General features: G+C 42.5%; 50 protein-coding genes and 1 other RNA gene (2 of these 51 running past the window's edge). 25 read left to right on the top strand and 26 right to left on the bottom strand.

Annotated features, from left to right (window positions below; genetic code table 11):
- Positions 1-936: the 3' end of an ATP-dependent Clp protease ATP-binding subunit gene (locus ACA086_RS07520; RefSeq protein ID WP_371002714.1), read on the top strand. It extends 1,614 nt beyond the left edge of the window; 936 of the gene's 2,550 nt are visible here — the last part of the coding sequence; its start codon lies off the left edge, out of view; its stop codon occupies positions 934-936.
- Between the two features lie 187 nt (positions 937-1,123).
- Positions 1,124-1,525 (top strand): STAS/SEC14 domain-containing protein, encoded by a 402-nt coding sequence (locus tag ACA086_RS07515; RefSeq protein WP_371002713.1) that lies wholly within the window; start codon positions 1,124-1,126, stop codon positions 1,523-1,525.
- On the opposite strand, the gene ACA086_RS07510 is transcribed toward ACA086_RS07515, so the two are convergent.
- The gene (locus ACA086_RS07510; RefSeq protein WP_371002712.1) at positions 1,515-3,059 is read right to left on the bottom strand and encodes an NAD(P)H-hydrate dehydratase; all 1,545 of its coding nucleotides are present in this window, start codon (positions 3,057-3,059) and stop codon (positions 1,515-1,517) included. The genes ACA086_RS07515 and ACA086_RS07510 overlap by 11 nt on opposite strands.
- Before the next feature lie 329 nt (positions 3,060-3,388).
- Between ACA086_RS07510 and thrA the strand changes: the two genes are divergently transcribed.
- The 10 genes from thrA to ACA086_RS07460 all read left to right on the top strand — a co-directional run bounded on the left by thrA (position 3,389) and on the right by ACA086_RS07460 (position 17,360).
- A complete protein-coding gene (gene thrA / locus ACA086_RS07505; RefSeq protein ID WP_371002711.1) occupies positions 3,389-5,833 on the top strand; it encodes a bifunctional aspartate kinase/homoserine dehydrogenase I in 2,445 nt (814 codons plus the stop codon).
- 63 nt (positions 5,834-5,896) lie between these two features.
- On the top strand, positions 5,897-6,826 hold the full coding sequence (locus tag ACA086_RS07500) for a homoserine kinase (RefSeq protein ID WP_371002710.1): 930 nt from the start codon (positions 5,897-5,899) through the stop codon (positions 6,824-6,826).
- Positions 6,827-6,847: 21 nt separating this feature from the next.
- The gene (gene thrC / locus ACA086_RS07495) at positions 6,848-8,140 is read left to right on the top strand and encodes a threonine synthase (protein ID WP_371002709.1); all 1,293 of its coding nucleotides are present in this window, start codon (positions 6,848-6,850) and stop codon (positions 8,138-8,140) included.
- Positions 8,141-8,237: 97 nt separating this feature from the next.
- Positions 8,238-9,326 (top strand): glycine cleavage system aminomethyltransferase GcvT, encoded by a 1,089-nt coding sequence (gene gcvT / locus ACA086_RS07490; RefSeq protein WP_371002708.1) that lies wholly within the window; start codon positions 8,238-8,240, stop codon positions 9,324-9,326.
- Positions 9,327-9,353: 27 nt separating this feature from the next.
- On the top strand, positions 9,354-10,181 hold the full coding sequence (locus ACA086_RS07485) for a sugar nucleotide-binding protein (RefSeq protein WP_371002707.1): 828 nt from the start codon (positions 9,354-9,356) through the stop codon (positions 10,179-10,181).
- Between the two features lie 102 nt (positions 10,182-10,283).
- The gene (locus tag ACA086_RS07480; RefSeq protein WP_371002706.1) at positions 10,284-10,571 is read left to right on the top strand and encodes a 4a-hydroxytetrahydrobiopterin dehydratase; all 288 of its coding nucleotides are present in this window, start codon (positions 10,284-10,286) and stop codon (positions 10,569-10,571) included.
- Between the two features lie 73 nt (positions 10,572-10,644).
- Complete coding sequence (locus ACA086_RS07475; protein WP_371002705.1) at positions 10,645-11,355, top strand: YebC/PmpR family DNA-binding transcriptional regulator; 711 nt, start codon at positions 10,645-10,647, stop codon at positions 11,353-11,355.
- A 405-nt stretch (positions 11,356-11,760) separates the two neighbouring features.
- Positions 11,761-14,886, top strand: coding sequence for a SusC/RagA family TonB-linked outer membrane protein (locus ACA086_RS07470; RefSeq protein ID WP_371002704.1), 3,126 nt, complete (start codon positions 11,761-11,763; stop codon positions 14,884-14,886).
- 17 nt (positions 14,887-14,903) lie between these two features.
- Positions 14,904-16,547 (top strand): RagB/SusD family nutrient uptake outer membrane protein, encoded by a 1,644-nt coding sequence (locus ACA086_RS07465; RefSeq protein ID WP_371002703.1) that lies wholly within the window; start codon positions 14,904-14,906, stop codon positions 16,545-16,547.
- A 327-nt stretch (positions 16,548-16,874) separates the two neighbouring features.
- A complete protein-coding gene (locus ACA086_RS07460) occupies positions 16,875-17,360 on the top strand; it encodes a hypothetical protein (RefSeq protein WP_371002702.1) in 486 nt (161 codons plus the stop codon).
- A gap of 103 nt (positions 17,361-17,463) precedes the next feature.
- Here the strand turns inward: ACA086_RS07460 and ACA086_RS07455 are convergent, their stop codons facing one another.
- The 6 genes from ACA086_RS07455 to ACA086_RS07430 all read right to left on the bottom strand — a co-directional run bounded on the left by ACA086_RS07455 (position 17,464) and on the right by ACA086_RS07430 (position 22,709).
- Positions 17,464-18,003: a 1-acyl-sn-glycerol-3-phosphate acyltransferase gene (locus ACA086_RS07455; RefSeq protein ID WP_371002701.1), complete on the bottom strand. Its 540-nt coding sequence runs from the start codon at positions 18,001-18,003 to the stop codon at positions 17,464-17,466.
- Between the two features lie 85 nt (positions 18,004-18,088).
- Positions 18,089-19,216 (bottom strand): iron-containing alcohol dehydrogenase family protein, encoded by a 1,128-nt coding sequence (locus ACA086_RS07450; protein ID WP_371002700.1) that lies wholly within the window; start codon positions 19,214-19,216, stop codon positions 18,089-18,091.
- A 7-nt stretch (positions 19,217-19,223) separates the two neighbouring features.
- Entirely contained in the window at positions 19,224-19,922 is a 699-nt protein-coding gene (locus ACA086_RS07445; RefSeq protein ID WP_371002699.1) for an HAD family hydrolase, read from the bottom strand.
- On the bottom strand, positions 19,913-20,641 hold the full coding sequence (gene kdsB / locus ACA086_RS07440) for a 3-deoxy-manno-octulosonate cytidylyltransferase (protein ID WP_371002698.1): 729 nt from the start codon (positions 20,639-20,641) through the stop codon (positions 19,913-19,915). Before kdsB ends, ACA086_RS07445 begins: the two co-directional genes overlap by 10 nt.
- 30 nt (positions 20,642-20,671) lie before the next feature.
- Complete coding sequence (locus ACA086_RS07435) at positions 20,672-21,241, bottom strand: DUF4126 domain-containing protein (RefSeq protein WP_371002697.1); 570 nt, start codon at positions 21,239-21,241, stop codon at positions 20,672-20,674.
- A gap of 34 nt (positions 21,242-21,275) precedes the next feature.
- Positions 21,276-22,709, bottom strand: a complete 1,434-nt coding sequence (locus tag ACA086_RS07430; protein WP_371002696.1) for an ATP-dependent RecD-like DNA helicase — start codon at positions 22,707-22,709, stop codon at positions 21,276-21,278.
- A 102-nt stretch (positions 22,710-22,811) separates the two neighbouring features.
- On the opposite strand from ACA086_RS07430, the gene ACA086_RS07425 reads away from it, so the two are divergent.
- The 3 genes from ACA086_RS07425 to ACA086_RS07415 are packed head-to-tail and all read left to right on the top strand — an operon-like array spanning position 22,812 to position 24,822.
- Entirely contained in the window at positions 22,812-23,462 is a 651-nt protein-coding gene (locus tag ACA086_RS07425; RefSeq protein WP_371002695.1) for a hypothetical protein, read from the top strand.
- Positions 23,440-24,279: a DUF3822 family protein gene (locus ACA086_RS07420; protein ID WP_371002694.1), complete on the top strand. Its 840-nt coding sequence runs from the start codon at positions 23,440-23,442 to the stop codon at positions 24,277-24,279. The genes ACA086_RS07425 and ACA086_RS07420 overlap by 23 nt, the downstream gene beginning before the upstream one ends.
- Positions 24,280-24,822, top strand: a complete 543-nt coding sequence (locus ACA086_RS07415; protein ID WP_371002693.1) for an RsmD family RNA methyltransferase — start codon at positions 24,280-24,282, stop codon at positions 24,820-24,822.
- On the opposite strand, the gene rnpB is transcribed toward ACA086_RS07415, so the two are convergent.
- Positions 24,819-25,128: RNase P RNA component class A (gene rnpB / locus ACA086_RS07410), an RNA gene on the bottom strand. The genes ACA086_RS07415 and rnpB overlap by 4 nt on opposite strands.
- A 120-nt stretch (positions 25,129-25,248) precedes the next feature.
- On the opposite strand from rnpB, the gene ACA086_RS07405 reads away from it, so the two are divergent.
- Both ACA086_RS07405 and ACA086_RS07400 read left to right on the top strand, forming a co-directional pair.
- Positions 25,249-27,057 (top strand): DNA polymerase III subunit gamma/tau, encoded by a 1,809-nt coding sequence (locus ACA086_RS07405; RefSeq protein WP_371002692.1) that lies wholly within the window; start codon positions 25,249-25,251, stop codon positions 27,055-27,057.
- A 91-nt stretch (positions 27,058-27,148) separates the two neighbouring features.
- Complete coding sequence (locus tag ACA086_RS07400; protein WP_371002691.1) at positions 27,149-27,730, top strand: tRNA-(ms[2]io[6]A)-hydroxylase; 582 nt, start codon at positions 27,149-27,151, stop codon at positions 27,728-27,730.
- A 3-nt stretch (positions 27,731-27,733) separates the two neighbouring features.
- Here ACA086_RS07400 and ACA086_RS07395 read toward each other — a convergent pair whose 3' ends face one another.
- The 10 genes from ACA086_RS07395 to rpsA all read right to left on the bottom strand — a co-directional run bounded on the left by ACA086_RS07395 (position 27,734) and on the right by rpsA (position 37,604).
- Positions 27,734-29,020 carry an MFS transporter gene (locus ACA086_RS07395; RefSeq protein ID WP_371002690.1) on the bottom strand — a complete coding sequence of 429 codons (1,287 nt, stop codon included), beginning with the start codon at positions 29,018-29,020 and terminating at the stop codon, positions 27,734-27,736.
- Complete coding sequence (ppk1, locus tag ACA086_RS07390; RefSeq protein WP_371002689.1) at positions 29,020-31,137, bottom strand: polyphosphate kinase 1; 2,118 nt, start codon at positions 31,135-31,137, stop codon at positions 29,020-29,022. The genes ACA086_RS07395 and ppk1 overlap by 1 nt, the downstream gene beginning before the upstream one ends.
- A complete protein-coding gene (locus ACA086_RS07385) occupies positions 31,134-31,622 on the bottom strand; it encodes a histidine phosphatase family protein (RefSeq protein WP_371002688.1) in 489 nt (162 codons plus the stop codon). Before ACA086_RS07385 ends, ppk1 begins: the two co-directional genes overlap by 4 nt.
- Positions 31,623-31,677: 55 nt before the next feature.
- Positions 31,678-32,325, bottom strand: a complete 648-nt coding sequence (gene pdxH / locus ACA086_RS07380; protein WP_371002687.1) for a pyridoxamine 5'-phosphate oxidase — start codon at positions 32,323-32,325, stop codon at positions 31,678-31,680.
- Between the two features lie 78 nt (positions 32,326-32,403).
- A complete protein-coding gene (locus ACA086_RS07375; protein WP_371002686.1) occupies positions 32,404-33,309 on the bottom strand; it encodes a ribonuclease Z in 906 nt (301 codons plus the stop codon).
- On the bottom strand, positions 33,306-33,782 hold the full coding sequence (locus ACA086_RS07370) for a DUF3291 domain-containing protein (RefSeq protein ID WP_371002685.1): 477 nt from the start codon (positions 33,780-33,782) through the stop codon (positions 33,306-33,308). Before ACA086_RS07370 ends, ACA086_RS07375 begins: the two co-directional genes overlap by 4 nt.
- A gap of 3 nt (positions 33,783-33,785) precedes the next feature.
- Positions 33,786-34,118, bottom strand: coding sequence for a ribonuclease Z (locus ACA086_RS07365; protein ID WP_371002684.1), 333 nt, complete (start codon positions 34,116-34,118; stop codon positions 33,786-33,788).
- Between the two features lie 6 nt (positions 34,119-34,124).
- Entirely contained in the window at positions 34,125-35,051 is a 927-nt protein-coding gene (locus ACA086_RS07360; protein WP_371002683.1) for an aspartate carbamoyltransferase catalytic subunit, read from the bottom strand.
- Between the two features lie 4 nt (positions 35,052-35,055).
- Positions 35,056-35,595: a bifunctional pyr operon transcriptional regulator/uracil phosphoribosyltransferase PyrR gene (gene pyrR / locus ACA086_RS07355; protein ID WP_369747458.1), complete on the bottom strand. Its 540-nt coding sequence runs from the start codon at positions 35,593-35,595 to the stop codon at positions 35,056-35,058.
- Positions 35,596-35,771: 176 nt separating this feature from the next.
- Entirely contained in the window at positions 35,772-37,604 is a 1,833-nt protein-coding gene (rpsA, locus tag ACA086_RS07350) for a 30S ribosomal protein S1 (protein ID WP_371002682.1), read from the bottom strand.
- A gap of 258 nt (positions 37,605-37,862) precedes the next feature.
- On the opposite strand from rpsA, the gene ACA086_RS07345 reads away from it, so the two are divergent.
- A complete protein-coding gene (locus ACA086_RS07345) occupies positions 37,863-38,243 on the top strand; it encodes a LysM peptidoglycan-binding domain-containing protein (protein WP_369747456.1) in 381 nt (126 codons plus the stop codon).
- Between the two features lie 18 nt (positions 38,244-38,261).
- Here the strand turns inward: ACA086_RS07345 and cmk are convergent, their stop codons facing one another.
- Positions 38,262-38,966, bottom strand: a complete 705-nt coding sequence (gene cmk, locus ACA086_RS07340; RefSeq protein WP_371002681.1) for a (d)CMP kinase — start codon at positions 38,964-38,966, stop codon at positions 38,262-38,264.
- Between the two features lie 76 nt (positions 38,967-39,042).
- Entirely contained in the window at positions 39,043-41,493 is a 2,451-nt protein-coding gene (gene lon, locus ACA086_RS07335; protein WP_371002729.1) for an endopeptidase La, read from the bottom strand.
- Between the two features lie 217 nt (positions 41,494-41,710).
- Here lon and ACA086_RS07330 point away from each other — a divergent pair, with 217 nt between their 5' ends.
- The 4 genes from ACA086_RS07330 to ACA086_RS07315 are packed head-to-tail and all read left to right on the top strand — an operon-like array spanning position 41,711 to position 44,630.
- Positions 41,711-42,268: an RNA polymerase sigma factor gene (locus ACA086_RS07330; protein WP_371002680.1), complete on the top strand. Its 558-nt coding sequence runs from the start codon at positions 41,711-41,713 to the stop codon at positions 42,266-42,268.
- On the top strand, positions 42,265-42,816 hold the full coding sequence (locus tag ACA086_RS07325; protein ID WP_371002679.1) for a hypothetical protein: 552 nt from the start codon (positions 42,265-42,267) through the stop codon (positions 42,814-42,816). Before ACA086_RS07330 ends, ACA086_RS07325 begins: the two co-directional genes overlap by 4 nt.
- Complete coding sequence (locus ACA086_RS07320) at positions 42,797-43,885, top strand: hypothetical protein (RefSeq protein ID WP_371002728.1); 1,089 nt, start codon at positions 42,797-42,799, stop codon at positions 43,883-43,885. Before ACA086_RS07325 ends, ACA086_RS07320 begins: the two co-directional genes overlap by 20 nt.
- A 16-nt stretch (positions 43,886-43,901) precedes the next feature.
- Complete coding sequence (locus tag ACA086_RS07315) at positions 43,902-44,630, top strand: head GIN domain-containing protein (RefSeq protein ID WP_369747451.1); 729 nt, start codon at positions 43,902-43,904, stop codon at positions 44,628-44,630.
- 35 nt (positions 44,631-44,665) lie between these two features.
- On the opposite strand, the gene ACA086_RS07310 is transcribed toward ACA086_RS07315, so the two are convergent.
- From ACA086_RS07310 to ACA086_RS07285, 6 genes are all read right to left on the bottom strand, one after another.
- The gene (locus ACA086_RS07310; protein ID WP_371002678.1) at positions 44,666-45,985 is read right to left on the bottom strand and encodes an MFS transporter; all 1,320 of its coding nucleotides are present in this window, start codon (positions 45,983-45,985) and stop codon (positions 44,666-44,668) included.
- Between the two features lie 68 nt (positions 45,986-46,053).
- On the bottom strand, positions 46,054-46,866 hold the full coding sequence (locus ACA086_RS07305) for a M48 family metallopeptidase (RefSeq protein WP_369747449.1): 813 nt from the start codon (positions 46,864-46,866) through the stop codon (positions 46,054-46,056).
- Between the two features lie 32 nt (positions 46,867-46,898).
- Positions 46,899-49,298, bottom strand: coding sequence for a glycoside hydrolase family 31 protein (locus ACA086_RS07300; RefSeq protein WP_371002677.1), 2,400 nt, complete (start codon positions 49,296-49,298; stop codon positions 46,899-46,901).
- A gap of 99 nt (positions 49,299-49,397) precedes the next feature.
- A complete protein-coding gene (gene glgB / locus ACA086_RS07295; protein WP_371002676.1) occupies positions 49,398-51,293 on the bottom strand; it encodes a 1,4-alpha-glucan branching protein GlgB in 1,896 nt (631 codons plus the stop codon).
- Between the two features lie 17 nt (positions 51,294-51,310).
- Positions 51,311-52,945, bottom strand: coding sequence for a trehalose synthase (locus ACA086_RS07290; RefSeq protein WP_371002675.1), 1,635 nt, complete (start codon positions 52,943-52,945; stop codon positions 51,311-51,313).
- Between the two features lie 2 nt (positions 52,946-52,947).
- The gene (locus ACA086_RS07285) at positions 52,948-54,882 is read right to left on the bottom strand and encodes an alpha-1,4-glucan--maltose-1-phosphate maltosyltransferase (protein ID WP_371002674.1); all 1,935 of its coding nucleotides are present in this window, start codon (positions 54,880-54,882) and stop codon (positions 52,948-52,950) included.
- 224 nt (positions 54,883-55,106) lie between these two features.
- Here ACA086_RS07285 and ACA086_RS07280 point away from each other — a divergent pair, with 224 nt between their 5' ends.
- From ACA086_RS07280 to lpdA, 3 genes are all read left to right on the top strand, one after another.
- The gene (locus ACA086_RS07280; RefSeq protein ID WP_371002673.1) at positions 55,107-55,667 is read left to right on the top strand and encodes a collagen-like protein; all 561 of its coding nucleotides are present in this window, start codon (positions 55,107-55,109) and stop codon (positions 55,665-55,667) included.
- A gap of 104 nt (positions 55,668-55,771) precedes the next feature.
- Positions 55,772-56,281, top strand: coding sequence for a peptide-methionine (R)-S-oxide reductase MsrB (gene msrB, locus ACA086_RS07275; RefSeq protein ID WP_369747443.1), 510 nt, complete (start codon positions 55,772-55,774; stop codon positions 56,279-56,281).
- Positions 56,282-56,437: 156 nt separating this feature from the next.
- Positions 56,438-57,671, top strand: partial view of a dihydrolipoyl dehydrogenase gene (lpdA, locus tag ACA086_RS07270; RefSeq protein ID WP_369747442.1) — the 5' portion only. 158 nt of this gene lie beyond the right edge of the window; the window shows 1,234 of its 1,392 coding nt (coding positions 1-1,234); its start codon is at positions 56,438-56,440; its stop codon lies off the right edge, out of view.

The following is a 57,671-nucleotide window of genomic DNA, read 5'->3' as shown; positions in this document are numbered from 1 at the left end:
GGCAATGTAATAGGACAGGATGAAGCCGTGTCTAAAGTAGCCAAAGCTATTCAGCGGAACAGGGCCGGACTTAAAGATCCCAATAAACCTATCGGGTCCTTTATTTTCCTTGGCCAAACCGGTGTTGGTAAAACACAGTTGGCAAAAGTCCTGGCTAAAGAACTCTTCGATTCAGAAGACGCCCTGATACGAATTGACATGAGTGAATACATGGAGAAATTTGCAATCTCCAGATTGGTAGGAGCACCTCCCGGCTATGTAGGGTATGAAGAAGGCGGGCAGTTAACCGAGAAAGTAAGACGAAAGCCTTATTCCGTGATCCTCCTCGACGAGGTGGAAAAGGCCCACCCCGACGTATTTAATATGATGTTGCAGGTACTCGATGACGGCTTCCTTACCGATAGCCTGGGAAGAAAAATCGACTTCCGCAATACAATTATTATAATGACCTCCAATATCGGAGCCAGACAACTGAAGGATTTTGGACAGGGTGTCGGATTTGGAACAGCTGCTAAAAAATCTCAGGAAGATTCTCATCAGAAGAGTGTTATTGAAAATGCACTTAAAAAAGCATTTGCCCCTGAATTTTTAAACAGGATTGATGATGTAATTGTGTTTAATCCGCTTGAGCGTGAACATATCCATAAGATTATCGACATTGAACTGGCTAAACTTTATGCAAGGATTAAAGATATCGGTTACAACCTTAATCTTACCGATAAAGCCAAAGACTATATTGCAGATAAAGGATTTGACAAACAATACGGTGCCCGGCCTTTAAAAAGAGCCATACAGAAGTATATCGAAGATGCCCTGGCAGAGGAGATCGTAAACTCCAAATTAGAAGAAGGGGATAGCATTTTCATGGATTATGATGGAAAAAAGGAATTACTTACTATAGACATCAAGAAATCCAAGAAGTCTTCCAAGGCATAAACTGTAAGAAACAGACTCAAAAAGGGTGTTAGTTAACTGACACCCTTTTTTTTGTATTAATCTTTGATTTGTCGCCTTCCTTATTTAAAATGTCATAGAAACGATATTTACGCTTTTAATCTAATATTTTTTACATCCGCAGACCATCCTGCTACTTTCGTTTCGAACGCTACAAAACTACATGGGGATGAAAGTAAGGCCGATCAAAACACCGGTTGTCATAAAGGAGTATGTTCTTGAAATAGGTACTGTAAAGGTTTATGATAACTATATGGTCGCAACTTTTAATGAAGGCAGCACTGTAACTCTGGAACGGGCATATCAGGTAATTGGCATTTCAGAAATACACTTCAGGGACAGACCCTTTGGATTTATCAGTTTCAGAAAACACTCCTATGCTATAGATCCTACTATTTACGCATATGTACGTGAATTAGAAAATCTAAAAGCTTTTGCCATTGTTTCGGTTAAGGAAATGGACATGCATAATTTCTCCATTGAAAAAATGTTCTACAAAAAACCAATGAAGTTTTTTATTGATTACAATAATGCACTGGCCTGGGTAAAAAGACGTGTCGCTAAGAAGTAGTTCCTTGCTCTTCACCTTCTTGTAATTCCTCCAGGTATAATTCCTTGAAGGATGCTCCCAGATTTTCAATGATATCTGAAGCAGTAATAGATTCCATACTCCCCTTCAGAAGACCGTTATCCCCTGCCCTACCATGCAAATATACCCCCATTATTGAGGCATTTAGAGGTGTATAGCCCTGAGCTATGAGTCCGGTTATCACTCCCGTTAGCACATCTCCGCTCCCAGCCGTAGCCATCCCCGGATTACCGGAACTGTTTATATACCCTTTCTCTTTGTACATAGTAATGGTATGTGCACCTTTTAGCACCAGAATGCAGTTAAATTTATTGGTAAATTTCTGTGCTTTATCCAGTTTCTCAAAATCGTCTTGCCACGACCCAATTAGGCGTTCCAATTCCTTAGGGTGGGGCGTCAGAACGGTCTGAGGGGGAAGTTGATTCAGGAGTGACCTGTCTTTGGCTAACAGATTTAATCCATCCGCATCGATGACCAGGGGTGTAGTGTTTCCTTTCAGAAATTCTTTAAACGCTTTTTGAGCAACCTTTGATGTACCCATCCCCATTCCAATGCCGATGACGGTAGGCTCAAAGGGAATTTGTATCTCAGATAATTGCTGTTCATCTTTATCGGTAAACACCATAATCTCGGGCGCCGAGGTCTGTAAGGGCACATAACCACATTGAGGCACAAATGCTGTAACCAATCCGGCTCCCGACCTAAGACAGGCCTTAGCACTGAGAATAACTGCTCCGATCTTACCATAAGATCCACCGAGGATTAATGCGTGGCCATAAGTCCCTTTATGTGTGAATTTTTTCCTGAACCGGTATACCTCCCGGATGTCCTGCTGCTGAATAAATTCGTAAGTGTTATTTAAAGATGAGATAAAAGCTTCATCCAGGCCAATGTCGAGCACAACCGAGTTTTCATAATATATCCCAGTCTGGGGAAGGAAGAAAACCAATTTGGGAGACTGAAATGTGAGAACAAAGTTGGCTTTTACAATACTGTTTTTATCCTCAAATATTTTGTCAAGGAACAAGCCTGATGCGATATCAATGGACATGAGAAATGCCATTGAGCTGTTTATATGAGTGATTAGTTTGGTCACCCATGGATCCGGGGTCCTATTAAGACCGGTGCCAAATATTGCATCCAGCACCATCTCCTCTTCTGAAATTTCAGGGAAATCACTTTCCTGCCCAATCACCTGGGGCCAAACTTTCCGGTCTTTGAGGCGGTCCAGGTTAATTAAGAAATCATCAGATCGTTTTTCGCTGTAATTTACCACATACACCTTGATGTTGTAGCCGTGTTCCAGTAAGTGACGGGCCACTACCAGTCCGTCACCTCCGTTATTCCCTATTCCACAGAAAATATGCAAAACAACCGGAGACCCTTTTAATTGCTCGTGTAACCAATGAAAAACGGCAAGGCCTGCCCTCTCCATAAGTTCATCACTCCTGATTGCCTGGCTCTCAATGGTGTATTTATCAGCCGCTCTGATCTGTTCTCCTGAAAGTATTTTCATCTCATCTTGCTCAATTTCTATCCTTTTTAGGTCCTCTGACAGGTAGTCAATTTTTGGTGTAAGTCCTTATTTTCTCTCATATTACCAAAGAATTCCTAAAAATGAAGGCGATATTAATGCTAGTCTTCAAAAATGTCTGCATAAGTTGGGCTCGCTAAGTAAAAATACTACTTTTGAACATTATGAAAGTGTTTATAAATACAGGCGGTAACGCTCTTATGAATAATCCTATTCAGTCAAGGATTAAAACGACCACCGAGACCCCTTGGGGGTAATCTCTGCTTTTACTTCAACGTCCTCATACTCTATTTCCCTAATTCAAGATTAAAATGAAAGTATTAAAATTTGGTGGTTCCTCTGTAGCTTCAGCTGATGTCATACGCAAGGTAAAGGAGATCGTTGGCCAAACCGAAGCCAAAAAAATGGCGGTAATTGTTTCTGCATTCGGAGGTGTAACCGATTTGCTGCTCAACACGGCTAAAATGGCTTCAGAACAGGATCTCGCCTATAAAGAAGGATTAAAAAAAATTGAAGCTCGACATCTGAGCGTAATAAAAGACCTATTGCCAGTAGCCGCCCAAAGCAGGGTACTGAGTAAGGCAAAAAGTGAATTGAACGTCCTGGAAACCCTATTAGAAGGAGCCAGTTATATAGGAGAAATTACTCCCCGACTCTCTGATAAGATCGTAAGTTTCGGAGAATTACTTTCGGCCTATATCATCAGTGAATTCTTTTGTGAATCGGGTCTTGAAGCAGTTTACAAAGATTCTCGTGACTTACTTCTTACAGATGATAGCCATGGCAAAGCTGCTGTAAACTTTCCTGAGACCAATAAGAGATGTAAGGCGTATTTTAATTCAGAACAATCCACTGTAATTGTGCTACCCGGTTTTGTCGCTTCAACCGTTGATGGAAATGTGACAACACTAGGAAGGGGAGGTTCTGATTACACAGCTTCCATTATCGCTGCTGCAGTAGGGGCTGAAGAACTACAGATATGGACAGATGTAAGTGGAATGTATACGGCCAATCCAAAGATCGTTAAGCAAGCAAAGCCCATTGTGCATATCTCCTACGAAGAGGCCATGGAATTATCCCACTTTGGAGCGAAGGTATTGTATCCGCCAACGGTTCAGCCTGTTTTAGACAAGGGCCTGCCCATGGTAATAAAAAATACCATGGATTCAAAAGCCGCCGGCACGGTAATTACGAAAAAGTCTCCCGAAGAAGGACGCACCGTTAGGGGAATAAGCTATATACCCAACATCTCACTCCTTTCGCTAGAAGGACCCGGTATGATAGGGATTCCCGGAATTTCAAAAAGACTGTTTGAAGTTCTTTCCCTGGCCAATATCAGTGTTGTTTTAATCACTCAGGCTTCATCTGAGCACTCGATTTGTATTGGTATAGACGAAGTGGATGCAGCGAATGCTATACAGGAGATTGAAAAGGCGTTCGCTTATGAGATGTCACTGGCTAAGATCAAACCGGTCATTCATGAAAAGGATCTGGCCATCATTGCCCTGGTAGGAGATCAAATGAAAAATCACCAGGGACTAAGCGGGAAGATGTTCAGCACCCTCGGTAAAAACAATGTAAACATTCGTGCAATTGCACAGGGAGCTTCCGAACGGAACATATCGGCAGTGATTAGAAAGGAGGATGTAAAAAAAGCATTAAATACGTTACACGAAGCATTCTTTGAAGAAAATATAAAACAGCTCAACCTTTTTATTCTGGGAACCGGGAATGTAGGTTCTAAACTCCTCGGGCAACTGAAACAGCAGAAAAAATACCTGAAAGAACACCTTCGACTCAACATCAGGGTTATCGGGATTTCCAATTCACGGAAAATGGTTTTTGAGGAACAGGGAATTTCGCTTGAAAAATGGCCGGAATTACTAGACTCCGGAAAGAAGGCAGACAGCGCTCTTTTCTACGATACGATTCAAAAAATCAATGCCCGGAACAGTATCCTTGTAGATAATACGGCTAGTGAAAAAATAGCAGCTTCTTATCCGAAATACCTGAAACAGAGCATTTCGGTGGTCACCTGTAACAAAATTGCCTGTTCATCGGCTTACGGACAGTATCTGGAGTTAAAAGAACTGGCCAGAGAATTCAAGGCGCCTTTTTTATTTGAAACCAACGTTGGTGCAGGTCTGCCTATCATTGATACCCTGAAGCATCTTATGGCCTCGGGAGATGAGGTTATCGCGATCAAGGCTGTTCTTAGCGGAAGTCTCAATTTTGTCTTCGACAATTTTAATGAGAAGACCAGCTTTCATGAAATTGTAAAAAAAGCTCAGGAACAAGGGTATACGGAACCCGACCCTAAAATTGATCTCAGTGGTATCGACGTCATGAGAAAAATACTCATTCTTTCAAGGGAAAGCGGATACACACTCGAACTGACTGATATCGAAAACAGGTCGTTCCTCCCAGAGGAAGCTCTAAGAACAAAAAACAACGAATCCTTTTTTAAAGTCCTAAAGAAATACGAGGGTGATTTTCAACATTTGTTAAAGGAAGCTTCCACCAAGAATTGTAAATTAAAATTTGTTGCCTCCCTGGACAAGGGGAAGGCAAGCGTAGGGCTGGAACACATTCCGGAAGGCCACGATTTCTATTCCCTGTCGGGCAGTGATAATATCGTTCTGTTTTACACTAAACGATATCCTGAACAACCCCTGATCATCAAAGGGGCCGGAGCAGGAGCCGATGTTACAGCTTCGGGTATATTTGCCGATATCATCAGAATTGGAAATTATTAAGCCGTAATTTCCATTTCATTAATTTGTAATTTACTCTGGCTTCAGATACACAAATAAGATTTCATGATCAAAGAGCAGATTAGACTATTTTGCCCGGCTACCATAGCCAACATCTCCTGTGGTTTTGATGTTCTCGGCCTTGCACTTGATTCCATTGGCGATGAGATGGTACTTCGCAAAGTATCAAGTCCAGGCATTAAAATCACCGGCATCACCGGGCAGGATCTTCCTTTGGAAACAGATAAAAATGTAGCAGGCGTTGCCGGAATGGCTATGATCAAAGCATTGGAATATAAGGAGGGATTTGAGATTGAAATCCATAAAAAGATTAAGCCAGGAAGCGGGATAGGAAGTAGTGCAGCCAGTGCGGCAGGAGTAGTATGGGGGATGAATCAGCTTATGGGAAGTCCCTGCTCTGATCATCAATTGGTACAATTTGCCATGGAAGGCGAAAAACTGGCAAGTGGATCTGCCCACGCTGATAATGTAGCGCCTGCTATTTACGGGGGGATAACCCTGGTCCGTAGTTCCAGTCCGCTCGATATAATTCGTATCAATTCACCCGAACTTCTATATGCTTCTGTGATCCATCCTCATATAGAAATTAAAACTTCAGACTCCAGGAAAATCCTGAAAACTTCTATTTCGCTTGCAGATGGAATAAAACAATGGGGAAACCTTGGTGCTCTGATTGCCGGACTGTTTAAGGAAGATTACGCCCTGATCAGTCGGTCACTTGAAGATCATATCATAGAACCCGTCCGATCGATCCTTATCCCCGGATTTGACGATATAAAAAAAGCCGCGCTGGCTGCCGGAGCCCTTGGATGTGGCATCTCAGGTTCAGGCCCTTCCATATTTGCCCTGAGTAAAGGTGGGGATAAAGCCACCGAGGTAGCGAAAGCAATGAGTCTGGAACTCAGCAAGATCAAACTAAATCACGACACCTATGTGTCTGTTATCAACACAAAAGGAATATATATTCTCCCCTGAGATGATTTCAATGTAAAGAAAATGAAATACTACAGCCTGAACAGAAAAGCTCCTGAAGTCAGTTACCGGGAAGCAGTTATATGTGGAATAGCTCCCGACGGCGGACTGTACTTCCCCGAGCATATTCCTGTACTTCCGGAAGCCTTCGTTAAGGACATAGCCAGGCATTCAACACTGGAAATCGGAATGGAAGCCATGACTCCATTTGTAAAGCAGGATATTCCCCAAAGAGAATTAGAGGGAATTCTAAAACAGGTATTGGATTTCGATTTCCCTTTAGTCCCCATAAGTAACGGCATTGATGCACTGGAGCTTTTTCACGGCCCAACCATGGCGTTTAAAGATGTGGGCGCGAGATTCATGGCCCTGAGCCTTGGGTATTTCTACAGAAATGAGGACAGGGAAGTGACGGTCCTGGTTGCTACATCGGGGGATACAGGAGGAGCAGTAGCAAAGGGATTCCTCGGTGTTCCCGGGGTTAATGTGGTTATTTTATACCCAGACGGGAAGGTAAGCGATATCCAGGAAAAGCAACTTACCACCCTCGGACAAAACATTAGGGCCTTGAGAGTACAGGGTACCTTTGACGACTGTCAGCGTATGGTAAAAAGAGCTTTTACTGATGAACATTTAAAGGGATCGGTTCAGCTCACCTCTGCGAATTCCATCAACGTGGCCCGCTGGCTGCCCCAGATGTTGTATTATATGCTGGCCTATCGTCAAAAAGAGGAGTCGGCAAAAGAACTCGTCTTTTCGGTACCCAGTGGCAATTTTGGCAATATCTGTGCCGGAATGGTCGCTCAGAAAATGGGACTGCCTATCAGCCATTTTATTGCAGCCACCAATGTTAATGATACCGTCCCCAGGTTTATGGAAACTTCAGAATATCAGCCACATCCTTCAACCGCTACCATTTCCAATGCTATGGATGTAGGAGATCCCAGCAATTTTGTAAGAATACTGGAGCTGCATAACAATGATTTTGTAGCCTTGAAAAAGAATCTGAGTTCTTTTTCTTTTTCCGATAAGGAGACCAAAGAGGCCATGAGAAACATCTATGATGAATCGAATTACATCGCCGATCCCCACGGAGCAGTGGGGTATTTGGGATTATTGAAATACAGGGAATCATATCCCGATTCTCAGGGAATATTTCTGGAAACCGCACATCCCGTGAAATTTTTAGACGTGGTCACTGATACCCTGAATACTACTATCCCCCTACCTTCCCAAATACAAGAGGTTATGGGTAAAAAGAAAGTTTCTTATCCTATTTCGACCTATGAAGAACTAAAGGAATTTCTCCTTTCATAACTAAAAATCTTGCTTTTTTTCAGGTCAAATTTTCCGTTCACAGAAACTAGCTACGACTTATTTTCAATACCTTTGCGCCACAAAATAATGGCGATTTATGAAGACTACAGCACTGACCGAAACACACCAGGAACTGGGAGCTAAAATGGTTCCTTTTGCAGGGTATATGATGCCGGTTTCTTACGAAGGGGTGACCGTTGAACACGAGACAGTTCGCAAAGCACTGGGTGTGTTTGACGTATCTCATATGGGGGAATTTTTGATCGAGGGACCAAAGGCCCTGGAGCTTATCCAAAAGGTCACTTCCAATGATGCTGCAAAGCTTGAAGTTGGGATGGCACAATACAGCTGTTTACCCAACGAAAAGGGTGGAATTGTTGATGATCTTATTATTTACCGGGTAAAGGAAGAGGTCTATCTCCTGGTGGTGAATGCCTCCAATATTGAAAAGGACTGGGAGCACATCGCCAGATACAATAACGATATCGGAGCGGGAATGAAGAATATTTCCGAAGCCTATTCCCTGCTCGCCATTCAGGGACCCAAAGCGGTTGAAGCCATGCAATCCCTGACATCTGTAGATCTTTCTGAAATCAAATTTTACAGGTTTGTGGTTGCCGATTTTGCCGAAATACCCCATGTGATAATCTCAGCGACAGGTTATACAGGGTCGGGTGGATTTGAGATCTATTGCAAAAATGAAGAAGTTAAACAGGTTTGGGACAAGGTATTAAAAGCTGGTGCCGAATATGGCATAAAGCCCATTGGACTGGCCGCCAGGGATACTTTGAGACTTGAAATGGGGTATTGTCTTTACGGCAATGATATTGACGACAGTACTTCCCCTCTTGAAGCAGGACTGGGTTGGATCACTAAGTTTACCAAAGATGATTTCGTCAACAAAGCGGGACTTGAACTTCAGAAAAAAGAAGGGGTAACCAGAAAATTAGTAGCCTTCGAACTAAATGAACGGGGTATTCCCAGACAGGGTTATCCCATTTTGGATAAGGAGGAGAATGAGATCGGACAGGTTACCTCCGGAACCATGTCACCTTCGCTTGGAAAAGGAATTGGCCTGGGGTACGTACCCACATCACATTCGGCCTCTGGCAGTGCAATAAAGATTCGGATCCGAAAAAATGCTGTCGATGCTTCTATTGTAAAACTACCATTTTATAAGAGTTAAGGAGAGACTAGGAAGACAGGAGGAACGGTGGAAGAAGAATCGAAAAAAATACTCATTTTAGGTGGCAGCGGATTTATAGGTAATGCACTATATAAGGAATTGTGCAATTACTATGATACCTATGGCACCTATTTCTCCTCAAGAAATGGCTATAAATCCAATCAGCAGTTCTTCTCTTATGATATGCAGGAAGACGATGTGTACCAGCTCCTTGAAAATGTCAGGCCCAATATTATAATATCGGCTCTTAGAGGTGATTTTGCAGCGCAGATCCAGGCCCACCAACATATCGTGGAATACGTATCTAAAAATAACTGCCGGATTATTTTCCTCTCTTCTGCAAATGTTTTTGACGCTTACAGCAAATTCCCTTCCTATGAAAATGATAAAACCCTCTCGGAGAGTATTTACGGGCGCCTAAAAATAAAAATTGAGAACATGCTGCTCAGGTTGCCAAAGAAGAAAGCCTGTATACTGAGGTTGCCAATGGTATTTGGAAACACTTCGCCCCGGATAAAAGAGATCAAACAAGCGATCTGGAATAATGAAGCTATTGAAGTATTTCCCAACCTGGTGATCAATGTTACAGATGATGATAAACTTTCCCAGCAGGTACATTACCTTATCAACAGGAACAAATTTGGTGTTTTTCACCTGGGAAGCTCAGACCTGGTTCATCACGAGGATTTTATCCGGGAGGTGGTAGAAAGGGTGGGGAGCTTTAATCCCATTTACAAAAGGGTATTTACAACTAATGAAGAACGATATTTGGCTGTTCTCCCTAAAGATCACCCCCTTCCAAAAAATCTTCGCTTCACCTATCAGGAAGTTATAGATCACCATGTGATGGGCTGATCAGGTTTGATTATTTTCAGAGCTTTAATAATTCTACTAACTTTATAAAAATGGTGGATACTTTAGTCCACATCACAATTATCATTTAAATAAAATTATTCCATGGAAAAGCTCAATCCCGAACAGATCGAAGAAAAACTGAAAGCATTAGAAGGCTGGGAGTTCAACAATGACGCGATAGAAACCTCCTTTGAGTTTAAAAATTTCAAAGAAGCATTTACTGTGATGACGCGAATTGCTTTTGAATGTGAAGCTCAGAATCATCATCCCGACTGGACCAATGTTTACAATTCCCTGCAAATTAGACTCAGCACTCATGACGCCGGAGGGGTTACGGATAAAGATTTTGCTCTTGCGAGTAGTATCGAAACTATTATTGAAAGTGAGTAAATCTGGGGAAACTCCAGCGCTTGTCATGGATTTGAAAATCATTAAATTTGCTCAGATTTTGAGTTGATAATTTATGGGAAGAGCATTTGAATTTCGAAAGGCACGTAAGTTAAAGCGCTGGTCGGCCATGTCCAAGGCCTTTACAAGGATCGGGAAGGATATTGTAATGGCCGTCAAAGAGGGAGGACCCGATCCGGATACCAATTCCAGGCTGCGTGCTGTGATCCAGAATGCCAAGGCGGTCAATATGCCCAAGGATAATATTGAACGAGCTATCAAAAGGGCCAGCGATAAATCCCAGGGCGATTTTAAGGAAGTACTTTTTGAGGGGTATGCACCCCATGGAATAGCCATCCTTATTGAGACGGCAACAGATAATAACACCCGTACAGTGGCCAATATCCGAAGCTATTTTAATAAATGCAACGGGAGCCTGGGTACTTCGGGTTCAGTCGAATTTATGTTCGACCATACCTGCAATTTCCGGATTCCCTCTGAAGGGATAGATCTGGAAGAACTAGAACTGGATATGATCGACTTTGGAGTAGAAGAAGTTTTTGAAGACGAGGACGGGATCATGATCTATGCCCCTTTTGAAAGTTTTGGTGCTATACAAAAAGAACTGGAAAGCAGGGAGATTGAAATCCTCTCCTCAGGTTTTGAACGCATACCCCAGGTCACCAAGGACCTCTCGCCGGAGGAAGCCGAAGATGTGGAAAAGCTACTCGAAAAAATAGAGGAGGACGATGATGTTCAGAATGTATATCACACCATGAAGGAGTAGGCACTACTCCTACGGCATATGAAAAATAGTGCGTGCGCTTCTATCCTTATCAAACCGATAGTATCCTCCATTTCTTTTTGCAACAATGGAAAGCATAAGATAATATCCCCGATTGCTTTCTCCATGCTTTGTGTCCTTTCTGATTTTTTTATTTATCATAATTAAATCCTGGTCACATTAACTTTATACAATAGTATCCCTAAGGGTTAAATACGACCCATCTTAAGGTCTCTTTCCCTCCGTTGGCCAACAATTTAAATTGTTTTCAAATATTTAAAAGAACGTCTTTCAGGCGATTTTTCATCATATTCTTATCAAAATCCTATTCTGTTAATGTCACTTCTTAATTAGTAATTCTTTTAAAAAAGTCATAGATTGAAGGGACTAACACAAAAACCTTCTTAAATGAAATCTAAACACATTTGGATTTTAGCATCGTTGTTTATGCTAACTTCCCAACTTGGATTTTCCCAGGAAAAAACGATTAGTGGTACCATCACCGACGAAACGGGGGTGCCCTTACCAGGTGTTTCAATCGTAATTGTGGGCACCACAAGTGGTACACAATCTGATTTCGATGGGAATTACAGCATTAATGCTGCCGTAGGACAAACGCTTAGGTTTAGCTACATAGGCCAGCGAACGACAGAAAGAACTGTCGGATCTTCCAGTACAATAAATGTACAAATGGAATTAGACACCCAAACGTTAGATGAGGTCATCGTAACGGCATATGGTACGTCAACAAAAGAAGCCTTTACCGGATCTGCCGCAGTGGTAGGTGCCGAAGACCTGGCTATCAGAAACGTTACCTCCCCTATTGCTGCTATAGAAGGTAGGGCAACGGGTATTCAGTTTACATCGCCTTCCGGACAACCCGGATCTTCACCAGGTATTGTCATACGTGGTGTAGGTACACTTAATGGGGATTCAGATCCTTTGTTCATAGTTGACGGGGTTCAGTATGAAGGTGCCTTAAACACTATTAACCAGGAAGATATTGCCTCTTTTACAATACTTAAGGATGCAGCTTCAACCTCTTTATACGGTTCCAGGGCTGCTAACGGGGTCGTTATAATTACTACTAAGACCGGTACCCGTGGAGGTATTCAGGTGAACGCATCTATGCAGTATGGACTGACAAGTCAGGCCATCCCGTTTTATGACGAGCTAAGCCCAGCACAGTATTATGAAACAATGTGGGAAGCCCTAAAAAATTCAAGCGCGGGGGCTGGAGATCCCGCTTATGCATCAGCAAATATCTATCAGAGTCTTGGATACAACCCATTTAATGTCCCCAATGACCAGATTGTTGGTATAAACGGTCAGATAAATCCTGCGGCCCAGGTTATTTATAAAAGTTTGAATTGGTATGATGTACTAACTAAAACCGGCGTACGGCAAAATTACAATGTGAATGTTTCTGGAGGTGGTGAAGATCACAGAGTATTTTTCTCAGCCTCATATCTCGATGAAGAAGGTTATGTAGTTACTTCAGAATTTGACAGATTAACAACACGTGTAAACGCTGAATTCGATGTTTCCGATCGCATTACAATAGGGGGTAGTACTAACGTTACTATTTCTAATGCAGCCGGACCCAGTTCTGCTGGAACAGGAAGTATTGTCAACCCTTTCGGCTTTGCCAAAAATATTGGTTCAGTATATCCGGTATATGTGAACGATTTACAGGGTAATATCGTCTTAGATCCCCTCGGGAATCCGCTTTTCGATAACGGTGAAGGATTTTCTGAGTACAATATTGGATCAAGGCCTATCAGCCAGGGACGTCACGCACTCCAGGAACTGCTCCTGAATGATGAAAGAGACAGGGATAATACCTATGGTTTCAGGATGTTCGGGGAATGGGAGATTTTAGACGGCCTTAAACTTCGTTTAAATTATGGTAGAGATATCAATGAAGGTCTGGAACAGGAATATGAAAATGCGATAATAGGAGATGCTCAACCAGACGGAAGGTTCAGTGACGACAGATTCAGAAGGCAGGTAGAAAACTTCAACCAAATCCTGACCTATACCAATAGTTTTGGCAATCACAATATAGATATCACCGCCGGACATGAAAGTTTTGACAGAACCTTTAACAGTATTAATGGTTTAAAAACTGTACAGACAGCCAGTGGAATATTTGTAAACGACAACTTTTCCAATATCGTAAGACTAGGTGGAAATACAACAAGAAAAGCAATCGAAGGGTACTTCCTGAGAACGAATTATAATTTTGATAATAAGTACTATTTAAGTGCTTCGGTCCGGAGGGATGGTTCGTCTGTATTCAGCAGCGAATCACGATGGGGTACGTTTTACTCCGTAGGTGCTTCCTGGAGGATCGATCAGGAAGGTTTTATGGATAATGTTGGTTTTGTAAATGCTTTGAAGATAAGAGGTTCTTACGGGGAAGTGGGTAATGATGATTTATTAGACTTCTTCCTGTCACAACCCCGGTTCTCAATTACTTCCAATGCGGCAAATCCTGCTATCATAAACACCGATCTTGGAAATGCAGCGCTACAATGGGAAACTATTGAGAATTTTGATGTTGCCCTGGAGTTTTCGTTGTTTAACAATTTATTTGACGGGTCTGTAGAGTACTACAAGAGGAATTCTTCTGACCTGTTGTATAACTTACCCATCCCCATAAGTAATGGTTTGAATACAGTTCCCACCAATATCGGGGATATGTATAACTCCGGTTGGGAAGTCGCGTTGACCACAAACCTGGTCAATAGTAACGATATTCGCTGGAATGTTACCCTACAAGGATCCACTTTTAAAAATGAGATCACCAGTTTACCCGATCCCTTTATCAATGGATCCAAACGATGGGCAGAAGGACGTTCCAGATTCGATTTCTACTTGCTCAGAACAGCTGGTGTGGACCCAAGTAACGGAGACCAATTGTTCTTTGTATACGAACTGGATGATGATGGTGAGAGTGTTCCCGTACTGGATGCTAATGGTGATATAGAAACCACTAATGACTGGCAGGCTACTGAAAGAGCTTATACAGGCGACAGTACTATTCCAGATCTTTTAGGGTCAGTTGCCAATAGCCTTAGTTATAAAGGATTCACACTCGATTTCCTGGTTACTTTTGGAATTGGCGGATCATTCCTCGATAACGGATATTCTGCCATGATGCATAGTGGTGATTTTGGAAGGTCTTACCATCCGGATATACTCAACGCATGGAGACAGCCTGGTGACATCACAGACGTTCCCCGTCTGGAGGCCGGAAATGCAAACCTGGTACGGACACAATCAGATCGCTTCCTTACCGACGCTTCTTTCTGGTCTTTGAAAAATGTCAATTTTGGCTATAATTTTAACAGCCAGATTACTGACGCCCTCGGCCTGTCAGCTTTAAGAGTTGCCATCTCAGGGGAGAATCTGTATCTGAAGAGTAAGAGAGATGGATTGGATCCACAGTATAATTTAGCAGGAACACCTGCTGGTAACGACTTTAATCCTGCAAGAATTGTTTCTTTAGGACTGAACGTATCATTTTAATCAAAAAAATAATAGTTATGTTAAGTAGAATTAAAATTGTGTTATTGGCAATCCTGGCGATTACCATAACTTCATGTGAGGAAGATTTCCTTGATACTACACCAACAGATGCTATAGCTGCGGCTGACGCATTTGCTAACGAAGAGAACATGCAACTGGTTCTTAATGGGCTGCATCGTGGTTTGTACTCACAGTCCCAGACCATATTCCCCGGAGGGAATACAGCAAGGGCAGGAAACCATTACTGGGTCCCACTGGGAGATAATTTGACTGGAGGTTTAATCCACTCTGCCAGTGCCAATAATTTAGGGTGGAGAACTGAAATGCAGTGGCTTTCCCATACAGATCCTTTTTCTTTAACAAATGAGATCTTGTGGTATCACCGCTATAATATTATTGCCGGAGCAAACGGCTTAATAAATAATGGAACAAATGGAAGTTTAACGGAAACTCCAACACTAAATACCATTTTGGGTCAGGCCTATACATATCGGGCTTACGCTTATCTTTCTCTCATACAGCACTATGCCAGAGGTTATCTGATTGGAAATCCCTCAGCTGACCCCGGAGTCCCTATTTTGTTTTCTTCAGAGGCTCCTTTTACAAGCGCACCTAGATCAACAGTACAGGAGGTATACGATCTGATTGAGGCCGACCTCGATGAGGCCATACGTCTATTTCAGATCGGTAGCCCGAGACCAAGTGGTGGACCTGACACAAAATCCCAATTAAATATAAATGTTGCTTATGGCCTTAAGGCTAGAATGGCCCTGTCCACGGGAGATTGGCAGACTGCTGCAGATAACGCAGTACTGGCAAGAGACGGTTTTCCCTTAATGAACGAAGCAGACTGGCTTTCCGGATTTAATACAAATAGTCTTTCTGAAGTGATTTGGGGATCAAATGTCATTGACGCTGAAACTACATTCTTCCGTTCCTATTTCTACTTGGCAAGTAACACCTTTAACGGGAGTCAGATTAGGAATAACCCTAAGATTGCGGATCGAAGGTTGATAGATGCCACCCCTGATACAGATTACAGGAAGAAAGCATTTATAATCGACGCGCCTAATACCAACTCCTCAGCAGCCAATGGAGAGGGCGGTTTTGGCAACGATCCGAATTACACGGATGAAGCAGTATTTGATGCCAGAGTCGAAGAACTGTATGCCACTTACGGTCTTACTTCCAGGTTCAACTTGCATCCTTATATGCACTTTAAACTCAAAAATAAGAATCCTGGTTCTATCGATCCTGATGATGTTATTTACATGCGTACATCAGAGATGTATTTAATTGAGGCTGAAGCAAGAGCCATGTTAAATGACATTCCCGGAGCTCAGGCAGCCCTGGATCCTCTGGGCAGTGAAAGAGATAGTGCATACGATGTCAGTGTTTACAATACTCAACAGGCTTTGATGGACCATATCAAATTTCAAAGAGGCCTGGAGCTATGGGGAGAAGGATTTGGATACACCGATAAAATTCGCTGGGATGAAGGTATTGACCATGCTGCTGATGGTGGCTCCGGTGCTTCAGAGATTCTGTATCAGCAAGCATATCAGGTTGAACGACCTTCTGTCAACGACGCCTGGATCTTTAAGATCCCACAGGCTGAAATTGATGCCAATCCTAATTTAGGTCCGGGTGATCAGAATTAATTCTCATTTTAAGCTATAATTGCTTGTTTTAGCTAGTAGTAAAGCCCTTTATTCAAACGTTAATAAAGGGCTTTATTTGTGTTTACTCCTCAGTGAAAATTGCACCTTATAATTAAAATTCTTATTCCAACGAATCGTGTCTCGCTATATGTAAGAGATCTCGATAAAACTTGCGTTGGAGATTCCAAAATGGATTAACTATTTTCTATTACCGCAATTCTAGGTAGTTGAATGACCAATATCATTGCTCAACTCCTGCAACGATCCTAATTTTAGGTCAAAGGATTATTACATCCTCATTTCCTAATTATATAAATTAAAGAAATCATGAGAACTTCAGCAAAAGTATTGGTATTGGCCACACTTAGCCTACTGTTCCTCGTCTTTTCATGTGATAAATCTGATGAAGATTCACTGACCAAAGAAGGTCCTTTTAACATCAGTGAACTCGCCGGAAACTGGGTTGCCACACAGGCTCAATTTAGTGTGAGTACCCATTCTGTGGATGTTGTTGAAGATGGAGGTACTGTAAGCATGACCGTTAATTCAAATGGACGTTTTACACTAACTATTAATCCTGTTGACCGAACAGCTTATACCGTTAGTGGTGAAATGTTTTGGGAACAATGGGAAGGAAGCTACTACTTTTCAATAGTTTGGGACGACGAACCTGACGACTGGGATACTTACGGTCATACCTGGGATGGCACCACATTTACCATTAACGGAGGTGCTGACACAGGAGAGTACGACTTTAACAATGACGGTGATGCAGAACCATGTACCATACATTTCGATTTTGTACGGGCTTAAACCAGCGTTAAAAATTTATTGTTAGTTAGATTTAAATCCGTATCCTAATTGATACCTGAAATACAATACTGAGCCTAAAACTTATTTCTAAAAAAGAACCGGCTCATGTATAAGCAGGTATCTTGCCAACAACCCCCCGGAAAAATTTCCTGTATAGTTCGAAATCTGCATCCTTGTTGTTAGTTGGAAAGTAGGGTTCGGATAGTTTTACCTGTTTCTTCCCGAAATCTAGGGCCACCATGACGATGGGTACCTTGGCCTGACGGGCAATATAATAGAAGCCCGTTTTCCACTTCTCAACTTTTTTCCTGGTCCCTTCGGGTGACAGGGCCAGTCTGAACACCTCTCTTTGCCTGAAGATCTCCACGGTTAGGGCTACGGTATCGCTATTTTTGCTGCGGTCTATAGGCGTACCTCCAAGACTACGGAAAATCCAGCCAAAAGGCGGTTTAAACAAACTGTGTTTCCCGATAAAGTGGACCTGCTTTCCAACAATACTGCGCACCAGCAATCCCAGAATAAAATCTACCCAACTGGTATGAGGGGCGACAATCACCACGCATTTGGATACCTCCGGAAATTGCCCGATGAGTTCCCAGCCCCACAGCCGATGAAAGATAAAAAAACTCAGTTTTTGCATCATATGATTCCCGGTAAAATAACAACTTAAGTCGGATATTATGTACTGTACAGATAAGGACTAAGTTAGGATCGAAACGTGGACAGGATTATATTTTAAGATATATCTCCTTTAGTGTTTCCCTGCTGATCTTTTCGCGCCATGACTTGCCCAGAGCATTTTCCCAGAGAGGTTCCATGCCTAAGGATACAGAGATCATGGTATCCATTTCTTCGTCGGATAGAGCCCCGCAGATATTTTCAGGTAATTCAATCTCATGCCGCCGTTTCATCTCGTGAAACAGCTTCACGCCCTCCGGATAATAATCCTGAAGATGCTGAAATACGAGACAATTCCCAATTCCATGCTTTGTTCCCAGAACATAAGATAACCCGTAACTCATCGCATGAGCTACTCCCACTTGTGAATAGGCTATGCTCATTCCTCCATGCCAGGACGCCATCATCAGTTTCTCTCTGGATTCCTCTGGACATAAATCTCCCAGAAAAACTTCTTTACACAGGTCAAGTGCCTTTTCCCCATAACTTTGGCTAAAAGCATTTAAAAAACTTCCATTGAGCGACTCAATACAGTGGATATAGCAGTCCATCCCGGTATAAAACCATTGATCTTTGGGGACTCCTATGGTAAGATCAGGATCTAGGAGTACCTGGTCAAAGGTGGTGTAATCTGAATTAATCCCTAGTTTTTTATTGGGTCCCAGTAGGACAGTTGTCCTTGAAACCTCGGCGCCTGTACCGCTGATGGTGGGGATTCCCACGTGATATATGGCAGGTTTTCCCACCAGGTCCCATCCCTGATAATTATGTGCATTCCCATTGTTATTGAGCATGATAGATACAGCCTTGGCCAAATCAAGCAGGGTTCCCCCTCCTATTCCCACAATTCCGGATGGTAATTCCTCAAATTCCTTTTTAATATAACGCACAAGTGAGTCAACCTGCTCGGTTTTGGGTTCTTCATCGGCTGATATAAAGATAACCTTATCGTTAAACAATACCGGAAGCCTGCCAGGCAGCGATTTATGTTCAAATACCTCATCAACCAGGTAAATGATGGGGGCTTCTGAGTTCTTTCGCTTTGGTAATAATATGTCGCCCAATTGATCAAAACAACCGGTCCCATAAACCACCCTGGGTACCATAGGAAAATTCTTGAATCGGGCTGGGGATTCTTTTTTAGCCATTGAAGTTGCAGGTTTTTTCTCAGTTTCCATTGGGGGTTCAGAGGTATTTTAAGATGTCTTTTATTCCAGAGAGAGTAAGATGATCATTCGTATGCGATGAAGGGTCTACTTCTTCATGTGCCCAGGTGGTGTGAAAAGGAACATGAACAGCCTTAGCACCAATAGCTAAGATAGGCAATACATCAGATTTAAGGGAATTTCCAATCATCAGAAATTCCTCAACACCGATCTCGAGATGGTCCAAAAGGTTTTTATAATTTATTTCTTTTTTGTCGCTCAACACTTCTACATGGTGAAAATACTCGGACAAACCCGATCGGTCGAGTTTGCGCTCCTGATCCAGAAGATCTCCTTTAGTTAAAACAATAAGACGATATTTATCAGATAGTTGCTTTAGCACTTCCTCCACGTCATCGAGCAATTCTACAGGATGGGCAATCATCCTTTTACCAAGATTCAAAATTTTTGAAAGGGTTGTCTGCGACACCTGGTTATTTGAAATATCCAGGGCCGATTCGATCATGGAAAGTGTAAAACTCTTGATCCCGTAACCATAAAGATCTAAATTATCAATCTCCGTCCTGAATAGTTCCTGATCAATTTTATTCTTGGTCTCATAATTTTCCAAAAGTGACGTAAACTCTTCTTCAGCTTCCCTGAAATAGGTTTCATTCACCCAGAGCGTGTCATCAGCATCAAAACCAATTACTTTTATTCCACTGAAATCTACTTCCATGCTGCTTTTGCTTTTTCGAGATCTTCCGGAGTATCGATCTCGATACCCGTAATACTAGTCTCTACCATCTTAATCTTTTTCCCGTACTCCAGGTACCTGATGGCTTCAATTTTTTCAGAAGCTTCGAGGGGTAACATTGGCAGCCTCTTAAAATCGAGAACAGCCTGCTTCCTGAATGCATACACCCCTTTGTGCTTGTAATATGTTGGGCTGATTCCCGTAGCCCTTGGATACGGTATTACCGATCTCGAGAAATACAGCGCAAAATTTCGTTGATCCACAATCACTTTCACTGTATTGGGATTCTCTATATCATCTCTTTCTGTGATTTTTGTCATCAGAGACGCAAGGTCAATTTCTCCTGCTTCATCCTGCTTAAACACCTGTAAAAGACTTGCCAGGCTTTCCTTATCTGTAAACGGCTCATCTCCCTGTACGTTGACCACTATATCCACATCCAGGTTTGCTACGGCTTCTGCAATCCTGTCACTCCCACACTCGTGTTCCTCTACGCTCATCATCACCTTCCCGCCTTCCTCCTCAATCGTCTTATAAATAAGTTCGCTGTCAGTTACCACGTATACCTCCTCAAACAAACCCGTTGCCCGGGCAGCTTCATAAGTTCTCAGAATAACAGGTTTCCCACCCAGATCCTGCATAAGCTTTCCCGGAAATCGGGAAGCGGCGTACCTGGCGGGAATCATGGCGATTATTTTCATACTATATCTACTGTCTATCTGATTATTTGATTATTTGCTCAATCTGGGCCTTAACTTCCTGTAAATGGTAAAGATAAAAATCAACAACAGAATTACCAGGATAGAGGCAATCACTGGGGCAATGACCGAAACCACTGACATAAGCAAAGCCGTTGCCGTTTCGATAAGTGATATAATTGGATTTCCCACACCTGCTGTTGTTGCCGTGGACGTTAGTCTCCCCGTTGCTGAAGCCCCTTTAATGGCCGCTGCCGTTCCCCCACCTGCAATAATTGCCAGGGACCAGGTAATGACCGGGTCGAGTTCTGAAACGGTAGCAACCATTACTGCCGTTCCTGCTAAAGCCGCTAATGGAAGAGCTATACTGTCGAGCAAATTATCCACATAGGGAATAAAATAGGCGAATATCTCAACCACCGTAGCCACCCCTAAAGTAATCAGCGCGGGAACACTACCGATCCATTCCCACTGATCATTGAGGTCCCATACTTGAAAGTAAGCAGCAAGGCTTAGAACAAAAAGAGGTAAAAATACCCTGAAGCCTACTGAGGCTGCCAGTCCTATACCCAAAAAAATGCTAATCATGGTCTCTGCGGTCATCTGCTGAGGTTCTTTTGTCTAAAGTTACGTATTATCAATCAAGAAAAAAATCGTCTTTAAACCCAATTAAATACAACTTTTCCCGAGCCCGGGTTATGGCTGTATACAGCCATCGATAATATTCCCTGTCAGGGTCGGAGGGCAGATAAGGTTGTTCCACAAATACCGTGTGCCATTGCCCTCCCTGAGATTTATGACAGGTTATGGCGTAAGAGAATTTTACCTGTAAAGCATTAAAAAAAGTATTGTTTTTCACTCCCAGGAACTTCTTGTATTTAGAGGATTCATGTGCGTAATCCTTTAGCACCTCCTGATAGAGCCTGTTGCCATCTTCGTAAGACAGGGAAGGCGTCTCAGCCGTTAAGGTATCGAGTAACAATACAGTTTCAAAAGGCTTCTGATTGGGGTAATCCGTCATTCTCATTTTCACTTCGGCAAAGCGAAAGCCGTAGAGTTCTTTAAAAGCAAATATCTCCAGTATCTCAATGATGTCCCCATTGGCGATAAATCCTGCTTCCGACTTAGGGTTGAGCCAGTAGTAATTATTCTTGACCACCATGAGATAATCCCCAACGGCCAGATCGTTTTCAAGGAAGAGGATTCTATTCCTGATATTTTCATTGTATAAATTAGCCCTTTTATTCGATCTGACTATCAATGCTGTCTCCTCCTTTCCCTGGGAGGAATAGGCTTCTTCTATGGCCTCCTGTATGGCATAACCATCTGTAAGTCGGACAATATCCACAAAAGAGTTAAGTTGAAACTGAAAAGTGGCGTTTAGAAGATTGTCAAGCTGATTCCTTAAATCAGTCGCATTGACAAGAATTCCCGAATCCTGTACCTGCCGTACCACTTCATCAAGTTCAATGACTGTAACATCTTTGGCAAAGCGCGATCGTAGCTGATCTTCGTTCAGGGCCGGACTCAATGTAAGTCGTACCGGAGGCAACTGAGCCGTATCCCCGATTAAAATCAACTTGCATTGATGCCCGGAATACACAAATTGAATAAGGTCATCGAGTAAAGAACCATTCTCAAAGAGTTTACTGTCTGACGGTGTATCGGGAATCATAGAAGCCTCATCTACGATAAAAACAGTATTCCTGTGCTTATTGGGTGCCAGTACAAACTGTATCCCGCCACCTCTTTGCTTCCTGGGGAAGTATATCTTCCGATGAATGGTAAACGCCTGCGTTTTAGCGTATGCAGACATTACCTTTGCTGCCCGTCCTGTAGGAGCCATTAATACAGATTTCATCTTGGTGTTCCACAAATTGGTAACCAAATTTCCTATGATTGTGGTCTTACCCGTCCCGGCAAATCCCTTGAGTAAGAATAAATCATCCTTTGTCTTCGAAAGCAGGAATTCAGACAGTAATTGTAGCGTTATATCCTGCTTTTCGGTGGGGTGATGCGGGAAATTGTCCTTGAGTAATGCGTAGAAAGAAGCCGGGGTGGTTGTTACCATAAGAGCCCAAAGATAAAGAGGATTTTTAGGTCAAAACCTTTTGCGATTAAAAAAAAATTGTAGATTTGTTGGAACCGCTAAATTTAACTAATTCGAGTTCTAATGAAAACCATTCTGCAAATAGTACTTTGGATCGCTTGTATTGTTTTAGGTTATTTGATCTATCGATCAGTTACCGGGCCAATTGAATTTAAAAAAGTAAAACAGGAACGCTTCAGTAAGGTAATTTCTGTAATGAAAGATATCCGAAATTCCCAAGAAGCTTATAAGACGGTTAATGGAAAATTTGCGAATGATTTTAAAAGTCTGATTTCATTTGTGGATACTGGTAAATACACCATTACCCAGCAACGTGATTCTTCTTATATGGAGTTCGATAAAACATACGGAATTGATCTCCTCCAAGAAGTGACTATCATAGACACCTTAGGATTTGTTTCCGTTAAGGATTCTCTCTTTAAAGGCGATGATCGATATAAATCTATGATGTCTGTTCCTTATGCTCAGGGGGGAGAACAGTTTGAAATGAAAGCCGATATTATCGATAAAAGTGGTTATAGAGCTCCTGTCTTCGAAGTTAAGGTTAAAAAAGATATTGTCCTCTACGATCAGCCTAAAGACCTCCTCACAAGAGAAAACTCTCAAATTAGCGTGGAAGAAGTAAATGGATCGGAGATCAAAGTTGGTTCACTTACTGAGGTAAGTACTAACGGAAACTGGCCCCCTATTTATGACAAAAAAGGAGACCAATAACGAGGCTATTAACGATATAATTCTTGAAGATTATTATAAGTTGTCCATTCAGGTGAGCCTGAATGGACTTTCTTTTTGCATTCTCGATTCCATTGGCAAAAAGATTATAAGATCAGAATCCTACAGGTTCCGCTCCAGGCTTAACCCCTTTGAAGCCCAGAAAGAACTAAAGGCGTTTATTAAGACACAGGCAATTACCGACTATTCATTTTCAGAGGTTATAGCAGTGCACAGAAATGATTTATTCAGCCTTGTCCCCAAAGTTTTGTTCGTTCCCGGGGAATTGCCCAACTACCTGAAGTACAATGCCAAAATCCTGGCAAATGACCTCCTGGAATACGATGAAATCCAGTCTTTTGATCTGGTTAACGTTTATGTCCCCTTTGTGAATATCAATAATGACATATATGACCTCTTCGGGGATTTTGAATTTAAACATCACGCAACGGTGCTGATTGAATCCCTTCTCGCAAGCAGCAGCACTGGAAATGAACCCGTTTGCTATGCCTATGTTAGCCCGGAGGAATTTGATTTAATCATCGTCCGAAATAAAAAACTACTGTTGTTTAACAATTTTACCTATACAACTCCTGAAGACTTTCTTTACTACCTCATGTTTTCGTTGGAACAACTCGAATTTGATACCAACGAGATTAAACTCAGGCTTTTTGGCGCGATCGAAGAAGGAGATGCTGTATTTGAATTGTGCCAGGAATACATCCAAAACATTTCTATCTATATTCCCGATATACCAGATGGCCTGTCCTTTGAAGGGCCCAAACCAGCAGATAATTATCTGGTCATAAATTCCCTGTAAATGAGAATCATTTCGGGAACCCACAAAGGAAGACGTATTACGCCACCAAAGAACCTACCGGTAAGACCTACTACGGATATGGCAAAAGAAGCCCTGTTCAATATTCTCACCAACAACTATTACTTTGAAGATATTAAAGTACTCGATCTTTTTGCCGGAACGGGCAATATGAGCTTCGAGTTTGCTTCCAGAGGCTGTAAGGAGGTCACTAGTGTCGATACTCATTCGGGATGTATCAGCTTTATTGCAAGTAAATCAGAAGAGTGGGGATTCCCCATCGCAACAAAACGAGTGGATGTATTTAAATTTCTCGAAAAAACCCAGGAAAAGTACGATTTGATTTTTGCCGACCCGCCCTATAATATTTCGGCAGATGAATTTGGTTTGATTCATCACATTGTCTTTGAACGGGACTTGCTATTAGCTGATGGATTGCTGGTTATTGAGCATGCTAAAAAGACAGACCTGTCGAATCTTGCACACTTTGCATCAGTCAGGAAATACGGGAATAGCAGCTTTAGCTTTTTTAAAAAGGAAATATAAAAAGCAGATCATAAGCCGGATTCTGTTCCCCTAAGGGCCCTTATCATTTATCTGGATGTTTGGTTACCCAAACATTCTAGCCGCCTACCCTTCAGCTCGGACGTGCAGCCCTCAATCGCTGATTTACATGGCGTTTCACCGCATAGAGTTTACCTGATTTCACTACAGCTTAACCTGTACATACTTTCTGTTGCACTTGTCCTATCCTGCTTTCGCAAGACGACGGGTGTTACCCGCTATGCCGCACTAAGGTGTCCGGACTTTCCTCCTCCCGCTAAAGCGGAAAGCGATAAGGTGATCTGCTTCTTGCAAAGGTAGTCAATTGTTGATAAAAAGTAGGTAATCAGCATGAAAAGCCGGGTGCTAACCGCCAGCTATTTTTATATTTGTAGAGAGGGCACGTGCCCTTGCAGCATTTTATTATCCATGGAACCATTTATTGTCTCTGCCAGGAAGTACAGACCCCAGACTTTCAAAGATGTCGTTGGGCAGGAAGCTATTACCAATACACTTACCAACGCCATTGAAAACAATCACCTGGCGCAGGCTTTGTTGTTTTGTGGTCCCAGGGGGGTAGGTAAAACTACTTGTGCGCGTATTCTTGCCAAGCAGATCAACAGGGATGGTTCCGAAAGAGAAGACGAGGACTTTGCCTTTAATATTTTTGAACTCGATGCTGCATCCAATAACTCTGTGGATGACATCAGGAACCTGATAGACCAGGTGCGTATTCCACCTCAGGTGGGGAAATACAAAGTATATATCATTGATGAGGTTCACATGCTTTCCCAGTCGGCTTTTAACGCTTTTCTAAAGACGCTGGAAGAACCACCTAAACACGCCATTTTCATTTTGGCTACAACCGAGAAGCACAAGATCATTCCAACAATTCTCTCCCGCTGCCAGATTTTTGATTTTAAGCGCATTACGGTAACTGATGCTGCAAATTATCTCAAGTATATCTCAGAACAGCAAGGGATAGTTGCAGAGGATGATGCCTTGCATATCATCGCTCAAAAAGCCGATGGGGCGCTTCGGGATGCACTTTCGATTTTCGACCGGGTCGTAAGTTTTTCAGGAAAAGAATTAACCCGAAAGGCCGTCACTGAGAATTTAAATGTCCTCGATTACGATACTTATTTTAAAGTTACTGAGCTTATTCTGGAAAACGATATTCCGGGATTATTACTCCTGTTTAATAAAATTCTCGCCCAGGGATTTGAGGGCCATCATTTCGTAATAGGTCTGGCATCACATTTCCGTGACCTAATGGTATGCAGACATGAAGATACCATAGAACTTTTGGAAGTAGGAGATCATGCCAAGCAACTCTACCTGGAACAATCCAAAAAGACTTCAAGGGAATTCCTGCTGAAGGCGCTCGAACTTACAAACGAAACGGATCTTAAGTATAAAAGCAGTAAAAATGCCCGACTCCTCGTTGAGCTTACCCTCATGAAACTGGCATCCCTTTCGTTTTCAGGTGAAAAAAAAAATCCTGACAACAAGCATAGCAACATCCTCCCACTAAATGCCCTGATTCCAGCTTCGTATTATCGCCTTATGGCAAAACAGGAAGGACAAAAACCTGTAAACCCGGAACTCATCGCAACTTCCCCCCAAACAGAAGCAGATATAAATACAAATGGGCAGGATGCTGAAGAAACCGTCACCGAACCTGAGACAGAGGAAGTAAACATCGTGGAAGAAGCCTTCGCTCATGATCAGGCTGTCGTTTCAGAACCCCTGCGTAAGATAGAGATTAAAAGTCCGCCCAAACGCGTATCCGGTCTTTCCCTTTCCAGTATTAAGGCGAAGAAAAAACACGAACTGAACAAGATTGAAGTCACTTATGACGAAGATTCCCTGCCTAATGACCCCTTTACTCTTGAGGATCTCAGGAAACACTGGCATGATTACGTACAAAAAATTGACGATGAAGGAAAAAAAATACTGGCGAGCAACCTGAACTCTGATCTCCCTAAAATTAAGGATAATACTATCTCTATAGAATTACCAAACGATACTATGAAAAAGGAGGTAGAAAGAGAGCAATCCTCCCTTATGAACTACCTCAAGTCATCTCTGAACAATCATTACCTCCAGCTCTCCATCAGTGTCAACGAGGAAACTATTAGAAAATATGCCTTTACACCGGAAGAGAAATATGAAAAGCTACGAGAAAAAAATCCTGCCATTGATCTTTTGCGTAAGACATTCGACCTAGATTTATAATGGCTATAGAAAAGGGTGCAAATCCCTGGTAGTTTTATTCCCCTTCAATTTTATTATTTTTATCAGCTAGTAAATCAGTTTATATTCAACTATGCTCGGACTCAAATTGCCTACAGACCCCAGATGGGTTAACATTGTGGAAATGAATATCGATGAGATCCTCACAGACCACGCCTATTGCGAGCAAAAGGCAGCAAGTACTGCTATTTCACTCATCGTTACTTTTCCGGAGTACCCCGACTTAATAAATGAAATGATCGCCTTGTCAAGGGAAGAGATGGGGCATTTTAAAATGGTACATGAACGTATCCTGGCCAGAGGGAAGACGCTGGGGAAATACAGGAAAGATGAATACGCCATTGCCCTGCAAAAATTTTTCCCAAAAGGGGGTTCTAGGACGACTCAATTAGTACACAGATTACTTTACGCCGCTCTTATTGAGGCCAGAAGTTGTGAACGCTTTCGACTATTATCCGAACAGTTAAAGGATAAGGAATTAGCCGAATTCTACCGCTCTCTAATGGAAAGCGAGGCCGGCCACTATACTTTATTCTTAAATTTTGCGCGTAAGTATGGCGATCGGAAAGAAGTGGATGTCAAATGGAATGCACTCCTTGAATACGAAGCTACCATTATGAAAGGTCTCGGAACCAGGGAAACCATCCATGGATGATTCCTATACCTCCTTCAGTCTGTAGGTCCAATACATACTGAGTAGTAACATTCCAATAAAAAATAGCAGCAGAATATCATAATTAAACCATTCAGCAATAAATCCAATACCAGCGGTTAGAATTGTAAAAAGTCCAATTAGAGTATTCGACAAGGAAATATATAAAGGTCTTTCCTTCTCTGGGGCAAAGTCGGTCAGGTAGGTCTTCCTGCTAAGACGAGCACCTCCGTGAGCCATCATATTCAAAAGAATCAAGGGCGCAAAAAGATAAATACTCTGTATTGATGGATTGAGGTACATAAATCCCAGCACCAGGAGGCAATTAAATATCCCGAACACGGAGATAAGCAACATCAATTTTCGTGACGACCTGTCAGCGAATTTGCCCCAAAACGGACTGGATACCATCGCTGCAATCCCCGAAGCAATGACAAAGATCCCGAGTCCGGAAAACGACGCCTGGGTCGATTCCTTCCCGATAATGACAAAAAAAGGCTGGGCAAGAGGAATCGCCATTAAAAATGCCCTGGCCAGTATAAAGTTTCTGAGATTGGTATCCTTTTTTAATATACTTAGTCCCGCCTTAAATTCCTGCAAAGGTGTGCGACCACCATCTGTTGCGCCGGGGGCCTCTTTTATCAAGATAAAAAATAGCCCAGCCAGGATCCACAAAATGGTCGCTACTCCTACTAATAAAAGGATAACAGCCATAGGATCCCAGGAATTGAGAAAAAAATAAAGCACCAGACCAAAGATCAATGTAAGTATCCCTCCCCCGGTAGCTCGCCAGGCAAGAAGTTGCCCGCGTTTTCCTTTGGGAATGGTTTTACCCATCACGTCTTTAAAAGCTACAGAAGATACCCCACTGGCCATGCTAAAGAACAGCAGCAATACAACTACTGCAGTACCCGCCTCCCATCCGTCTAAAAACATCAGAGATATCCCCATCAACATCACCAAGATTGCCTGAATAAATGCCGGAATCGCCCAGAAATATTTCCTAAGAGGGTATTTCCTGATTGCGCCTGAAACGGCCAATTGAGGTAATAAACTGCCCAGGTTCTTTAGAGGGACCAGCATTCCAGAAAATCCCGAGCCACTGCCCACCAGGGATAATATCCAGGGTAAGGTAACATTCGGACTCACGAGTTGTTCCGCTAATTTGGAGCAAAATCCACTAAAGGCATTTTTCAGAAAATTCCCCGGTACCTCCTCACAGTGCTCTTCCGCAATTGGCTCACAACTGCGAAGCTCCAATTCCAGATTCAACAATTTTGCCACCTTATCCATTATTCAACAGATGACGGGAGGGGTTGTTTTTTCTTTTCAACGAGCTTGTTTTGATAATAATCATACAGGGCAAACTGGGATCTTAAGCTGGGCTTGTTATTCCTTACATAGGCATTGTCCTGTTCTTCATTAAACTTTCGGGCTTTCACATTATCCTGCCAGCAGATCTCAAAAGTATCTATGAGTTCATTTTTAATTTCAGGATCGTAAACAGGGCATCCAACTTCTACCCTATTCTCAATATTTCTAGTCATCCAGTCGGCAGACGATATATAAATTTTTGGGTCTCCCCCATTGGAAAAAATGAAAAGTCGAGGATGTTCCAGAAATTTATCCACGATGCTGATCGCTTCAATATTTTCACTCATCCCCTTTATCCCCGGAATGAGGCAGCAGATGCCCCTGACAATCATTTTTATTTTTACCCCGGCCCTGCTCGCTTCGTACAATTTATCGACCATATTATACGAGGTAAGACTATTCATCTTTATCTTGATATAGGCCTCTTTCCCTTGTTTAACATTTTCTATCTCATTATCAATGAGTTTTTTAAATACACTTTTGGTGTAGTGGGGGGAAACAATAAGGTGTTTGTACTTGTTGATTTTGTAGCTGGTTTCAAAGAAATCGAAAACCATATTCAGCTCTTTCAGGATTTTATCGTTGGCTGTAAAAAGGGTATAATCGGTATAAATTCGCCCAGTGGTCTCGTTGAAATTACCGGTACTAACCAGTCCGTATCTTCTTATCCCATCCTGTTCTTCCCGCTCAATAAGGCAGATCTTGCTATGTACCTTTAAACCCGGCACCCCAAAGATAAGTTTTACCCCTTCCTCCTGCAGCTGTTCGGCATAGCCGATGTTGGCAGTCTCATCAAACCGGGCTCTGAGCTCTATTTGTACTGTTACCTGCTTTCCGTTTTTAGCCGCATTGATCAGGGAAGAAACTACCTGGGAATTATCCGCGAGGCGATAGACCGTGATCTTGATGGCTTTCACCTTGGGATCGAGCGCTGCTTCCCGAAGAAAGCGAATGATATACGAAAATTTGTGATAGGGGGTGTATTGAAGAAAATCCTTTTCAGCGATCTGATCGAGAAAACTCCCTTCCAGGTCGATTCCCTTTATTGCAAGAGGCTTGATCTTTTTGTACATAAGATCTTCCTTGCCCAGACTCGGGAAGCTCATATAATCTCTTCTGTTGTGATATCTCCCGCCGGGGATGACACTATCTGTATCGGTGATCCCCATCTTCTCAGTCAGAAAACTAAGTGTACCCTTTTCAATACTCTTGTCATAGACGAAGCGAACCGGATCGCTGATCTTTCGGTTATCCACACTGGAGGATATTTTTTCAATAAAGCTTTTACTGAGATCATTGTCGATATCGAGTTCGGCATCACGGGTAATTTTAATCATATGGGCCGATATAGAAGCGTAATCGAACATCGAGAAAATACTTTTCAGGCAGTAGCGGATCAGATCATCCAGGATGATGATATAATGTTTGTCACCTTCCTTTGGCAAGACTACGAATCTGTCGATCCCCTTTGGGATTTCAATAAGGGCAAAACTGATGTCGTTTTCATGATGGCCAGCCTCAGTTTTATGATCAGAATTCAGGATCATTTTAATGGCCAGATAGGCGGCACTATCTTTTAGCATTGGAAAAGAGGCTAAGTCGTTTAGGATAATGGTCATAAGTTGCGGACTTACCCTCTCCTGGAAATAGGTCTTTAAAAATTTGGATTGCTCCTCGGTTACCTCTTTCTCGTTGATCAGAAAAATATTTTCCCCCTCCAGTTCCTTTTCAATTTCATTGTGTATTTCCAGGCTGCGGGTCTGTTGTTCAATGACAATTTTAGTGATCTCCTCAAGTAGATCCTTGGCCACTTCTCCGCCGAGGACACTCTTTCCCGATTTTCCGGCCTCCACAATACGTTTTACGGTGGCATATCGAACCTTAAAAAATTCATCCAGGTTATTTGAAAAAATTCCTAAAAACCGAAGTCGCTCAATCAGGGGGACATTTGGATCAGCACTTTCCTGCAGCACACGGTCATTAAATTTTAACCAGCTGATTTCCCTGTTGATATATCTGTTTTTGCTCTTATTCATATACTTAGCTCTTTGGGGATCACAACTCTTTCCGTTTTGCCGCGTTTTAAATCTTTCCATTGCCTGATATTAAAAGAAAGATGAACAAGACCGGTGGTCGGGACATTATCGATATGTACATCCCCCAATTCATTAACTATCTCCGTGAAGGCGTGATTGTGTCCAAAAACCATGATCTTATCCTGTGAATCGGGCAGGTCTCTTAGAAAGTCGAGCAATTCGTTACCTGAAAAAACATACAGACCATCTGCAAGTGAGAATTTTTGATATGGAATTTTCATGACTCTGAGAAAAATAACACAGGTATGCAGTGCACGGATGGCCGGACTGGAATAAACCACATCAGGCTTAACTGAAAAAGCACCAAAATGACGTGATACTTTATGTGCGTCTTTCACTCCTCTTTCTTTCAAAGGTCTGTCGCGGTCTTCTACCCCTAAATCCCAGGAGGACTTGCCATGTCTGACCATTATTAGATGTTTCATAGTTGTGTGTATAAAGATTATGACAAGCTCAATAAAATAAGTACTAGCCTTGCTGCTAAGGTGCCAGCCTTTCTAATTTCCAATTGTAATCCTCTTGCAGCGTATATCGCAATCGATCGTGAAGGCGATTGGGTCTTCCCTGCCAGAATTCAACTGACACCGGTGATACCAGATATCCTCCCCAATATTCGGGCCTGGGGATCTCACCCTGTTCGTATTTTTTCTCGAGTTCTTTCAGTTTCTCCTCCAGAACTTCACGAGAAGGAATCACTTCACTTTGTTCAGAAACTATTGCACCTAATTTACTCCCTGTGGGCCTGGATTCAAAATATCCATCCGACATATTTTCAGGTATCTTTTGCGCAGTGCCTTTGATAATCACCTGCCGTTCGATCCCTGGCCAGAAAAATGACAGACAAAGCCTGGGGTTTTTTTCAATGGCCTTCCCTTTTTCACTTAAATAATTAGTGTAAAAAATAAAACCCTCATAGGTATACCTTTTAAGAAGTACGACCCTGCTTTTGGGAAATCCGTCCAAACCAAGAGTGGAGACCGTCATGGCGTTAGGCTCATCGGAAGTTCCCGATTTTTCAATTTCATGAAACCACTTCTGAAAAAGTTCCATGGGGTTATCCGATACGGCAGATTCAAGTAAGGCACTTTTTTTATAGGCTTTGCGGTAACCGCCTAAGTCTTTTTCCATATCTGAACCCTTGCTTTCCATAGGTAACAAAGTTGGTGAAATCTTTACAAAAAGGGAAATTGAGACCTCTTTTTCAGCTTATATCTCAAGTACTTTTCCATCTTCCGCAAGATCTACCTCAGGAAAAATTACGGAGGCTTCATCCAGAAATGCCTTCTTCTGCTTGTATCGGGTTGAGAAATGCCCCAAAAGTAAGCGCTTTACCCCTGCTTCCTTGGCAATTTTGGCTGCCTCCATGGCCGTTGAATGCTTTGTTTTGGCTGCGAGATGAGCTTCCCTGGACAGGAAAGTAGCTTCGTGGTAAAGGAGATCTGCATTGTGGATCAAAGGAACAATGGAAAGTTCAAAAGCTGTATCACTGCAATAGGCATACGATTTTGGTGAAGGTGGATCAAAGGTGAGGAGGGTATTTGAAATCACTTCTCCGGAATCAAGCCGAACGTCTTTCCCTTTTTTAATATTCTTAAAAAAAGCCTTGTCTACCTTGTATTTGGCAACAGCTTCAATATTTAGTGTTCTTTCCTTGGTCTTTTCTGAGAAAAGAAACCCATTTGTATAAATTCTGTGGTTGAGGGGAATAGTCCTTACTTCAACTTTTTCATTTTCAAAGATCAATCCCGAAGAACTCTCCTTTAATTCGTGAAAAATCAGGGGATAATTGGTCCGGGAATTACCCAGCTTAAGAATAGAAATAATAACTTCTTTTAAGCCTGATGGTCCGTAAACATGTAATTCCTTCTCCCTACCAAGCAGCTGAAAGGTTGAAAGTAACCCGGGTAACCCAAAAAAATGATCCCCGTGAAGGTGAGAGATAAAAATATGATTGATCCTGGTAAACTTTATCTTCTGTTTTCTCAATTGTACCTGGGTGCCTTCCCCGCAATCAATCAGAAAAATATGATTTCGGATATCCAAAACCTGGGAAGTAGGATTGCCTTTTAATGAGGGCGTTGCCGCATGGCACCCTAGGATGTGGAGTTTCATAAAGGGGTCGACTTGTTAGTCAGATATTTCTCGGCATCATTCGCACTGAATGAGGAGCGAAAGCTAAAAGCCAGAGGAGTTTCTCCCATTTTATTAAGGTGATCAAGGTGCCTTTTGGCTTCCTGAAGAGTGATTTCCTTTTCCTTAGTGTAAAAACATACCATATGTGCAGAATTCAACTTCTCAAACCATTCGTTCTTTCGTTTGTAGATTTCCACATGTGGGCTGTGATAGGTAAATTCCATTAAAGCTTCCCGTGATTCCCAAATCGACATGTTCACAACCAGTGCCGGGTCACCAAATACCTCAGCAGCATCACTATCAGGTTCCTCTACCCATCTCCAGATAAAACCGGGACTCTTCTCAGCTATGACGTTGATTCGGGTCGTATTATTAACAAAATCGGCCATTTTGGGATCCTCTAATGGATACCTTGCTTTAGCAATATTGACTTGTGCGAAGTAATAATTCATGTATTAAAGATCAAGGTCCCTTTCAATATCCTCCATCTCTATAATATCCCGGGCTTCCTGTATGGTCGGCGCCAGGCTAATTTCTTCCGGCACATCATCGTAATCAAGTCTGTCTGTAACCAGGACAAAAGACTTCCGGGAATTCTTATGGACTCTGGAAATTTCCAGAAATTCGAGAATATCATTTGAGGTAAGTTTATCAAATGAAAAAAGATTCACCACGATATGATCGTTTTTTATCTTCTCATAGGCCTTGTTGAGATTTTCTACAAAGGCCGGTAGGCTTATGTCCTCCTGATAAACAATGGTCCGATTGCCTTCCTTATCAAAAATCATATGCTGTTAATTTAACTGGGAAGCTAATAAATAAATCACTGCCATGCGAATGGCCACCCCATTTTCAACCTGATGCAGGATGATCGACTGGGAGGAATCTGCAACATCACTGGTGATCTCAACTCCTCTGTTAATGGGTCCGGGGTGCATGATCACAATTTCCTTATCCAGACTCTCAAGAATTTCCTTATTGATCCCGTATTGTTGAGTGTATTCACGTGTAGTTGGGAAGTAACTTATCTCCATCCGTTCGTTTTGTACCCTGAGCATATTGGCTACATCGCACCAGGCAAGTGCTTTCCTCAGATCGGGTTCTACTTCCACCCCAAGACTTTCTATGTGTTTGGGGATTAAGGTTTTCGGTCCACAAACCTTCACCTTGGCTCCTTGTAGTTTCAGGGCAAAAATATTGGAAAGTGCTACTCTTGAATGCAATATGTCTCCTACTATAATCACCTTCTTCCCTGCCACATCCCCTAATTTCTCCCTTATCGAATAGGAATCAAGCAGGGCCTGGGTGGGATGTTCATGGGCTCCGTCACCTGCATTGATGATAGAGGCGTTTACATGCCTGGAGAGGAAAATACCAGCTCCCGGATTGGGGTGCCTCATCACCACCATGTCTACCTTCATTGACAGGATATTGTTTACGGTATCAATAAGAGTTTCTCCCTTTTTCACGGAAGACTGGGAGGCAGAGAAATTTAAAACATCGGCAGACAAACGTTTTTCTGCCAGTTCAAAACTCAGTTTGGTCCTGGTACTATTCTCAAAAAATATATTTGCGATGGTGATATCTCTGAGGGAAGGAACCTTTTTTATCGAACGGTTGATCACTTCCTTAAACTGGTCTGCGGTCTCAAATATTAACTGGATATCCTTTTCATTCAGATATTTTATTCCCAGTAAATGTTTAACGCTTAATGCCGGCATTCGCTTATCTGTTTACTAAATAGACCACATCTTTACCCTCATTTTCCTTCCAGAGTACCTTTACCTTCTCCTGGTTGATGGCATCCACCTGCCTTCCCCTGTAATTGGGTTGTATGGGAAGGTGTCTGCTAAATCTTCTGTCAATTAAAGTAAGTAATTCAATCTCACTAGGTCTGCCAAAAGACTGTATTGCCGTTAATGCTGCCCTGATACTTCTCCCCGTATACAATACATCATCAATAAGGACCACCTTTTTTCCTTCCACGAGGAAATCAACACTGGTGGTACTAGCTTCCAGGGGTTTCTCCCCCCTGCGGAAATCGTCGCGAAAAAAAGTGATGTCGAGTAAACCTAACTTGATTTCCTTTACCTCGTATTCGTCTTTGAGGAGTTTAGCCAGGCGATTGGCAAGAAAGCTACCCCGGGGTTGTATCCCAATCAGTACAGTATCGGTAAAATCAAGGTGGTTTTCCAAAAGCTGGCACGCAAGACGATGTAAAATAATTTGGATTTCTTTTGAGGAAAGAAGTACTTTTTGACTCATGGTTTGCGCTACCAACATATTCGAAAGCAAAAATAGCGATTTCTAATCAATAATTGCGGGACCATTTTACGATCGTTCTCAAATCCTGTTCCCGGGACAAAAGGGCAAAAAAATACCCCGACTTGCCAGTCGGGGTATATTATATAACTCAAGTTAGATATCATGGAAATCTACTATTACTTTTTCCCTTCCATTTTATCTTTTAACGCCTGTAATTGTTCGTTGGCGTCCCCTAATGTGGGTTTGGATTCGTCAGCCTGAGTTGCTGCTTTCTTACGTGCCGCTTTTACGTTACGTTGCTCTTCTTCACGGAAAATTGCAGTATGGCTAGCCACTACTCTTTTGAATTCCTTGTTGAACTCAATGATCTTGAATTCGGCCTCTTCGCCTTTGCCTAGCTTTTTCCCATCTTCTTTCTCCATATGCCGCTGAGGAACGAAAGCCGTAATGTCCTTGTTAAAGTCGATCACTGCACCCTTGTCTACGATTTCAGTAATCGCCGACTTGTGAACTGTGCCCACGGCAAATTCTTTTTCGTATTTATCCCAGGGGTTGTCGGTGGTTTGCTTATGGCCAAGGCTTAATTTACGTCCTTCAACATCAAGTTCAAGCACTTCCACTTCAAGGGTATCTCCAACAGTTACAAATTCTGAAGGATGTTTTATCTTCTTTGTCCAGGACAGGTCAGAAATATAAATCAACCCGTCAATTCCTTCTTCTAACTCGACGAATACGCCAAAGTTCGTGAAATTCCTGACGATTCCTTTATGTCTTGATCCAACAGGATATTTAGAAGTGATATCGGTCCATGGATCTGGTGTCAATTGCTTGATCCCGAGCGACATTTTTCTGTCTTCTCTGTCGAGAGTAAGAACTACCGCTTCCAGTTCATCTCCTACTTTTACAAAGTCCTGCGCCGATCTAAGGTGCGTAGACCATGACATTTCAGAAACGTGGATAAGTCCTTCAACTCCTTCAGCAACTTCCAGGAAGGCACCGTAATCAGCAATAACGACTACTTTTCCTTTTACCTTGTCTCCAACTTTGAATTCATCTCCAAGGGCATCCCATGGATGTTTTTCCAGTTGTTTCAATCCTAATTGGATTCTCGACTTATTATCATCGAAATCGAGAATTACCACATTGAGTTTCTGATCCAGATCTACCACCTCGTTTGGATGGTTGATCCTGCTCCATGACAGGTCGGTAATATGTATCAGTCCGTCTACCCCTCCAAGGTCGATAAAGACTCCGTATGAAGTGATGTTTTTTACAACACCTTCAAGGACCTGACCTTTTTCAAGCTGACTGATAATTTCTTTCTTCTGTTCTTCGATATCGGCTTCTATAAGCGCTTTGTGAGATACTACCACGTTCTTGAATTCGTGGTTGATTTTCACCACTTTGAACTCCATGGTCTTCCCAACGTACTGATCGTAATCCCTAATTGGTTTCACATCGATCTGAGAACCTGGCAGGAATGCCTCGATTCCGAAAACATCGACGATCATTCCACCTTTGGTTCTGCATTTCACAAAACCAGTAACAACTTCTTCTTTGTCATGGGCAGCGTTAACCCTATCCCATGCCTTTATCGTACGCGCTTTTCTGTGTGAAAGTACAAGCTGTCCGCTTTTATCCTCGCGGATATCAATAAGTACTTCTACTTTGTCTCCAACCTTAAGGCCGGGATTGTAACGAAATTCATTCAGGGAAATAACTCCTTCAGACTTGGCATTGATGTCAATGATCGCCTCTCTGTCTGTGAGGTGTGTTACCGTTCCTTCTACAACTTCTTCATCAGCTGTATCAACGAAATTCTCCGCTACTAATTTTTCAAATTCCTCTAATTTGGAATCATCTACTCGCTCAATTCCTTCTTCATACTTGTCCCAGTCAAAATTCTTAAGGAACTCCTTAGGATCTTGCTTGGGGGTTTCTACCTTTTCTTCCTGAACGACCTCAGCTACCTGAGTTTCTTCTGTTGTTGTTGTTTTCTTGTCAGCCATTTGCTGATTTTAATTTGTATCCCATAAACCTCTAAGAGTAAGACAACGTCTATGGAAGGTGTTTTTCTTTTGTTTTTTTGTCCCTTTTCCTCTTAAATACTTGCCAAAAAGGTGTGCAAAAGTACAATTTAAATCTTGTTTTAACAACCTTAATATCAGACCACAATAAAAATATTAACAATTTATTCCGTTCGTCCCGGTATCTTTCCAGTTTTTGTATCTTTCAGATCATTATTAAAACCTATTAAATAGTAAACAATGAGCGTAAAAGAAAAGTACCAGGGAGTTCTTTCTCTAGGGGAAAAATTAGGGATCGCAGACGGGAAAGTTAGCGAGGAAAATGGAGTGTTAAAGGTGAAAGGACAGGCCAAAACACAGTACGAAAAAAACCTCTTGTGGGATAAGATCAAAGAAATTGGTGGTCAAAGTCCTTCCGACATCAAGGCGAACATCACCGTTGCGGATGATAGCGTTTATCACCGACACGTTGTTAAAAGCGGTGAGTCCCTAAGTAAGATAGCTAAGCATTATTACGGTGATCCGATGAAGTATAAGCAGATTTTCTCTGCCAACACTGATATCCTTAAAAATCCAGACATGATCCATCCCGATCAGGTACTGGTGATTCCCAACCTATAATAACTGTAAAAGGCGCTTTTAAGCGCCTTTTTTATTTTTCTGAATCTTGTGCTCAGCAAGTGCCAAAGCACGTTCAAACTGTTCCTTCTGGTTCATAGAAGAGTTGTCTATGACTACAGCATCTTCAGCTTGTTTCAGGGGAGAGACTTCCCGGTGTGAATCGATGTAATCACGGGCCTGAACATTCTCTAGTACTTCTTCAAAACTTATCTCCTCCCCCCTGTCGAGCAATTCCTTGTAACGCCTCGTTGCTCTGATATCAGGTGATGCTGTCATAAAAATCTTTAACTCGGCCTGCGGGAAAACCACGGTTCCAATATCACGGCCATCCATGACCAGACCCTTATTTTCTCCCATTACCTTTTGCAGAGCCACCATCTTTTCACGCACCTCCGGAACTACAGAAACCTGACTCACATATTGAGATACTTCAAGGGTTCTGATGTCCTTTTCCACGTTTCTTCCATTGAGAAACATCTCAGAAAACCTCAGCGTTGGGTTGTATTTAAATTTAAGTTCTATTCCTGAAAGAGCCTCCAACAGAGCCTGCTTTTTAAATCCTGCAGGGCCTATACATCCACTTTCAATTGCAAAAAGAGTGATTGCGCGGTACATCGCACCCGTATCCACATAAACATAATCCAGGGCCTTTGCCAGCTGTTTCGCCATAGTGCTCTTCCCTGTGGAAGAATACCCGTCAATGGCGATGATTATTTTATTCATATCCCAAAAATAAGCAGAATGGGGAAACTGACTATCGGCGATGTCAATTTCCTTTTTGAATCATTCTGATGCTCTTCTAAAGTTTTTTGGCGTTCCTTACCTTTTGATCCGTAATGGCCAGGTCAATCACCTCACTCATGTCGGTAACATAATGGAACCTGAGTCCTTTCAGGTATTCGGGTTTAATCTCCAAAATATCCTTCCTGTTATCCTCACACAAGATGATATCCTTGATCCGGGCTCTTTTTGCCGCCAGGATTTTTTCTTTTATTCCCCCCACCGGCAACACTTTGCCCCGCAGGGTGATTTCTCCTGTCATCGCGGTACTCTTCCTCACTTTTTTCTGGGTAAAAAGGGATACCAGTGAAGTTAGCATGGTAATTCCCGCACTGGGACCATCCTTGGGAGTAGCTCCTTCAGGAACATGGATATGCACATTGTAATTGTCGAATACATCAGGATTGATTCCAAAGCTGTCTGCATTAGATTTTATGTATTCCATGGCAATAGTAGCGGATTCCTTCATCACCTTCCCTAAATTCCCTGTAATATTTAGCTGTCCTTTCCCTTTGGATAAAATCGACTCGATAAACAGAATATCCCCCCCTACACTGGTCCATGCGAGACCGGTAACAACACCGGCTACTTCGTTATTCTCGTATTTATCCCTCTCAAGACGGGGTGGACCCAGGACCTCCTCAACAACATCGTTGGTCACTTTTACCTGATAATCCTCTTCAATCGCGATAGATTTGGCCGCGTATCGGACCATTTTGGCAATCTGTTTTTCCAGGGTTCGAACTCCCGACTCACGGGTATAACCTTCTACTATTTTCTCCAGCTGCCTTTTCCCGATCCGCAAATCCTTAGATGTAAGACCGTGTTCCTTCAGTTGTTTGGGTAAAAGATGCCTTTTGGCGATCTCAACTTTCTCTTCAATGGTGTAACCTGTTACATTGATAATCTCCATTCTGTCTCTCAACGCCGGTTGTATCGATGAAAGATTATTGGCCGTAGCTATAAACATAACCTTTGAAAGGTCGTACCCCATTTCCAGGAAATTGTCGTGGAATTCATTATTCTGCTCAGGATCGAGCACCTCCAGCATGGCCGAGGAAGGGTCGCCCTGGTAACTGCTTGATAATTTGTCGATCTCGTCAAGGATAAAGACGGGGTTAGAAGTTCCGGCTTTTTTAATGCTCTGGATAATCCTGCCTGGCATGGCTCCGATATACGTCTTTCTATGCCCTCTGATTTCGGCTTCATCCCGCAGTCCGCCCAGAGACATCCTTACGTATTGCCTGCCCAAGGCCTCAGCAACCGATTTCCCCAGGGAGGTCTTTCCTACCCCCGGAGGTCCATATAGACAAAGAATAGGCGATTTCATATCATTTCTGAGCTTTAAAACGGCCAGATATTCTATGATTCGTCTTTTTACATCTTCCAGGCCGTAATGGTCTCTGTCTAAGATTTTCTGTGCTCGCTTAAGATCAAATTTGTCTTTGGAGAATTCTTTCCAGGGCAGTTCCAGGAACAGATCCAGATAATTTCTTTGGATACTGTACTCTGCCACCTGGGGATTCATGCGCTGCATTTTAGCCAATTCTTTCTCAAAATGTGCGCCTACCTTCTCTCCCCATTTCTTCTTCTTGGCTTTGATGCGCATTTCTTCAATCTCTTCATCATAAGAAGCTCCACCCAGTTCTTCCTGTATGGTCTTCATTTGCTGATGCAGGAAGTATTCTCTTTGCTGCTGGTCGAGGTCACTTCTTACTTTCGACTGAATATCCTTTTGTAGGGCGAGTTTCTGAAGCTCCACGTTCATGTGCTTAAGAGTAGCCAGGGCTCGTTCCTTTAGGTTCCCGATTTCGAGCAAGGCCTGTTTTTCCTTAACGCTGAGGTTTAGGTTTGATGAGACAAAATTGATGAGGAACGAATTGCTGTTAATGTTCTTGATTGCAAACGAGGCCTCACTGGGGATATTCGGGTTGTCCTGGATGATCTTTAGTGCAATGTCTTTAATCGATTCGATAATAGCCAGGAACTCTTCCCCCTCCTGATCTATATCATCATCTTTTACCTCTCTGATCGTAGCGGTCATATAAGGTTTCTCAGTAAGCACTTCTGCAATTTCAAAGCGCTTTTTCCCCTGTATGATCACCGTTGTATTTCCATCGGGCATCTGGAGTACTCTCAGTATCCTAGCTACCGTTCCCAGGGTATTGATGTCTTTAACGCCCGGATCTTCAGTTTCCTCATCTTTCTGGGATACCACCCCAATAGCTTTTGACCCTTTGTTCGCGTATTTGATAAGGCTTATGGATTTATCCCGTCCGGCAGTAATAGGTATTACAACTCCCGGGAATAAAACTGTATTTCTCAAAGGTAATATCGGAAGGGTTTCTGGCAGTACTTCATTCCGCATCTCTTCTTCATCCTCCGGTGTTAATAATGGAATCAATTCCGATTCGTCGTTTAAATCCTGTAACGACATATTGTCAAATTGTATAATTTTTGCGTCTCCCATAGTTATGTGAACCGTCATTCTGTCATTCACAGATGAACGATTTTTAGTTTCTTTTGCAATTTTCTAATTCCTTCTCTCGAAAATCACTTGGTACACAGGCTTTTTCGAGTATAGAAGTCCTCTTTTATGGACAATTCCCATGCCAAGAATTTAAATTTTATTCAAAAACTGTAACAATGAGTAAATTGAGCTATCTATATAACAAATCGAATACTTTTTGAGCCAAGTAGGAGAACATATTGAGTCTTTGTTACAATTGTGTCTAAAGGGAAATCAACGGGCACAAATGGAGATTTACAACAGATATTATAAAGCGATGTACAATACGGCCTTCAGGATAGTCAAAGATAGAGCAGAAGCAGAGGATATAATGCAGGAATCCTTCCTGAATGCTTTCACAAAACTCCATTCTTTTAAAGGGAATGTAGCCTTTGGGGCCTGGTTAAAAAGAATTGTCATCAATAAAAGCCTTGTAAGCTACCGGAATCGGAAAAAAAAGAATGAAGTATCCATCAATGATACACTGTACAAGGTCAGGGATAATGATGTAGCGGATGCGAATGATGTTGATACAGAACAGTTGGCTCAACAAGTTTTGACAGCAATGAAATCGCTGAAAGAAAACTACAGAGTTTCTCTGACCTTACATTTAATTGAAGGATATGATTATGAAGAGATCTGCGGTTTGATGGATATTAGTTACGCAAATTGCAGAACCATCATCTCCAGAGCAAAGGAAAGTTTACGCAAGAAATTAGATCCCGTAAAATCATGAAAGATCACGATATAGAAAGCATATTTAAAAAAATTGTTCCGGAACTGGACAAGGAAGAACCTATGGCGGGGCATCATGCCCGGTTCCTGGATAAGTTAAATTCGGAAAGTAGGAAGAAAACAGGCGGTGTATCCTGGTGGAAACCCCTTGCTATAGCTGCCTCTATCCTATTGATGTTCGGCTTATTTCTGGGTAATTTCTCTCAGGTTCTTACTCCTGAGGCCACGATGGCAGATATCGCCCCTGAAGTAACCAATACAGAAGTTTATTTCGCAGGAGTGATCCAGGAGCAACTCAGCCTTCTTCAGAAAGAAGAAACGCCTGAAGCTAAAAAACTCGTTGCGGATGCAATGGACCAACTGGCCTATCTGGAGGCAGATTACAACCAAATGAGAACCGATCTACTCCAAGGAGGTGATTACAAGATTATCCTCAGTGCGATGGTTCAGAATTTTCAAATGCGTATAGATCTTTTGGAGGATGTAATGCAAAAAGTAGAAACCGTTAAAAATCTTAAAGAACAAAATGATGAAAACTTTACTATCTAAGAAGTTATTTCTTTTCTTATGTGCCATACCCCTGCTCACAAGTGCGCACGGTGACCCGATGAAGGGTAAATACACCAAAGAAAAGACTATCAAAAAAGAGTATTCTGTCAATGCAGATGCAGTACTCAAAGTGTCAAATAGTTATGGAAATATTTCCCTGGCTTCCTGGAATGAAAATCGCATCGTGATCGATGTCGTGATCAAAACCAACGGTAACGACGAAGAAAAGGTGCAGGAAAAACTAGATGAAATCAGGGTGGAATTCGATGCCAGTCAGAATATGGTTTCTGCAAAAACTATCTTTAACAAGGATAAAGGCTGGAACTGGAAATGGGGAAAGAAAGATCAGGTTAGTATGCAAATCGACTATACTATCAAACTTCCCGTAAAGAACAGCATTCATCTGAGTAACGATTATGGTAACATCACTCTCGACCGGATTGACGGGTATGCCAAGATCAGTTGTGACTACGGCAGGTTACAGATCGGAGAATTGAGGGGACGGAACAATGACCTGAGTTTTGATTATACATCAAAGTCGTTTATAGGCTATATGAATAGTGGAAAGATTAGTGCCGACTACTCTGGTTTTACCCTGGAAAAGGCAGGAGATCTCTTGATCAGCGCAGATTATACGAACGCGAATATCGGGGAAATGGGGAATTTGCAATATTCTAATGATTATGGAAGCTTTGAAGTAGGAAGTGTAGGTAATGTCATGGGGAATGGAGATTATGTCAATGTTCAGCTGGGCAAAGTTCACGGTAATGTGGATATCAATGCAGATTACGGGGGAATTAAAATTGAAGAAATGGCCGCTGATGCCGGGAATGTTCAATTAAGAACCGATTATACAGGAATTAAGATAGGCTATAATGCCAATTACAACTTCGATTTTGAGATCACTACCGAATACTCGGGTTTTAGCGGGAAGGAAGATCTGGAAATTTCCATCAGCAGAGAAAAAGGAAGTGACCGCTACTACAAGGGATATTACGGGAAGGCTAACAGCGGAAACCTGATTTCTATTACCAGTGAATACGGGAGTGTAGCATTAATAAAAAGATAATATAAAAACACAAAAAATGAAAAAAGTAGGAATTCTTAGCATCTTCCTTATCGTAGCAAACATGTCCTGTGCACAGTGGGGTAAGAAAGTAAAAGGGAACGGAGAGGTAGTCACAATTGAACGTATCACAGGAGACTATGACGGTGTCTCAGTAGGTGGTTGGTTTGATGTTGTACTCGTCTCAGGAAAAGAAGGTTCTGTAAGTCTGAAAGGAGAAGAGAACCTCCTGGAATACATCATCACTGAAGTAAAAGATGGAAAATTGGTTGTAAAAGTTGAAAAAGGAATCAACCTTCAGCCCTCTTCCTGGAAGTCGGGAGGTATCTCCGTGACTATCCCTGTTGAAGAGATCAGCTCCCTGAGTATGTCCGGGTCGGGAGATCTCGAAGGAAAAACTGTGTTAAAGGGAACCGACTTTAGCACAAGAATGTCTGGTTCAGGGGATATGGAAATTGAAGTGGAGGTTGACAATCTTGAGGTTACCGTATCAGGGTCAGGCGATATGGATCTGAGTGGCAATACTGATACTATGGAAGTACGGATTTCGGGTTCCGGGGATGTACAGGCCTATGAGTTAGATGCCAATCACGTAAGTGCAACAGTTTCTGGTTCTGCAAACATCAGGGTGACGGCCAATCAATCGCTCAAAGCCAGGGTTTCGGGATCGGGTGATATTTCCTATCGCGGAAATCCCGAGAAAATAGACAGTAAAACATCCGGATCCGGGGATATTTCGAAAGGATAAACACCCAACCAAAAATAACTTAATGAAAGGCCCCTTTAATCAGGGGCTTTTTTATTTACCCTAAGGAGAAGAAATGCCCCAAGAATAAAGAATAAACCTAAAAAGATGGTCGCGTTACGCATACTTCCCGTGAACTGTGCTACCATTCCGTAGAGGAAGGTGCCGATAATGATTCCTATTTTCTCTGAGACATCATAAAAACTGAAGAATGACGCCGTATCCTTGGTATCAGGAAGAAATTTTGAATAGGTTGATCTCGACAGGGCCTGAATCCCTCCCATAACTACTCCCACGCAGCCAGCAGCAATATAAAACTCCGTCGGACTGCTCACATAGTAAGCATAAATACATATTCCTACCCAAAGGATATTGACCACCACAAGTGTTTTAATGTTTCCAAATAATTCTGAAGCCCTGGCAGTAAGGGTGGCTCCTATTACCGCAACCAGCTGAATCACAAGAATACTAACGATAAGTCCTATAGTCCGCTCCTCATCCGTGCCCCAGTTTACTTCTTCCTCCCCAAAATAAGCGGCAATAAGCATTACCGTTTGTACGGCCATACTATATACAAAAAAAGCCCCGAGGTAACGCTTTAATTTTCGTTCCCCGCCCAACTGTTGCCAAACGCCCCTGAGTTCTCTGAACCCATTTAAAATAATACGCTTTCGGGGACCGCTCCTTTTGTTGCCTTTTGGCAGATGATAAAAGGTATACTGACTGAAAAGTATCCACCAAATGCCTACAGAAGCAAAGGAGTAGCGCATGGCGAGTAGTTCTCCACCCTCACCCTGAATTCCAAAAGTGGCTGGCTTCATCACCATGGCAAGGTTCAATAATAAGAGGATTACACTCCCTATATACCCCAGAGAAAATCCCTTTGCACTGATTCTGTCCTGTTGTTCGGGATAGGCAATATCGGGCAGGTAGGAGTTGTTGATTGCAAAACTTACCCAAAATCCTACCAGGCCAAAGAAATAGCAAATAAGACCGGCCTCAATGTGTTCCAGGGAGAACCAATACAGGCCAATACAGGCAATTCCTCCCATATAGCAGAAAAATTGCATAAAGACTTTTTTATTCCCCAGATAATCGGCGATTCCAGAGATGAAAGGAGTAATAATCGCGATACAAACAAAGGCCAGGGAAGTAGTATAACTGATCAAAGGAGCTCTGGCGATTTCCCCGCCAAAAATGCTGATCTTTTCAATCCCCGCAATCCGGAATAACTGGCCGTAATAAATGGGGAATATCGCAGAGGCAATTACAAGGCTATAGACCGAATTCGCCCAGTCGTAAAAAGCCCAGGCATTGAGTAGTTTTTTATTCCCTTTTAAAAGGATCGTCCGGGCCATAGTATCTGTATAAGATCATTAAGGCATTAGCGATTCCTGTATAAAGTTTACAGGACGACTGTAATACCCTATTGAAAGCTGGTTACACCGTATTTTCTGGCTTCTTCTTTGGCCAGAGGTGCCCAGTTAGTAAGGTTGTTGATACGAGTATCATTGGAGGGATGGGTACTTAGAAATTCCGGAGGTGCCTGTCCGCCCGAATTCGCCTTCATCCGTTTCCATAATTCCGCAGCCTCATCCGGATTGTAACCAGCGATTGCCATGATTTGTAATCCTATTCGGTCTGCCTCTGTTTCATGACTCCGGCTGAAAGGAAGCATGACCCCCACTGTAGAGCCAATACCATACGCTTGATTGAAGATATTCCGTTTTTGTGGATCGTCTATGGCGATGTTCCCCGCAACAGCAATTCCCGCTTGTATCATCCCTGCACTCATCCTCTGAGCTCCGTGGTCTGCCAGGGCATGAGCAACTTCGTGCCCCATAACGACCGCGATTCCGGTCTCATCCTGACAAATCGGTAAAATACCCGTATAAAAAACAATTTTACCTCCAGGCATACACCAGGCATTGACCATCTCATTCTGTACCAGATTATATTCCCATTGGTAGTCTTGGAGATACCCCGGATACCCATTAGCAGTAAGCCAGCGTTCTGCGGCCTTGGCAATTCGTTGCCCCACAGTTGTAATTGTTTTGGCCTCACTGGTCCCTTCAACTACCTTGTTCTCCTTTAGAAACTGATCGTATTGGGCAAAGGCCGTAGGGAAAATTGAATTGTTCTGATAGAAGTTTAAGGTGCTCTTCCCGGTGAAAGGATTGGTCTTGCATCCCACTATTCCTAGAAACACGAAAACTATGAGGTATATCTTCCTTTTCATTTTTAAATTCTTTGGGTGGAATTTACAAAAAATCACTTACCCATTATATGCAGTGTCGTAAAATCTTTGGTCACATGCAGGGTATTACCACCATTCATTTTTACGTCTTTCAGGGATATGGTCTCGTTATCAAGCTTAATCGACTTAATTTTAAAGGGGAGTCCCATAAGATTTAGTTTAAAGGTCTCATAGGAAGTGATATAATTCCCATCCTTAAACTGTTGTAATATAAGCTCTTTGTCTTTTCCGGTTAATTTAAAGTTACGCAGACTGTATTCCCCTTTGGTATAGTCGTATCCGTCCTGTGCATCCTCATAGACCATTGAATTTTCAGTGCCATTGATATAATACACATCGAGTTGGAGTTCTTCTATAGTCAACTCTCCAACATATTGCTGAACCGGGTATTTTGGAATGATAGCCCCTTCTTTGATAAAGATCGGGATCTTGTCAATATCGGCATCCACCCATTTTTCAGATCCACCTTCAAGGGTTTCGTTTGTCCAGTAATTGAACCATCTACCTCTTGGGATATACATCCGCCGCCCTTTGGCATTGGGTTCCTGAACAGGACATACAAGGATTTGATCTCCGAATATGAATTCGTCTGTACGGAAATGTGTCTGGTGATCTTCCTGATCGTGGTAGACCAATGGTTTTATCATTGGAACACTATCCTTATAATACTTATAAAAGCTAGTGTAGAGATAGGGCAATAACTGGTATCGGAGTTCGATAAATTTCCTGACGATATTGGTGACTTCCTTGTCAAAAGACCAGGGTTCCTGATCTCCGTGATCGCCGCTACTGTGAACTCTGCAAAACGGATGGAATATTCCCAGCTGAATCCAGCGTGCGAATAGCTCCCCGTTGGGTTGTTCGGCAAATCCCCCTATATCGGTACCTACAAATGACATCCCACTCATACACATCCGTTGCACCTGTACATTGGCGATCCAGAGGTGTTCCCAGGTGGCTACATTATCTCCTGTCCAGGTAGATGCAAATCTCTGAGTACCCGAATAGGCAGCCCTTGTAATTACAAATGGGCGCTTGGGATAAACGTATTTCTTAACACCTTCATAGGTGGCCCTTACCATTTGCATCCCGTAAATGTTATGCGCTTTCCTGTGACTACAGGGATGACCATCAAAGTCGTGCCGAGTATCCAAAGGTGCCGTTTTCGTAGGCACTTCCATCACAGCGGGTTCGTTCATGTCATTCCACACAGCATGGGCTCCCACTTCGGACATCAGCTCTTTATACAGGCCTGCCCACCATTCTCTTACCTTGGGATTGGTATAATCCGGAAAATTACACTGTCCGGGCCAGACCTTCCCGCTCATCAGGGGTCCGTCGCCACGTTTACAGAAATAGTCGTTTTTAATAGCCTCCTGATACACCCAGTAATCCCTGTCAACCTTAATGCCCGGATCAATCATGACTACAGTTTTAAAACCGTCCTCGTTCAGTTCATTGATCATCCTTTTTGGATCGGGGAATTTTGTTTTATCCCAGGTAAAACACCTGAACCCATCCATATAATCAATATCGAGATAAATGGCATCACAGGGAATTTTCAGTTTCCGGAACTTACTGGCAATCTGCTTTACCCTGCTTTCAGGAAAGTAACTCCACTTAGACTGGTGGTATCCCAGGGCCCAAAGAGGAGGTAACTCGGGTGTCCCCGTAAGATCGGTATAAGATCTTACTACGCGTGATATATCGGGCCCGTAAAAGAAATAGTAATTCATCTCCCCTCCTTCGGCCCAGAAGCTGGTTACATTCCTTCTTTCATGAGCAAAATCGAAGTGGGTTTTAAATGTATTGTCGAAAAATATCCCGTACGCTTTGTTTTGATGAAGTCCAATGTAGAAGGGTACAGCTTTGTACAAGGGATCCTGGTCTTTCCCAAAAGCGTATTGGTCGGTAACCCAATTGTGAACTCGTTTACCCTTTAAATTAAAATGCGTGGCCTTGTCCCCCATGCCGTAGAAGCTCTCACCTGATTGGGTTATCTTACTCATTTTAACCGAATTACCCCCATAGGTATAATTCTCTTCGTAGTGAAAGCCTAGTTCATCTTCATTGATAATATTCCCTTCGAGGTCGGAGATCTGAACCCTAAGTGATTTCTTGTCCACCAGGATTTTTACTTTAGCGGTGCTGATCAGGTACTCTGTATCGGTTTCTTCTGCTTTCAGGTCTTTGTAGCCTCTGGGAGCATCCGGACTGATGGCATAGGAGAAATCGGGTTCCATTACATGATCCGTGGCATAACGGAACCTGATAGTACTATTCCGTATAACCGTAACTTCCAAAATAACGCCATTATCGGTTGTAAAATAAAACTTATCGGAATCTTGATTGAAATCAACTATCTGGTCGGGGTAAAGATTCCCCTTATATTCTAACTCTGTATTAGTGATCATAGGTTGTTATCTTAACAATCGGCAAAAAAAAGACTTTCCCGGTTAATATTGAAATGATCTTATAATCATTTATAAACTACAACGATATAGCAAGGCTTATTAATGAAAAACGACCATCCCAAGGGGAGGAATTGTAATTTCGATCGACTGTTTCTGACCGTGCCAGGGTTTTTTAGAGGTTTTTCTGATGGTATTTTTAGATCCGCTTCCACCATATTTCTTGGCATCGGTATTAAATACCTCCTTGAACTGGCCGGCTCTGGGAACTCCTATCCGGTATTTTTCCCTTGGAACCGGAGTGAAGTTACAGGCAATTACCAGATCATTTTCTTCCTTATGGCCTTTACGCATGTAGGTCAGTACAGAGTTTTCATGGTCTCCATAATCAATCCACTGAAAGCCTTCAGAACTAAATTGCTTTTCAAAAAGTGCCGGATTCTCTTTGTAGAAGGCATTGAGATCCTTAACGAGTTCCTGCACCCCCTTGTGGAAATCGTATTGTAATAAGTGCCAATCCAGGCTTTGCTCGAAATTCCATTCGGAAGATTGACCAAATTCCGCCCCCATGAATAATAGATTGGTCCCGGGGTGGGTAAACATATATCCGAATAGCAGTCTGAGGTTGGCGAATCGCTGCCACTCATCCCCGGGCATCTTATACAACAGGGATTGTTTCCCGTATACGACTTCGTCATGGGAAAAAGGCAGCATAAAGTTTTCCGTAAAGGCATACGTCATACTGAAAGTAAGGTCGTTCTGATGATGTCTTCTATATACCGGTTCTTTTTTAAAATACTCCAGGGAATCGTGCATCCATCCCATCATCCATTTCATCCCAAAACCAAGGCCACCTATACTTACAGGTCTCGATACCATCGAGAAAGAAGTAGATTCCTCAGCTATGGTTTGTACTCCTTCAAAGCTTTTATAGACCTCTTCATTTAACTCCCGGATAAGGGAAATTGCTTCCAGATTTTCGTTATTTCCGTAAATATTGGGTTCCCATTCGCCTTCTTCCCGTGAGTAATCAAGGTAAAGCATAGAGGCAACCGCATCAACTCTCAGGCCATCTACGTGATACTGGTCTAACCAGAACAAAGCATTGCTGATTAAGAATGCTCTGACTTCGTTTCTGCCATAATTAAAAATCAGGGATTTCCAGTCGGGGTGATACCCCCTGCGCCTGTCGGGGTGTTCATAAAGACTGGAGCCGTCAAAAAAGCCAAGGCCATGTGCATCTTCCGGAAAATGGGAAGGAACCCAGTCGAGTATAACCCCAATCCCATTCTGATGCAGCGCATCGATCAGTTTTTTCAGCCCTTCAGGTTCGCCAAATCTGGAAGTTGGTGCAAAATAGCCCGTTAGCTGGTACCCCCAGGATGGGTCATAGGGATATTCCATTACCGGCATAAATTCTACGTGGGTAAAATTCATTTCCTTTACATAGGCCACCAAGTCTTTTGACAATTCCTCATAGGTCAGAAACTCGTTCTTATCGTTCTTTTTCCAGGAGCCCAGGTGTACTTCATAGACCGAATAGGGAGCATCAAGGCTGTTTTTCTCCTTTCGTGTCTCCATCCACTTTTTATCTTTCCACTTATAAGATTTATCCCAGACAATGGAAGCCGTTTTAGGAGGATGTTCAGAATAACGAGCGAAAGGATCAGCCTTCTCAGTCTTTATATCCTGGTTGTGAGAATGGATTTTATATTTATACTTTGTTCCAGGTTTTACCCCAGGGATAAAGCCTTCCCAAATGCCACTGGCATCCCAGCGAACATTGAGTTTATGGTCGCCTTCGAGCCAATAATTAAAATCGCCTACTACCGAAACGGATTTTGCCGTTGGAGCCCATACGGCAAAATAGGTCCCTTTTTCCCCGTTGACTTCCATGGGGTGCGAACCTAACTTATCGTATAGTCGGTAATGTTTACCAGATTTGAACAAGTTAATATCAAATTCTGAAAATACGCTGTGGGGGATAACCTTGCCCATGTTTATCTTGTTTGTTGTTAGTTAGTTTTGTTTAAAATACTCATGATTCCCTGTAGTGGAATCACTGCCCATATCGGTCTTGAGTTCATTTCATATCCCAGTTCATATACCGCTTTTTCAAGCATACAGTATTTCAGGATAAAAATTCGTTCCTGGCTGTAGCCGATATTGATATTGTGCTGTTGGATAAGTTCTACATAGGTTTCCATAAAAACCCCTACAAAATAACGGTATAGTATCTCTCCAGCTTTAAAAAGCTCCTGTCTTGAATAGGGATAACTTTCTTCATTGTTAAATATGGTAGCGTAGACGGCGTAATGAAAAGACCGAAACATCCCTGCCACATCCTTGAGCGGAGGTTGTTTTACCTTTCTGTCTCTGATGGTGCTTTCCGGTTCACCTTCAAAATCGAGTAAATAAAAATCATCCTCCTTAACTAGGACCTGTCCAAGATGGTAATCCCCGTGTACCCTGAGGCGCTCCCCTTTCAGTTTCGTCCAGTCGAAATCAACAAACCGCTTTCTTATTTCGTTTTTGCGTTCGAGAAATTCTTTTGCCAGTTCCAGGGAAAGATCTTTTAGTCGGTGTAAATTATTTTCAACAGTATTGAGTCGGTTTTGAAACTGATACAGCAGTCTGTTTTTCAGCCAGACCTCGTAATCTCCCGTAAAATTTGTAGGGGTAAAAGCCGTATCCTCAAATTCTGAACCCAGGGCAATGTGCATTTCTGCTGTTCGCTTAGCGAGGGTTTGTAACTTCATAAAGACATTAAGTCCGGCCCAGTCAATGATCTCAGGTGGTACATCGTTGATTTTCAGGCGCGTAAACAAAGGAACATCCGGAAGGTGATCTACATTGATATGTTTATTCTCCAGATTACTGAACACTTTATGGAGCTCTTTCAGCATATATTCCCAGGCATCACCCTGATTGGGTATTAATTCCTGCATCAGGGCTATGGTAACACTTACGTTATCTGAGTCGATAATACTCAGACTCCCCTGATAGGGAGGCGTATTTTTGTATTCTTTGCGTTCTGAGAGGAACCGACTCATTTCATAGTCGGGATTTTTATCGGCATAAATCCTTCGGAAGAACTTGATAACCGATTTCCCGTTGATCACGATGGAGGTATTGCTCTGCTCCATCCCCATAAATTTTGAGGTTTCATAAGGCTCCCCATTGAAATTGATGCTATGGTGGTACTGTACCCGGGTGGTATCATTAGGTTCTGCCGTTATAATTCGTTCATAAACCAGCTTTCTGAAAGCTTCCAGATTTAGCGCATCTATGATAAAACCTTCCTGCCCTTTTATGCTAAGTGGCAGAATTCTGTCTTTTTCAGCAAAGGATTCGTCAGAAACAAAGGCGATCGGCAGAAAATAATGCTGGTAAAAAGCCTCTTCAAAGTTGACCTCCAACAATAGGCCGTAGTATACTTCACCTTTCTGTTGTATCCTGAAATATTCCTGTAATTCAATGTATTTGAGTTTACTGCTCTTTCCTCCGTACCAGCGTTGTTTTACCACATATTCTTCAAGTATTTCAGAGAGGAAGGCCGATAAAAACTTCTTATCATCCATCAGGGATTCCCACTCTACATCAAAAACGTAGGGTGCCTGGAGAGAAGATTCCTGCTTCTTAGTGGCCATCGTTATTTTTTTATTTGAAAAACATGAAAGGGCAGACTCGGTGGTAGTTCCACAAAATTCCATTCACTGTACCAAAGATAACTATTGTCTGTTACCAGATCGCGCATTTGAATGGGTTTTCCGGCTTCAACTCCCAATTCCCCGAGGGGCAACTGTACCATACCTTGTTGAGCGTAGTTAGAATCGAGATTGATCACCATCAGGGTTTCATCTGTCCCCTCATCATTCCATTTGTAAAAGGCCATCAGATTATCATTATCTATCCTGCAAAATCTGATATTATTCGTTTGTTGTAAGGACGGATGGTTCTTTCGAATAAGATTGAGTTTGGTGATCAGATGAGTAATCTTGTTTTCTATACCCCAGTCCCAGAACCGCACTTCGTATTTCTCAGAATGCAGGTATTCCTCTTTCCCCGGCATGGCATCGGTGACCATATATTCGAATACCGGGCCGTAGATTCCCAGGTTCCCGCATAAGGTGGCAGCCAGGGCATAGCGAATCAGGTGCATACTCTCATTGGCCCCCTGTAGGTGGTAGGGGTTGATATCGGGCGTATTGGGCCAGAAATTGGGGCGGTAATATTCCTTCATTTCCGACTGAGTGAGCTCGGTAACGTACTCGATAAGCTCGTCTTTGTGTACCCTCCAGGTAAAATAGGTATACGATTGGGAAAAACCCTGCTTGGCCAGTTGCTGCATCACTTTCGGCCTGGAAAAGGCCTCGGCCAGGAAGAGGACATCGGGATAGTCTTTTTTCACCTCTTCTATAAGCCAGTTCCAAAAATAATATGGTTTGGTATGTGGATTGTCAACCCGAAAAATCCTGATCCCGAAACTAATCCAATGTAAGGTGACATCCAGAAGTTCCTGCCATAGTTTTTTGTAGTCTTTCGACTCAAAATTAAAGTTGACGATGTCCTGATACTTCTTTGGTGGATTCTCTGCGTACTGCATGGTCCCGTCGGGCCGTTTTCTAAACCACTCAGGGTTAGAAGTGATATAGGGGTGATCAGGGGCAGCCTGAAACGCCAGGTCCATTGCTACTTCCAGATCGTATTCTGATGCCTTTTTTATAAAGTCCTTAAAATCCTTTTCTGACCCGAGTTCGGGATGGATAGATTTGTGCCCTCCTTCCTTGGATCCAATACCCCAGGGAACCCCACTGTCTCCTTCCTCTGCAGTGGTCGTATTATTCTTTCCTTTCCGATTTACCTCCCCAATGGGATGTATGGGGGGCAGATAAACCGTATCAAAGCCCATGGCTGAAATCTTAGGCAATAATCGCTGTGCATCTTTGAAGGTGCCGTGCCGGCCTTCCTCCGATGCCGTGGAGCGTGGGAAAAACTCGTACCACGTACTGAAGTTTGCCTTCTTCCGGTCTACATATACCTGTAAAATAGTGCTCGAGTTGACGAGGTTTTTCAAAGGATGCTTCACAAACATCCCGTGCAGCTTGTCTGAGACCGCTTCTTTTACAGCCTGATCGTACTTATCCTTGTTCTGAAAAGCATCAACAAGACCTGAAATGTACTCTTTCTCCTTTCCTTTGAGTTTTTTCAATAATGCCTTTAGATACTGAACGCCATCCAGCAATTCGCTGCTTACCAGCTGTCCGTCTTTTAACTTCGCCTCTATTCCATGTTGCCAGTTCAGGGGGTTATCTACCCAGCCTTCAACCTTATATTGATAATACCCTTGTTTTTTTAATGAAAAAACTGCCCGGTGGACATCATTTCCTAAGTGATTCATCCGAAGCCGGGTAAATGACTTTTCACTTTCGTGTTTGTATGCAACTTCCGCCTGAATTACATCGTGGCCATCGCCGAGAACATCCGCATAGACAATCACTTCTTCCCCTACTACTCTTTTGATGTAATACGCACCACACTGGAGTTGTGGATTCACATTTTCGATCACCACCCTCTCTTGTTTCATTGGCATAACTGGTTTCTTTGGTTTTGGCTAAAAATAGAAAATTATACCGAAATGAATCTCCTAAAACCTATAAATTTACAGGGATTTACAATAGAAATCAGGCCTTTTTACAATTTTTGGAACGCTTTTTGAAACAGTATATCCTAACGAAGTAAAAAATTATACAATCAAGACAAACCCATTCCGTTTTTCTCAGAAAGCGGAACCTTAAAATGAAATGAATTATGAAAAAAATCGGACTTATTTTCAGCACCTTTATTGCAGCCCTAACAATCTCATGTGAAGGTCCAGCAGGACCTCCGGGACCTCCCGGATTTGACGGAAGAGATGGCCTTGACGGGCTAGACGGAGTGAATATTCTGGGCACAGTCTTTGAAATTGAAGGGACATTTGATGCCGCTAATGAATATACACTGTTTTACGAATTCCCAACTACCGTTGAGGTATTTGAATCTGATCTGGTTTTTGTCTACATCCTCTGGGATCAGACCGATGACGCAGAACCAGTTGACATCTGGCGACTCCTACCACAGACCAGAATCTTAAATCAGGGATTGTTGCAGTACAATTACGATCACACTTTTTTTGATGTCAGCATTTTTCTGGAGTCCGATTTTGACTTAAGCACTTTAATGCCAGGTGACACAGATAACCAGGTATTCAGAATCGCTATAGTACCGGCAGAATACGGAGAGAATTCCAAGATGGATCCTTCTAATATCGATGCTGTTATGAGACTCTTAGAGGTAGAAGAGAAAGACATCCACCGCATAAAACTGGATTAAGCTAAATATTTATTAAAGATCCCCTGGAGACTACTGCAGGGGATTTTTTATGTCTATTTTTGAAAGGAAAAGAAAATTCATTCGACTTTAAAGTAAAAATTGTTATGAAAAGGATATTACTAGTTGGAATTTGCCTCCTCGCCCTGAGTTGCAAAGGAGTTTCCCAGGAAAAGGACAAAACTGAAGAAAAGGTCACTACCCAAGAAAAAAAAGAAACAGCTTTTGCCGTTTCTAAGTCGGAAGCAGAATGGAAAGCTGAACTTACTGAGATGCAATTCTACATTTTGCGAAAGGCGGGTACAGAAAATCCCGGAAGCAGTGAATGGCTCAGAAATAAAGAAAAAGGTACTTATGTCTGCGCCGGATGTCAAACCCCGGTATTCAGCAGCGAGCACAAATTCGATTCCGGAACCGGATGGCCTAGTTTTGACAGGGCGATAGAAGGGAATGTGGAATACGAAACAGATTACAAAATAGGCTATCCGCGTACTGAGGAACACTGCGCTGTTTGTGGAGGGCATCTTGGACATGTTTTTGATGATGGCCCGAGTGCGACTACCGGAAAACGCCACTGCATCAATGGGGCTGCTTTGGAATTTATTCCGGAAAACTAAACGCATCATTCTCTTTCTTAAGCTCTTATACTCCTTCCGTTGGAGTTATCACTCATCTTAGTTTTCTTGGACGGAAAGCTCCCGGTTTCTTTAATCCGTTTCCGTTTGGTTTTGTAACTTTGCCACCGCACTTAAATAGATCCAAAAGAAAAATAGATGAGCAACTTCGATGTTATTGTTTTAGGCAGCGGACCCGGCGGATATGTTACGGCTATCAGAGCGTCCCAGTTAGGATTGAAAACCGCAATCATTGAGAAAGAAAGTCTTGGAGGCGTATGCCTCAATTGGGGCTGTATCCCTACCAAAGCCCTTTTAAAGTCGGCCCAGGTATTTGAATACCTCCAGCATGCTGACGACTATGGTTTAAAGGTGGAGGGCGCCGACAAGGACTTTGATGCCGTTGTAAAACGAAGTAGAAATGTTGCCCAGGGGATGAGTAAGGGGGTACAATTCCTTATGAAGAAGAATAAGATCGAGGTGATCAATGGGTTTGGAAAAATAAAACCCGGTAAAAAAGTCGCTGTCAAGGGAGAAGATGGGAAGGAAACAGAATACAGCGCTTCACATATCATTATCGCTACCGGCGCAAGAAGCAGGGAACTACCCAGTTTACCTCAGGATGGAAAAAAGATCATCGGATACCGCAAGGCCATGACGCTTGAAGAGCAGCCTAAGAAATTGGTAGTTGTTGGAAGTGGGGCCATTGGAATAGAGTTTGCTTATTTCTACAATGCCATGGGTACTGAAGTAACTGTGGTGGAGTTTTTACCGAATATCGTGCCTGTGGAAGATGAAGAGATCTCCAAACAACTCGAACGCAGCTTTAAAAAATCCGGGGTTAAGATTATGACTTCTTCCGAAGTCACCAAGGCGGATACCTCCGGACAAGGAGTTAAAGTGACGGTAAAAACCCCTAAAGGAGAAGAAATAATCGAAGCCGATGTAGTCTTGTCAGCAGTAGGCATCAAAACGAATATTGAAAATATCGGACTTGAAGAAGTTGGCGTGGCCACAGACCGGGACAAGATCCTTGTGAACGACTACTACCAGACGAACATTCCGGGCTACTATGCTATAGGAGATGTAACAGCAGGGCCGGCCCTTGCTCACGTAGCCTCAGCAGAAGGAATCCTCTGCGTAGAAAAGATTGCCGGTATGCACGTGGAACCACTTGATTACGGGAATATTCCCGGATGTACCTATTGCATGCCAGAAGTGGCATCTGTAGGCCTTACAGAAAAACAGGCACGTGAAAAAGGACTTGATATCAAAATTGGTAAGTTTCCTTTCTCTGCCAGTGGTAAGGCACAGGCTTCTGGGAATTCAGATGGCTTTGTAAAGGTGATCTTTGATGCAAAATACGGAGAATGGCTGGGGTGCCATATGATTG

It is taken from the genome of Muriicola sp. E247, from assembly GCF_041358175.1.
Classification (GTDB): Bacteria; Bacteroidota; Bacteroidia; order Flavobacteriales; family Flavobacteriaceae; genus Muriicola.
The sequence above is the reverse complement of the archived record's forward strand: the minus strand, read 5'-3'. Positions and strand labels throughout refer to the sequence as shown.

Coding starts and splice junctions, on each gene's coding strand:
- ACA086_RS07515 (WP_371002713.1), top strand. CDS start 1,124: ATGAAAGTAAGGCCGATCAAAACACCGGTTGTCATAAAGGAGTATGTT.
- ACA086_RS07510 (WP_371002712.1), bottom strand. CDS start 3,059: ATGAAAATACTTTCAGGAGAACAGATCAGAGCGGCTGATAAATACACC.
- thrA (WP_371002711.1), top strand. CDS start 3,389: ATGAAAGTATTAAAATTTGGTGGTTCCTCTGTAGCTTCAGCTGATGTC.
- ACA086_RS07500 (WP_371002710.1), top strand. CDS start 5,897: ATGATCAAAGAGCAGATTAGACTATTTTGCCCGGCTACCATAGCCAAC.
- thrC (WP_371002709.1), top strand. CDS start 6,848: ATGAAATACTACAGCCTGAACAGAAAAGCTCCTGAAGTCAGTTACCGG.
- gcvT (WP_371002708.1), top strand. CDS start 8,238: ATGAAGACTACAGCACTGACCGAAACACACCAGGAACTGGGAGCTAAA.
- ACA086_RS07480 (WP_371002706.1), top strand. CDS start 10,284: ATGGAAAAGCTCAATCCCGAACAGATCGAAGAAAAACTGAAAGCATTA.
- ACA086_RS07475 (WP_371002705.1), top strand. CDS start 10,645: ATGGGAAGAGCATTTGAATTTCGAAAGGCACGTAAGTTAAAGCGCTGG.
- ACA086_RS07470 (WP_371002704.1), top strand. CDS start 11,761: ATGAAATCTAAACACATTTGGATTTTAGCATCGTTGTTTATGCTAACT.
- ACA086_RS07465 (WP_371002703.1), top strand. CDS start 14,904: ATGTTAAGTAGAATTAAAATTGTGTTATTGGCAATCCTGGCGATTACC.
- ACA086_RS07460 (WP_371002702.1), top strand. CDS start 16,875: ATGAGAACTTCAGCAAAAGTATTGGTATTGGCCACACTTAGCCTACTG.
- ACA086_RS07455 (WP_371002701.1), bottom strand. CDS start 18,003: ATGATGCAAAAACTGAGTTTTTTTATCTTTCATCGGCTGTGGGGCTGG.
- ACA086_RS07450 (WP_371002700.1), bottom strand. CDS start 19,216: ATGGAAACTGAGAAAAAACCTGCAACTTCAATGGCTAAAAAAGAATCC.
- ACA086_RS07445 (WP_371002699.1), bottom strand. CDS start 19,922: ATGGAAGTAGATTTCAGTGGAATAAAAGTAATTGGTTTTGATGCTGAT.
- kdsB (WP_371002698.1), bottom strand. CDS start 20,641: ATGAAAATAATCGCCATGATTCCCGCCAGGTACGCCGCTTCCCGATTT.
- ACA086_RS07435 (WP_371002697.1), bottom strand. CDS start 21,241: ATGACCGCAGAGACCATGATTAGCATTTTTTTGGGTATAGGACTGGCA.
- ACA086_RS07430 (WP_371002696.1), bottom strand. CDS start 22,709: ATGGTAACAACCACCCCGGCTTCTTTCTACGCATTACTCAAGGACAAT.
- ACA086_RS07425 (WP_371002695.1), top strand. CDS start 22,812: ATGAAAACCATTCTGCAAATAGTACTTTGGATCGCTTGTATTGTTTTA.
- ACA086_RS07420 (WP_371002694.1), top strand. CDS start 23,440: ATGACAAAAAAGGAGACCAATAACGAGGCTATTAACGATATAATTCTT.
- ACA086_RS07415 (WP_371002693.1), top strand. CDS start 24,280: ATGAGAATCATTTCGGGAACCCACAAAGGAAGACGTATTACGCCACCA.
- ACA086_RS07405 (WP_371002692.1), top strand. CDS start 25,249: ATGGAACCATTTATTGTCTCTGCCAGGAAGTACAGACCCCAGACTTTC.
- ACA086_RS07400 (WP_371002691.1), top strand. CDS start 27,149: ATGCTCGGACTCAAATTGCCTACAGACCCCAGATGGGTTAACATTGTG.
- ACA086_RS07395 (WP_371002690.1), bottom strand. CDS start 29,020: ATGGATAAGGTGGCAAAATTGTTGAATCTGGAATTGGAGCTTCGCAGT.
- ppk1 (WP_371002689.1), bottom strand. CDS start 31,137: ATGAATAAGAGCAAAAACAGATATATCAACAGGGAAATCAGCTGGTTA.
- ACA086_RS07385 (WP_371002688.1), bottom strand. CDS start 31,622: ATGAAACATCTAATAATGGTCAGACATGGCAAGTCCTCCTGGGATTTA.
- pdxH (WP_371002687.1), bottom strand. CDS start 32,325: ATGGAAAAAGACTTAGGCGGTTACCGCAAAGCCTATAAAAAAAGTGCC.
- ACA086_RS07375 (WP_371002686.1), bottom strand. CDS start 33,309: ATGAAACTCCACATCCTAGGGTGCCATGCGGCAACGCCCTCATTAAAA.
- ACA086_RS07370 (WP_371002685.1), bottom strand. CDS start 33,782: ATGAATTATTACTTCGCACAAGTCAATATTGCTAAAGCAAGGTATCCA.
- ACA086_RS07365 (WP_371002684.1), bottom strand. CDS start 34,118: ATGATTTTTGATAAGGAAGGCAATCGGACCATTGTTTATCAGGAGGAC.
- ACA086_RS07360 (WP_371002683.1), bottom strand. CDS start 35,051: ATGCCGGCATTAAGCGTTAAACATTTACTGGGAATAAAATATCTGAAT.
- pyrR (WP_369747458.1), bottom strand. CDS start 35,595: ATGAGTCAAAAAGTACTTCTTTCCTCAAAAGAAATCCAAATTATTTTA.
- rpsA (WP_371002682.1), bottom strand. CDS start 37,604: ATGGCTGACAAGAAAACAACAACAACAGAAGAAACTCAGGTAGCTGAG.
- ACA086_RS07345 (WP_369747456.1), top strand. CDS start 37,863: ATGAGCGTAAAAGAAAAGTACCAGGGAGTTCTTTCTCTAGGGGAAAAA.
- cmk (WP_371002681.1), bottom strand. CDS start 38,966: ATGAATAAAATAATCATCGCCATTGACGGGTATTCTTCCACAGGGAAG.
- lon (WP_371002729.1), bottom strand. CDS start 41,493: ATGGGAGACGCAAAAATTATACAATTTGACAATATGTCGTTACAGGAT.
- ACA086_RS07325 (WP_371002679.1), top strand. CDS start 42,265: ATGAAAGATCACGATATAGAAAGCATATTTAAAAAAATTGTTCCGGAA.
- ACA086_RS07320 (WP_371002728.1), top strand. CDS start 42,797: ATGAAAACTTTACTATCTAAGAAGTTATTTCTTTTCTTATGTGCCATA.
- ACA086_RS07315 (WP_369747451.1), top strand. CDS start 43,902: ATGAAAAAAGTAGGAATTCTTAGCATCTTCCTTATCGTAGCAAACATG.
- ACA086_RS07310 (WP_371002678.1), bottom strand. CDS start 45,985: ATGGCCCGGACGATCCTTTTAAAAGGGAATAAAAAACTACTCAATGCC.
- ACA086_RS07305 (WP_369747449.1), bottom strand. CDS start 46,866: ATGAAAAGGAAGATATACCTCATAGTTTTCGTGTTTCTAGGAATAGTG.
- ACA086_RS07300 (WP_371002677.1), bottom strand. CDS start 49,298: ATGATCACTAATACAGAGTTAGAATATAAGGGGAATCTTTACCCCGAC.
- glgB (WP_371002676.1), bottom strand. CDS start 51,293: ATGGGCAAGGTTATCCCCCACAGCGTATTTTCAGAATTTGATATTAAC.
- ACA086_RS07290 (WP_371002675.1), bottom strand. CDS start 52,945: ATGGCCACTAAGAAGCAGGAATCTTCTCTCCAGGCACCCTACGTTTTT.
- ACA086_RS07285 (WP_371002674.1), bottom strand. CDS start 54,882: ATGAAACAAGAGAGGGTGGTGATCGAAAATGTGAATCCACAACTCCAG.
- ACA086_RS07280 (WP_371002673.1), top strand. CDS start 55,107: ATGAAAAAAATCGGACTTATTTTCAGCACCTTTATTGCAGCCCTAACA.
- msrB (WP_369747443.1), top strand. CDS start 55,772: ATGAAAAGGATATTACTAGTTGGAATTTGCCTCCTCGCCCTGAGTTGC.